The sequence below is a fragment of the Stenotrophomonas sp. YJH_SMC_69 genome, from assembly GCF_059370495.1.
On the sequence record NZ_JCAFTS010000017.1, the window covers coordinates 1 to 42,322 of the forward strand.

Sequence of the window (42,322 nt, forward strand, 5' to 3'; positions counted from 1 at the left end):
CGATTCATAATCCGGGCGGATCCCCGGCCCGGCGCAGCGCGCCGGGCGTTCGCCGACGGTGCGGCCCATGGGCCGCAAACACCGCCGGCTCACCCGCTACAACGGCAAGCCGGTCGACCCGCAGCAGTACCTGCCGGCGCGTTGAGGCAGTGGGATCGGGTGGCGCCGGGCAATGCTCGGCGTTCCCGACCTGTAGCGTCGAGCCGTGCTCGACTCACTGTACGCTGGCCGCCGTGGGTGGCCGTTTGCGACCTTGAGTGGCACATCTCAAGCTTCCCGACAAGCCAGGGAAGCGGCATGCTTCAACGGAACCAGCCTCCCGATCCGGTGCCGCATGTCTCGCCCAACAGCCCTTTTCGCGCTGCTCATCGTCGCGCCGTTGGCGACCGCCGCCAGCGATCCACGTGACGTGGTCACCCGCCTCTACGACGCCATCCAGGCGCCGCAGTCGAACGAAACGGCGATTGCTCCGCTGCTGGGTGATGCCCTCCGCTCAGCCATCGATGCGCAGCGTGCATATGAACAGGCCTGCACCGCACTGGCCGCGCCCGACGAGAAGCCGCACATGCTCGACCAGAGCCCGTATCTGTTGGCGCCGGACCGGCCGGAGACGATAACGGTGGGAGCGCCAGGATCGAGCGGTGACGCCACCTGGGTCCATGTCGACATGGCCGTGGGCGACTATCGCTGGACCGACCGGGTCCTGCTGCAGCGGCAGGGCCCGGACTGGAAGGTCATGGATATCCGCTGGGGGCAGGGTGGCAACCTGATCGGTCGGCTACAGGCGTTCTCCGCGTTCCGCTGCACACCTTCGGGCAGCTAGTGCCGGGGCGCACCCGGCGGCTCGAACTCAGCCTTCCAGGATGAAGGCGGCCGCGACCTTGCGGCCTTCGCCGGCCAGAATGTTGAAGGTGCGCGCTGCGGCCGGATTGTTCATCACCTCCAGGCCGATGCCACGCGACAGACAGGCGGCCATCACCACCGCGGGCGGGAATACCTGACGGTCTCCCGTGCCGAGCACGATCAGCGCCGGATTCAGCGCCAGGATCGGCTCCAGGTCCGCCAACTGCAGCGCGGCGGCACTTGCCACCGGCCAGTGCGTGACCAGTTGGTCCGGGGTGAGGAAGAAACTGCCGCCCAGCACCTGCTCATTCACCTTGGCCGAGCGGCCATCTGCGGCACGCAGGCTGTAGGCGTAATCCGGCGGTTCGTGGTTCAGCTGCATGACGGTAGGGCGATCAGCCGCGCGGCAGCACGATCTGGCGCTGTTCCTTGCTCGGGCGGTACAGCACGGCGACGTGGCCGATGCGCTGCACCAGCGCGCTTTCGGTGGCTTCGACGATCTCGCCGATCATCGCGTCACGGGCGTCGCGATCCTCTGCGGCGACCTTCACCTTGACCAGTTCGTGGCGCTCCAGCACTTCGTTCAGCTCAGCGATGAAGGCTGGGGTCACACCCTTGCCGCCGGTCTGCAGCAGGGCCTTCAGGTCGTGGGCTTGGCCGCGCAGGAAACGGGTCTGGGAGGCGGTCAGGGCGATGGACATGCAGGAAAACACGGTTGAATGGGACGATCAGGGTATCATGAGGACCCCATCAGCCCCTATTTTCAATGGCTACCCGCAGCAAAAGCAGCCAGCGCTGGCTCAAGGAACACTTCTCCGACCCCTTCGTGAAGAAGGCGCAGGCCGAGGGCATGCGCTCGCGCGCCGCCTACAAGCTCGAGGAGCTGCTCGAACGTGACCGCCTGCTGAAGCCGCACATGGTGGTGGTCGACCTTGGCGCGGCCCCCGGTGGCTGGTCTCAGCAGGTCCGGAGACAGATCGGCGACACCGGTCGCGTGCTGGCGCTGGACATCCTGGACATGCCGCCGCTGGCCGGCGTGGAGTTCCTTCATGGTGACTTCAGGGAAGAAGCCGTCCTATCGCAGTTTGAAGCCATGCTCGGGGATCAGCCGGTAGACCTTGTGCTGTCGGACATGGCCCCCAATAAGAGCGGTGTGGGTGCGGTCGACCAGCCGCGGATGATGCACCTGGCGGAGCTGGCCCTGGATTTTGCCGACAACCACCTGAAGACCGGTGGGGCGTTCCTGATCAAGCTGTTCCAGGGTGAGGGCTTTGACGACTACGTGCGCGACATGCGCCGCCGTTACGACAAGGTCTCCATCCGCAAGCCGGAGGCGTCGCGCAAGCGCTCTCCCGAGGTGTATGCCTTGGGTCAGGGAAAACGCGCCCACATGAAGTAAGCTCGCAACGTACGCAAGTTCGACCCCAACGCAACGCCAGCACTGAGAGGAACACCGGAGCCAATGAGGATGAACGACTTGACCAAGAACCTCCTGCTATGGGTGGTCGTCGCCGTCGTGCTGATGGTGGTCTTCCAGAGCTTCTCGCCGAAGTCCTCCGGGGCCGGCGCGCAGGGCGCGTCGTACTCGCAGTTCCTGGACCAGGTGGACAGCGGCAACGTGCAGAAGGTCGCCTTCGGCGGCGACATGCGCGGCGGCACCAGCCAGCTGACCTACACCACCCGCGGTGGGCAGTCGTCCACCATCACCGCGCCGTTCGATCGTGACCTGATCAACGTGCTGCGCACCAAGAACGTGGAGATCGTGCAGGAGGAGCCGTCCAGCGGCATTTCCCTGGGCGCGATCCTGATGAATTTCCTGCCGGTCATCCTGATCATCGGCTTCTGGCTGTTCATCATGCGCCAGATGCAGGGCGGTGGCGGCGGTGCCAAGGGCGCGATGTCCTTCGGCAAGTCGCGCGCCAAGCTGCAGGGCGAGGACCAGATCAAGGTCACCTTCGCCGACGTCGCCGGCTGCGACGAGGCCAAGGAAGAAGTGGGTGAGCTGGTCGACTTCCTGCGCGACCCGTCCAAGTTCACCAAGCTGGGCGGCAAGATTCCGCGCGGCGTGCTGATGGTGGGCCCGCCGGGTACCGGCAAGACGCTGCTGGCCAAGGCCATTGCCGGCGAAGCCAAGGTGCCGTTCTTCTCGATCTCCGGTTCGGACTTCGTGGAAATGTTCGTCGGCGTGGGCGCCAGCCGCGTGCGTGACATGTTCGAGCAGGCCAAGAAGCACGCCCCGTGCATCATCTTCATCGACGAAATCGACGCCGTCGGTCGCCACCGTGGCGCCGGCCTGGGCGGCGGTCATGACGAGCGCGAGCAGACCCTGAACCAGCTGCTGGTCGAGATGGACGGTTTTGAAGGCGGCGAAGGCGTGATCGTGATCGCCGCGACCAACCGTCCGGACGTGCTGGATCCGGCGCTGCTGCGTCCGGGCCGTTTCGACCGCCAGGTGGTGGTCGGCCTGCCGGACGTGAAGGGCCGCGAGCACATCCTGAAGGTCCACATGCGCAAGCTGCCGCTGGCCGACGATGTCGAGCCGATGGTGATCGCACGTGGTACCCCGGGCTTCTCCGGCGCCGACCTGGCCAACCTCTGCAACGAGGCGGCCCTGTTCGCCGCGCGCGGCAACGAGAAGGAAGTCCGCATGGACCACTTCGACCGTGCCCGCGACAAGATCCTGATGGGTGCCGAGCGCCGCTCGATGGCCATGAGCGAGGACGAGAAGACCCTGACCGCGTACCACGAAGCGGGTCACGCCATCGTCGGCCGCCTGGTGCCCGAGCACGATCCGGTCTACAAGGTCACCATCATTCCGCGCGGCCGTGCGCTGGGCGTGACGATGTACCTGCCGGAAGGCGACAAGTACTCGATGAACCGCGTGGCGATCCAGTCGCAGCTGTGCTCCCTGTACGGCGGCCGTGTCGCCGAAGAGCTGATCTTCGGCGAGGACAAGGTCACCACCGGCGCCTCCAACGACATCGAGCGCGCAACCAAGATGGCCCGCAACATGGTCACCAAGTGGGGCCTGTCGGAGCAGCTCGGCCCGATCGCCTATGGCGAAGAGGACGACGAGGTGTTCCTGGGGCGTTCGGTCACCCAGCACAAGAGCGTGTCCAACGACACGGCGCGCCGGATCGACGAGGAAGTGCGCAACATCCTCGACAAGGCCTATGCCCGCACCACCCAGCTGTTGACCGAGAACATCGACAAGCTGCATGCGATGTCGCAGCTGCTGCTGCAGTACGAGACCATCGACGCACCGCAGATCGACGCCATCATGGAAGGCCGCGATCCGCCGCCGCCGGCGGGCTGGAGCAAGTCGAACAAGGACGGTGGCAACGACAAGGGCGGCGACGCCCGCCCGCTGCCGCCGATCGCAGGCCCGGCCGAATCGCATTGACGGCCCGCTGCACGTGACACCAGACGAGGCCGGGGAAACCCGGCCTTGTCGTTTCCGGGCCTTCGGCCCCTTCCGAACCGAACTGATGCTGGAGCCTGCATGTCCGCCCCGAAGCCTGAACCGATTTCCCACACCGCCGAAATGATCATCGCCACCGTGGTCGGCGTGGGCGTAGGGCTGGGCGCCGACAACCTGCTGCTGGGCTGCGTGGTGGGTATCGGTGTCGGCATCGTGCTGAGCATCGCCAGAACCCTGTACGTGGACCGCAAGCGCCGCCGCCGTTGAGGGGTGTCCGCAGGGCTGCGCCCTGCACCCGCGGTAGTGCCGGCCGCTGGCCGGCAACCTCAGCAGCAACAGCAACAGCAACAGCAACAGCTGCATTCCGCGATTTGGTGGGGCGGTGTCGGAGGGCGGGGACGCCGTGAACCCATCCATGGGGGCTTGGCAGCCGCATCCATACGGCTGACACCCCGCCCTCCGACACCGCCCCACCTCTGACAGATTCCGGCCGCTGTTGGCAGGTGTCGACCTTGGTCGACACGGTAGATCCACGCCATGCGTGGATGAATCTCTGTCAGATATCGAATCAATTCGGGGTCAGATCCGTTTTCCGTAGGAAAACGGATCTGACCCCACGCCATCCCTCAGTACACCTGCTGTTGCTTCGGCTGTTGCTTCAGCTGTTGCTTCAGCTGTTGCTGTAGCCCGGGCCTCTGCGGGTGCAGGGCGCCGCCCTGCCGAACTAAACTACCCGCCGTCGTCCCTGCAGGATTGCCCATGTTCGATACCTCGCCCCAGCTCGATTGCGCCGGCCGCATCCTGCGCCTCGACCGTGCCCGGGTCATGGGCATCGTCAACGTCACCCCGGACTCCTTCTCCGATGGCGGCGCGCATGACACCACCGAGGCTGCGGTCGCCCATGGCCTGAAGCTGGTCGAGGAGGGCGCCGACCTGCTCGATATCGGCGGCGAATCGACCCGCCCGGGCGCTGCGCCGGTCTCGGTCGAGGAGGAACTGCGCCGGGTGATTCCGGTAATCGAGCAGCTGGCCGCCCGCACCCGGGTGCCGATCAGCATCGATACCTTCAAGCCGGAGGTGATGCGCGCGGCGGTGGCCGCTGGCGCCGGCATGATCAACGACATCTTCGCCCTGCGCCAGGGCGGTGCGCTTGAAGCTGCCGCCGAAACCGGCGTGCCGGTGGTGCTGATGCACATGCAGGGCGAGCCGGGCCACATGCAGGCCGATCCGCACTACGACGACGTGGTCGCCGAGGTGCATGGTTTCCTGGTGCAGCGCCTGTTCGCTGCCGAGATGGCGGGCATCGCGAAGAAGAACCTGCTGATCGACCTTGGTTTTGGCTTCGGCAAGAGCACCGCCCACAACATGACCCTGCTGGCGCGTTCGGAGCGCTTCCTGGAACTGGGGGTGCCGGTGCTGGCCGGCCTGTCACGCAAGCGCAGCCTGGGAGAACTCACTGGCCGCGACACGCCCTCCGAACGCGTGGCGGCTTCGGTGGCCGCGCACCTGATCGCGGTCCAACGTGGCGCGCGCATCGTGCGCGTGCATGACGTGGCGGCCACCGTCGATGCGCTGAAGATCTGGCAGGCAGTGGAGGCCGTGCCGACGCCCCGTGCCGACGCTGCGCCGACGATCCTCTGGCCGGACGAAGACTGATGGGCGTCGATCGGCGGCCGCTGGCGATCGCCGTGATGGGGCCGACCGCCAGTGGCAAGACCGCCACCGCAATCGCTTTGGCACAGCAACTGGACGGCGAAATCGTCAGCGTCGATTCGGCGCTGGTATACCGCCACCTGGACATCGGCTCGGCCAAGCCTGATGCGGCCGAGCGTGCACAGGCGCCGCACCATCTGCTGGACCTGCGCGATCCCTGGCAGACCTATTCGGCGGCCGAGTTCGCCGCCGATGCCGGCCGGGTCGTGGCCGACATCGTGGCACGCGGCAAAACGCCGATCCTGGCAGGTGGCACGGGGCTGTACTTCCGGGCCCTGCTGCAGGGCCTGTCGCCGATGCCGGAGGCCGACCCGGTGATGCGCGAAGCACTCAGCACCGAGGCGGCCGAGCGGGGCTGGGCGGCATTGCACGCAGAGCTGGCCGAGGTCGATCCGGCCGCCGCCGCACGCATCCATGCCACCGACCCGCAACGCATCCAGCGGGCACTGGAGGTCTATCGCCTGACCGGCACGCCCATCACTGAATGGCAGCGCCGTCCGGGCGTAGCGCCGCTGCCGGTGCGCACCCTCAAGCTGATCCTGGCCCCGCGTGACCGCGCGGTACTGCACCAGCGCATCGAGGCGCGCTTCGACACCATGCTGGCGCAGGGCTTCCTGGACGAAGTGCGGGCACTGCGCGCGATGCCGGAAATGGCCGCCGTGGAGGCCCCGTTGGACCTGCCGGCGGTGCGTGCGGTCGGCTATCGCCAGGCCTGGGAGTACCTGGACGGGGAGGGTGATGCCGCCCGTTTCCGTGACAAGGCGATCTTCGCCACCCGCCAGCTGGCCAAGCGCCAGCTGACGTGGCTGCGCGGCGAGCTTGATGCGCGCTGGTTCGACCCCCATATCGACCAGGAGCGCCTTGCCGGCGCGGTGTCGGCCTTCGTCGCACGCTGAACCCCCGCCAGCCGTGTAACATCATCGGTCGGCGGGCGGCTCGGGGGCCGTGGCAACCGTCGGCAACCCAATAAGAACAATAATCAGGAGTGTGCAATGTCCAAGGGGCAATCGCTGCAGGATCCTTTCTTGAACGCACTGCGGCGCGAGCGCGTGCCGGTTTCGGTGTACCTGGTGAACGGCATCAAGCTGCAGGGCACGATCGAGTCGTTCGACCAGTTCGTGGTCCTGCTGCGCAACACGGTCAGTCAGATGGTCTACAAGCACGCCATTTCCACGGTGGTTCCGGCACGCAACGTGAAGGTCGGTCCGGGCGGTGGTTACGTGCAGTCGGGTGAAGGTGGTCAGGCAGGTGATGAAGCAGACGAGTAATACCGGAGCGGTGAATGTTTGACCGCTCGAAAAAGGGCGAACACGCCCTGTTGATCCAGCCCCATTTCGGCAAGCTGGAAGACGATGTGCTGGAAGAGTTCGGTGATCTGGCCCGCTCGGCTGGGGCCAGCATCGCCGCGACGATCACCGCGCGCCTGGACCGTCCGAATCCGTCAACCCTGATCGGCAGCGGCAAGCTGGACGAGATCAAGGCCGCGGCCGATGCCAGTGGCGCCGACCTGATCCTGGTCAACCATGCGCTGAGCCCGGGTCAGGAGCGCAACCTGGAACGCTTCCTCGAGCGCCGGGTGATCGACCGCACCGGTCTGATCCTGGACATCTTTGCCCAGCGTGCACACAGCCACGAGGGCAAGCTGCAGGTCGAGCTGGCGCAGCTGCGTCACCTGGCTACGCGATTGGTTCGCGGCTGGACCCACCTGGAGCGCCAGCGCGGCGGTTCGATCGGCCTGCGTGGCCCGGGTGAAACCCAGCTGGAAACCGACCGCCGCCTGTTGCAGAAGCGGGTCGAGCAGCTGCAGAAGCGCCTGGAGAAGGTTGAAGTGCAGCGCACCCAGATGCGCCGTGCGCGTGTGCGCAGCGAGCTGCCGCGCGTGGCCCTGGTGGGCTACACCAACGCCGGCAAATCGACCCTGTTCAACGCCATGACGGGCGCCGAGGCCTATGCCGCCGACCAGCTGTTCGCCACGCTGGACCCGACCGTGCGCCGCATCGCGGTCCCGGGCGGCAGCGTGGTGCTGGCCGACACCGTCGGTTTCGTCCGCGACCTGCCGCATGATCTGGTCGCCGCGTTCCGCTCGACGCTGTCCGAGGCACGCGAGGCCGATTTCCTGCTGCATGTGGTCGACGCCGCCGATCCGCACCGCGAGGAGCGCATCGCCCAGGTGGACGAGGTGCTGACCGCGGTCGGTGCCGGTGACCTGCCGCAGCTGCTGGTGTTCAACAAGATCGACCGCATCGACGGTGCCGACGTCCGCCACGATGGCCAGGATGGCGTGCCCGACGAGTCGCGTCGTGAACGTGTCTGGATTTCCGCGCGTGACGGGCAGGGCCTTGAGCTGCTGCAGGCAGTGCTGGGCAAGCGCCTGGGCCTGCAGCACGTGACCGGTGAATTGCGCCTGCCGCCGGATGCCGGCCGCCTGCGTGCGCGCCTGCACCAGCTGGAAGTGATCCGCAGCGAACAGGCCGATGAAGAGGGCTGGCTGCTGCAGGTGGACCTGCCGATTGCCGAAGCCGAGAAGCTGGCCGCCAGTGCCGATGGCGCGCCGATCCGGGCGCTGCTGCCGGAGAAACTGCCGGAGTGGTGAGCTAGCGGCCCATGGCTGGTAGTGCCGGCCGCTGGCCGGCAACGCAATCGTGCCGGAGGGGCGCGACATCCGGCTGTCATCTGCGGTACAACGGGGTTCTTCACCCCACCGTCATGCCGATGTCCATCCCCACCGACGCCGATCTCAATGCCCAGTCCGCCGCGCTCGGGCAGCGCCTGCAACAGGCCTCGCTGCAGCTGGTCACGGCCGAAAGCTGCAGTGGCGGCTGGATCGCCAAGTGCATGACCGACATCGCCGGTTCTTCGGCGTTCTTCGACTGCGGCATGGTGGTCTACAGCTATGAAGCCAAGCAGCGCCTGCTGGGCGTGCGTGCGCAGACGCTGGAACAGTTCGGCGCGGTCAGTCGCGAAACCGTTCTGGAGATGGTGTCCGGTGCGCTGGTCAATTCCGGTGCCGGCATCGCCGTGGCGGTGACCGGTATCGCCGGCCCCGGCGGAGGCAGTCCGGACAAGCCAGTCGGCAGTGTCTGGATCGGCTGGAAGCGCCGCGGTGGCTACGCCCGCGCCGAGCTGTTCCAGTTCGATGGCGACCGCGAAGCCATCCGCCGGCAAACCGTGGCGGCGGCATTGCGCGGTATCGACGCCCAGCTGTGACATGCTGCTCCGGTAACCGTCCGGAGCACGCATGATGTGGGAAACGCTGGGCACGGTCCGTGACCTGGGCCGACTGCAGGAAATCGCCGTTGTCCTGATCCGCTACGGCTTCGGCGACGTGGTTCGGCGCATCGGCCTGGCCAGCACGCTGGAGCGGGCAGGGCGCCTGTTGCACTGGAACGAGGACCGGCAGGAGCTGCTGCGGATGACCGCACCGGTGCGCGTGCGCAGTGCGATGCAGGATCTTGGCCCGACCTTCGTCAAGCTTGGCCAGGTGCTGGCAACGCGCGTCGACCTGTTGCCGCCGGAGTGGATTGCCGAGCTGTCCGAACTGCAGAACGCGGTGCCGGCCCTGCCGTACGCCGAGATCCGCGGGCAGCTCGAAGCCGACCTGGGCGCGTCGCCGGCGGAGGTATTCGCCTTCCTTGACGAAACCCCGATGGCCGCCGCCTCGCTGGCGCAGGCCCATCGCGCCCGGCTGCATGATGGTCGTGAGGTGGTGCTGAAGGTGCGGCGTCCCGGCATCCGTGACGTGGTCGAGGCCGACCTGCGGCTGCTGGCGCGGCTGGCCGAGATCGTCGAGGCCCGGTTGCCGGACCTGCGTCGCTATCGCCCGGCCGAGGTCGTGCAACAGTTCACCGTATCGCTGCGCCGCGAGCTGGATTTTGCCGCCGAATGCCGCAATGCCGAACGCATCGCGCGCAACTTCAGCGGCCGTGACGACATACTGATTCCGAAGGTGCACTGGCAGTGGACCTGCGAGAGCCTGAACGTGCAGGACTTCGTCGACGGCATTCCCGGCCGCGATCTGGCTGGCGTCGATGCGGCGGGCCTGGACCGGCGCGAGCTGGCGCGGCGTGGTGCCGGCATCGTGCTGAAGATGGTGCTGGAGGACGGCAGCTTCCACGCCGATCCACACCCCGGCAACATCATCTACCTGCGTGACGGCCGCATCGGCGTGATCGATTTCGGCATGGTCGGTGCGCTGTCCGAAGTGCGCCGCTTCCAGGTCGCGCAACTGCTGCACGGCCTGGTCGAGCAGGACCCGCAGGGCGTGGCCGACGTGCTGCTGGACTGGGCCGGCGGCGTGGAAGTGGACGAGAACCGGCTGCAGCACGACATCAGCCAGTTCGTCGACCAGTACCGTGGCGTGCCGCTGAAGGATCTGCGCATCGGCCTGATGCTGGGCGACATCACCCAGCTGCTGCGCAGCTACAGCCTGACTCTGCCGGCCGACCTGGCACTGATGATCAAGGCCTTCCTTACCCTGGAAGGCATGGGCCGGCAGCTGGATCCGGATTTCGACATGGCCAGCGCCGCCCGCCCGTTCCTGGAGCGTGTGGTGCTGCAGCGTTATGCGCCCAGGGCGCTGCTCAAGCGCGGCCGGCGCAGCCTGTTGGGCCTGGTCGACTTCGCCGGCGAGTTGCCGCGCGACCTGCGCAAGCTGGTCCAGGCAGCGCGCCGTGGGCGCCTCCAGCTGAAGGTGGAGACCACCGCGCTGCAGGGCTTTGGCGAGCAGGTGAACCGGGCCGCGAACCGACTGGTGGTGGGCGTGATCACGGCCGCGCTGATCATCGGCTCGTCGATCGTGATGCACAGCGTCGGCGGGGTTTCCAGCCGCTGGTTGCTGGCGCTGGGCGTGTGCGGATTCATCGGCGCCGGCTTCTGCGGCGTATGGATCCTGGTTTCGATATGGAGAAGCGGCAAGCACACGTAGGCAGGTGCACGAAGTGCGCCTGTTGCGGTTCCACAGGAACCGCAGAATCGCGCAGCGATTCCTGTAGAGCCGAGCCATGCTCGGCTGCTCTTGCCTGGGTCGGCCCCGTCATTCGCGCGACTGCCGAGCATGCCTCGGCCCAACAAGCCCGCACCACCCCGATCGCCCCGGCACTTGCAGTCGCGCATATTAGTAGTAATACTACTAACCATGGACCTGACCGACACCCAGCAGGCGATCCTGCAGTTGATCGCCGAGCGTATCGAGAGCGAAGGCGCACCGCCGTCGCAGACTGAAATCGCACGCGCATTCGGCTTCAAGGGCGTGCGCGCGGCCCAGTACCACCTGGAAGCCCTGGAGCAGGCCGGTGCGATCCGTCGCGTCCCGGGTCAGGCCCGCGGCATCCGCCTGGTGCAGGCACCGCCGGTCGAGAAGCTGGCCGAGCCGGGCCTGGCCGACAGCGTGCTGCGGCTGCCGGTGCTGGGCCGGGTTGCGGCCGGCCTGCCGATCGGTGCCGACATCGGCTCGGACGATTTCGTGGTGCTGGACCGGGTGTTCTTCTCGCCGGCGCCGGACTACCTGCTGAAGGTGCAGGGCGACTCGATGATCGATGAGGGCATCTTCGACGGTGACCTGATCGGCGTGCACCGCACCCGCGACGCCCATTCCGGGCAGATCGTGGTGGCCCGCATCGATGACGAGATCACGGTCAAGCTGCTGAAGATCGCCAAGGATCGCATCCGCCTGCTGCCGCGCAATCCCGACTACAAGCCGATCGAGGTGCTGCCGGATCAGGACTTCGCGATCGAGGGCCTCTATTGCGGCCTGTTGCGGCCCAACCGTTGACCCGTTCCGTAGCGCATTACCCCGCGGTCTTTTGTGGCGATTCTCTGGTTCCACTGAGGTTGGTACGGATGTCCGATAATTCTTTTCAGAGCGCCGGGCAGAATCTCAGCCTGTGCGATACGTCCGACTTAAAGTGAGCCCATGGCAAAGAAGACCCCCAAAGACAGCACCTCCAACGACACGACCTCTGCAAGGACCAATCCGATGGACGAGAACAAGAAGCGCGCCCTCGCTGCAGCTCTGGGCCAGATCGAAAAGCAGTTCGGCAAGGGCTCGGTGATGCGCATGGGCGACCGCGTGGTCGAGCCCGTCGAAGCCATCCCGACCGGTTCGCTGATGCTCGACATCGCGCTGGGCATTGGTGGTCTGCCAAAGGGCCGTGTCGTTGAGATCTACGGGCCGGAATCCTCGGGCAAGACCACCTTGACCCTGCAGGCCATCGCCGAATGCCAGAAGATGGGCGGCACCGCGGCCTTCATCGACGCCGAGCACGCGCTGGACCCGATCTACGCCGCCAAGCTGGGCGTGAACGTGGACGACCTGCTGCTGTCGCAGCCGGACACCGGTGAGCAGGCGCTGGAAATCGCCGACATGCTGGTCCGTTCGGGTTCGGTGGACATCCTGGTGATCGACTCGGTTGCCGCGCTGACCCCGAAGGCCGAAATCGAAGGCGAGATGGGCGACCAGCTGCCAGGCCTGCAGGCCCGCCTGATGAGCCAGGCGCTGCGCAAGCTGACCGGCAACATCAAGCGCTCCAACACCCTGGTGATCTTCATCAACCAGCTGCGCATGAAGATCGGCGTGATGATGCCGGGCCAGAGCCCGGAAACCACCACCGGTGGCAACGCGCTCAAGTTCTACGCCTCGGTCCGCCTGGACATCCGCCGTATCGGCGCGATCAAGAAGGGTGACGAGATCATCGGTAACCAGACCAAGATCAAGGTCGTCAAGAACAAGCTGGCACCTCCGTTCAAGCAGGTCATCACCGAAATCCTGTATGGCGAAGGCATCAGCCGTGAAGGCGAGCTGATCGACATGGGTGTGGATGCCAAGCTGGTGGAGAAGGCTGGCGCCTGGTACAGCTACGGTGAAGAACGCATTGGCCAGGGCAAGGACAACGCCCGCGGCTACCTGCGCGACAACCCGACTGTCGCCGCCAAGCTCGAGGCCGAGCTGCGCGAGAAATTCCAGCCGGCCGAAGCGGCCCGCGAGGAAGGCGACGACGAAGGCGAAGACGAATAAGGCTTGCTGTGGGGCAGGGTGGCGCCGTCAGTGACGTCGCCCTGTCCCGCAGGTTCGAATCGCCCAGGGATGGGCTGGGCGCCACGGATGGCGCCACCCTTGGAGTACCCATGTCCGACGCCGAAGACATTCCGACCGGCCGCAAGCGCCGGCCGCGCGAGCAGACCCCCGTGCAACGGGCGTTGGGCCTGCTGGTCCGCCGCGAGCACTCGCGCAAGGAACTCACCCGCAAGCTGACGGCCCGTGGCATCGAAGACGAAGCCGCGCAGGCCGCTGTCGCCAAGTTGACCGAGGCCGGCTGGCAGGACGACACCCGTTTTGCCGAGAACCTGGTGAGGATGCGCGCCAACACCGGTTATGGGCCGATCCATGTCCGCGCCGAGCTGGGGACCCATGGCCTGGACAGTGCCGCGATTGCCGCAGCGATGGACAGCTACGAAGGCGACTGGCAGGAAAACGCCCGTGATCTGGTCCGCCGACGCTTTGGCGAGGCCGGCCCGCAGGACCTGACGCAGCGGCGCAAGGCTGCCGATCTGCTGGCCCGGCGGGGCTTCGACGGCGACAGCATCCGCCGCGCGACCCGCTACGACCCGGATGACTGAGACTGGCGGCGCCGGGCCTGATACCCTTTAGGTTTTCGGCGGTCCCTCGCGACCCTGGCCAACGCGGCCGGTGGTCCGGGTCCGCCGGCCCGCAGACTGCCAGCCCCCAATGAACGCATCCGCCAAATTCACGACATCCCAGATCCGCAGCGACTTCCTTGAGTTCTTCAAGGGTAAAGGCCACACCATCGTGCCGTCGGCGCCGCTGGTGCCGGGCAATGATCCGACCCTGCTGTTCACCAACTCCGGCATGGTGCAGTTCAAGGACGTGTTCCTTGGCGCGGAAAAGCGCAGCTACGTGCGCGCGGCCGACGTGCAGCGCTGCCTGCGCGCGGGCGGGAAGCACAACGACCTCGACCAGGTCGGCTACACCGCGCGCCACCACACCTTCTTCGAAATGCTGGGCAACTGGTCGTTCGGCGACTACTTCAAGAAGGACGCGATCGCCTGGGCCTGGGAGCTGCTGACCCAGGTCTGGAAGCTGCCGGCCGAACGCCTGCTGGTCACCGTGTACCAGACCGACGACGAAGCCTACGAACTGTGGCGCGACATGGTCGGCGTTCCGGAAGAGCGCATCGTACGCATCGGCGACAACAAGGGCGCGCCGTTCGCTTCGGACAACTTCTGGCAGATGGCCGACACCGGCCCGTGCGGCCCGTGCACCGAGATCTTCTACGACCACGGTGATCATATTGCCGGTGGTCCCCCGGGTTCCCCGGACGAAGACGGCGACCGTTTCATCGAGATCTGGAACCTGGTGTTCATGCAGTTCGACCGCCAGCCCGACGGCACCCTGGTGCCGCTGCCGGCGCCGTGCGTGGATACCGGCATGGGCCTGGAGCGCCTGGCGGCGATCCTGCAGCACGTGCACACCAACTATGAGATCGACCTGTTCCAGGCGCTGATCCGCAAGGCTTCCGAGCTGACCGGCACCGCCGACCTGGAGAACAAGTCGCTGCGCGTGATTGCCGACCACATCCGTGCCTGTTCGTTCCTGATCGTCGATGGCGTGCTGCCGTCCAACGAAGGCCGCGGTTACGTGCTGCGCCGTATCATCCGCCGCGCCCTGCGCCATGGCTGGATGCTGGGTGTGCGCCAGCCGTTCTTCAGCAAGCTGGTGCCGACCCTGGTCGAGCAGATGGGCGAGGCCTATCCAGAGCTGCCGGCGGCGGTGGACACCGTCACCCGTGCGCTGCAGGCCGAAGAAGAGCGTTTCGCCGAAACCCTCGACGCCGGCATGAAGATCTTCGAGGACGTGGCCGGCAAGGCCAGCAATGGCGTGATCCCGGGCGTTGACGCGTTCCGCCTGTACGACACTTATGGCTTCCCGCTCGACCTGACCCAGGACATTGCCCGCGAGCGCGACCTGACCGTCGACATCGCCGGCTTCGATGCCGCGATGGAACAGCAGCGCGAAACCGCACGGGCGGCCGGCAAGTTCGGCGGCGGCGTGACCCTGCCGGCCGAGCTGGTGGCAACGCTGAGCCCGACCCGGTTCCTGGGCTATGACCGCCTGCAGGCCGACGGTCTGAGCGTGCTGGCCCTGCTCAAGGACGGTCGTCCGGTGCAGTCGGCCGATGCCGGTGATTCGGTCATCGTCATCACCAACCAGACCCCGTTCTATGCCGAATCCGGCGGCCAGGTCGGTGACACCGGCGTGCTGGCTGGCAACGGCGTGCGCCTGGCGGTGGAGGACACCCAGAAGTTCGCCGGCCAGTTCCATGGCCACGTCGGCACCTTGTCCGAAGGCGGCCTGAAGGTCGGCGATGTGCTGTCCGGCCAGGTCGATGGCGAGCGCCGTGGCGCCACCATCCTCAACCACTCGGCCACCCACCTGCTGCACGCCGCGCTGCGCGAAGTGCTGGGCACCCACGTGCAGCAGAAGGGCTCGCTGGTCGCGCCGGACCGCCTGCGTTTCGACTTCTCGCACTTCCAGCCGATCAGCGCGGAAGAGCTGGCGGTGATCGAGCGCAAGGTCAACCAGCAGGTGCGTGCCAACAACGCCGCTGAAGTGCACACCATGGCCATGCAGGAAGCGCTGGACTTCGGCGCGATGGCCCTGTTCGGCGAGAAGTACGGTGAGCACGTGCGCGTGCTGAAGATGGGTGACTACTCCACCGAGCTGTGCGGTGGCACCCACGTCAACCGTACCGGCGACATCGGTCTGTTCAAGATCACCTCCGAGGGCGGTGTTTCCGCCGGCGTGCGCCGCATCGAGGCGGTTACCGGCCAGGGTGCCCTGGACTACGTGGACGCCGAAGAGGCCCGCCTGGCCGAGGCCGCTGAACTGCTCGGTGGCAGCGCTGCCGACGTGGTCGAGAAGATCCGTGCCCTCGGCCAGCGCCAGAAGCAGCTGGAACGCGAACTGGAGGCGGTGAAGGCCAAGGTCGCCGCCGGTGCCACGGCCGACCTGTCCGGCCAGGCCGTCGAGGTCGCCGGCGTGAAGGTGCTGGCTGCCCGCCTGGAGGGCTTCGACGCCAAGGCCCTGCGTGACGCCATGGACCGCCTGAAGCAGCAGCTGGGCGACGCGGTGATCGTGCTGGCCGGTGCCCAGGACGGCAAGGCCGCCCTGGTCGCGGGTGTGAACGGCAGCGCAATGGGCAAAGTCAAGGCCGGGGAACTGTTGTCCCATATCGCCGGTCAGATCGGGGGCAAGGGCGGCGGACGCCCGGACCTCGCCCAGGGTGGTGGCGAGGACGGGCCCGCCCTTGCCACTGCGCTGGCTGCAGTCGTCGAATGGGTCAGCCCCCGCCTGTGATGAACCCTGCCGTCCCCCTCCTTGTAGGAGCGGGACGGCTGACGGTACCATTGCGAATCTTTTCCCTTTGTCGTGGTAGCGCTTCTTGACGGAGCGTCAAGCCGGTGGGGGATACCCTTCCACACGGTTCCATGGAGACTTACAAAAATGTTGATCCTGACTCGCCGCGTCGGCGAAACCCTGATGATCGGTGACTCGGTGAGCGTCACCGTGCTTGGCGTCAAGGGTAACCAGGTGCGTATCGGCATCACTGCGCCGAAGGACGTCGCTGTGCATCGCGAAGAGATCTACCAGCGCATCCAGCGTGGTGATGAAGCCGGTGGCACCGGTAGCGAAAATTCTGCCGAATAACGCTTTACCTTCGCACTCGATTAACGTTATGATTCACGCCCCGCTGAGGTGCAACGCACCAGACGCGGAGAATACCCCGGAGTGATGCCCGAGTGGCCGAAGGGGCTCCCCTGCTAAGGGAGTATAGGGTCAAAAGCTCTATCGAGGGTTCGAATCCCTCTCACTCCGCCAGATACAAAGAAGCGCCTGCAGATCCTCGATCTGCAGGCGTTTTTCTTTATGGCCGGCCTTCAGAGCCGTATCGTCACGCCGACCTGGAAGCCCCGCCCCGGCAGGGGCGCGATGTACTTCAGCGGCGAGTTGTGCGGCCGCGCTTCTTCATTGAGCAGGTTGCTGCCATTGACGAACACTTCCACGCCTGCGATGTAGCTGTTGCGCACTGGAAGTTCGCGGCTGACCTGCAGGTCGACCAGGTTGAATGCGTCGAGCGGAATTTCCTCACTGACATTGCGACCCAGGTACTTCTGCGCGTCGTAGTAGGTGCTGGACAGTTGTGCCTTCCAGCCTTCGCGCTGCCACTGCAGGTTGGCGCCGTAGCGGTTGGTCGGCATGTTCGGCAGATACTCGCCGTCGTTGTGGGCGCGCAGCGAATCCGGGTGGTCGGCCTTGTTCTTCACCAGGTCGGCGAAGGCGGAGACGTTCAACGTGCCATAGCGGCCCAGGTCCAATGCCTGCGACGCGTCGATCTCGAAGCCCTTCACCGTGGTGTCGGTCTGCTTCCAGTACTTCAGCGGCAGGCGGTTGGCGGTCTGCAGGCCGGAATAGCCGAGATAGAGGTAGTTCTCGTACCGCATCCGGTACGCGGTGGCGGACAGCTCGAAACCGCCGAGGTGGAACAGGCCGGTCAGTTCCAGGTTCTTCGCGCGCTCCGGTTCCAGGTTCTGGTTGCCTTCTTCCTGTGTCATCACGGAATAGTGCGCGTTGCTGGCATACAGCTCGTTGATCTCCGGGGCGCGCTGTGAGGATGAGTAACGGACCTTGGCCGCGAACAAGGGGCCGAGCTCGACGTACGAGCCGAGGCTGTAGCTGTTGAGCCGGTAGTCGCGGTCCTGCAGTTTCGTGTTGGCGGCATTGCGCGCGGTCTTGAAGCGGCTGGGCTGTAGTGCGTGGTCGACCCGTTCGTGGCGTACGCCAGCATCGAAGGTAACCCAGCCGACGTCCAGCGTTTCCTTCAGGAATACCGCATTGCTGCGGGTGTCCACGTCCGGCAGGTAGCGCTGCGAGCCGCTGCCGGTGACATCACGCGACTGATGGCTGAAACCGACCAGGCCGCTGAGCGGGCCGACGCGTTGATGGCTGAGCAGCAACTCGGCCTGGGTGCTCTCGAAATCGTAGTCGTTTGCCCTGGTGGTACCCAGCCGCTCGCCTGAAGTGTTGTCCAGCCTGGACACGCGGAGTTCCGCGCGCTCGAACCACGGCAGCGGATCACGCAGCAGGGCTTCCAGCGCGTAGCGCTGCTGCTTGATCACCACGCCCACCGGCAGGCCATCGGCATGGTTGGAACCGAACGACAGGTTCTGCATCGAGAAGCCCGGCACGCCGTACTCGCTGTCCTTGGCATCGATGCTGACACCGACGTAGCCGCGGTCAAAGAACAGGGTCGAGCCGAAGGCCACCTGCGAGTTGCGCGCATGGCTGTTGCCCAGCCGATGATGGTAGTCGGGCGTCACATCATTGTTGATCTGCTTCTGCACGTATGACGGCGTGCCGGCGACATAGGCAGGGTTGACCGGGTTGATATAGGTGCGGCGCTGCCAGACCGAGGTCGGGTTGTTGGTGTAGAACGAGAATTCACCATCGGCCCAGTCAGGATTCTCGGTCATGAACTGGTCGATGTAAGGCTGCGAGGCCTTGTTGTAGATCTGCTGTACGCGTGCTTCCTTCTGGCAGCTGTCGGCCAGCGCCGAGTTGACGCCGCCGGTCGGCGGGAACAGTCGGGTGTTGCAGACACGGGCCTTGCTGTTGCCGGGGATGTCGTAGTGCGAGATGCGCTGGCGCGAGACCTGCAGGTTGGTCGAGAGGTTGCGCTGGTTGTTGAAGTTCATGCGGAAGCCCTGCGCATCGGCGGCATTGAAGCCCTTGCGCAGGACCAGTTCCATCGACTGGTCCTTGTCTTCCATGCTGCGCGAGATCAGGCCCGAATCGATCTCGACGCTGCCGCCGATCGCATTGCCGCCATAGCGCACCGTGTCCGAGGACTTGTTGACGGTGACGCTGCGCACGAACAGTGGATCGAACGGAATATTGATGTCGCCGCTGATCGCGTTCATGCCGAGGATGGACTGGCCGTCCTGCAGGATCTGCACGCGGTTGCCGCTGAGGCTGCGGATGACCGGGGCGCCCGCGTTCGGCCCGAAAGCACTGTTCTGCACGCCGGAGACGTGTTCGAGCAGGCCGCCGAGGGTGCGGTTCTGCGCCTGCGGATTGTCGACGGTGACCCGGCTGTCGATGCGCGAGGGCTGGGAGGCCTGGACCTGGAGGGTGGGGAGGGTGGGTTCGTCCGCGGCCTGGGCGGTGTGGACGGCGAACAGAATGGCAGCAGCAAGCAGGTGGCGACGCATGGCAGGACTCGTGAAGGCGAAGTGAAATGTTATAACGTAACTCTTTGTATCGGCAAGGACGGATGAGACCTTGCCGCCAGACCGAAATCGCGGGGGCGCGAATGAGGTTGCCGCGTGTTCAGCGCCCCGCCTTGCGCCGGGCGCCGATGCTGTGCACGATCCGAGGCGCTGCGCCCCACAACGCGTCACGCAGAATCTTCTTCGCTGGAACGGAGCAACGTATGAAGCTGTTGTCCGCTGTGTTGTTGTCTGCGCTTTCACTCCCCGCCGTTCCGGCGCTGGCTGTGGAGACTTCGCCTTCCCCCCTGCTGGGGCGCTGGTCGCTGGATATCGCCACGTCTGCGCTACCCGAAGCGCAGCGCCCGAAGCACGTGGTGCTCGAGTTCAAGGACGCCGGTGGTGGCCGCTGGAGCTCGCACGTGGACATCGTCCTGCACGACGGCAAGACCATGAAATCCGACGGCACGCTGGCCCTGGATGGCACGCCCGGCGCCCTGTCCGGCACCTATGGCGCGGACAAGGCCAACCTGAAACTGCCTGCACCGAACACGCTGGTGATGCAGCTGGTGGACCATGGCACGCCGGCCTCCACCCGCATCTACACCGTGGCGGATGACCAGGCGACGATGACCGAGACCAAGGCGTTCTACGGTCATGACGGTACGCCGATCCTGCAGACCAACCTGTTCAAGCGCATGCCGTAGCGATGCTGCATTCACCACGCCCGCAGGGCAGGCGTGGTGAATGCAACGGCGTTACACGGCGGCGGCCGGATCGCGCTTGCCGGTGTCGATGCCGTACTTGTCGATCGCGTCCTGCATCCGCGAGCGTTCGATGCGGCCTTCGTCGGCCAGCGACTTCAGGGCCGCCAGTACGATGAAGTGGCGATCCACTTCGAAGAACGTGCGCAGCGATTCACGCGTGTCGGAACGGCCGAAGCCATCGGTCCCCAATGCGGTGAAGCGGCGGTCGTTGATGAAGGGACGGATCTGGTCGCCGACGATCTTCATGTAGTCGGTGGCCACCACCACCGGGCCTTCATGACCCTGCAGGCACTGCTGCACGTAGGGCACGCGCGGTTTTTCGGCCGGATGCAGCAGGTTCCAGCGCTCGGCGGACAGCCCGTCGCGGCGCAGTTCGGTCAGGCTGGTCGCGCTCCACACATCGCTGGCGATGCCGAAGTCCTGCTGCAGCAGGTCTGCCGCGGCTTCCACTTCGCGCAGGATCGAGCCGCTGCCCATCAGCTGCACGCGTGGCTGCAAGGCGTTGTCGGCGGCTGCCGGATGCAGCAGGTACAGGCCCTTCAGGATGCCGGCTTCGGTGCCTTCGGGCAGTGCCGGCTGCGGGTAGTTCTCGTTGAGTACGGTGATGTAGTAGTAGATGTCTTCCTGGTCGACATACATGCGGCGCAGGCCGTCGTGGATGATCACCGCCAGTTCGTAGTTGTAGGTCGGGTCGTAGGACACGCAGCTCGGAATCACCGACGACAGCACGTGGCTGTGGCCGTCATCGTGCTGCAGGCCTTCGCCCATCAGCGTGGTGCGGCCCGACGTGGCACCGAGCAGGAAGCCGCGGGTACGCGCGTCGGCAGCGGCCCAGGCCAGGTCACCGACGCGCTGCAGGCCGAACATCGAATAGAAGATGTAGAACGGAATCGTGGCCAGGCCGTGGTTGCTGTAGGCGGTGCCGGCGGCGATCCATGAACAGATCGCACCGGATTCGTTGATGCCTTCCTGCAGGATCTGACCGTCCTTGGCTTCCTTGTAATAGCTCAGCTGGCCGGCATCCTGCGGGGTGTACAGCTGGCCCAGGTAGGAGTGGATACCGATCTGGCGGAACAGGCCTTCCATGCCGAAGGTGCGCGATTCATCGGGCACGATCGGAATCACCAGCTTGCCCAGATCCGGGTCCTTCAGCAGGCTGGTGAGGATGCGCACGAAGCCCATGGTGGTGGACTGGCCGCGATCGCCACTGCCCTGCAGCTGGGTGTTGAAGATCGACAGCGGCGGCAGCGGCAGCGGATCCACCTTGGCCAGGCGCGCCGGCAGCTGCCCACCCTGGATGCGGCGGCGTTCGGCGAAGTAGGCGGCCTCGGCGCTGCCCGGTTCCGGGCGCAGATAGGGCATCTCCTCCAGCTGCTCGTCGCTGACCGGCAGGTTGAAGCGGTCGCGGAAGGCGCGTACTGCATCGGCGCTCATCTTCTTCAGCTGGTGGTTGATGTTCTGGCCTTCGCCGGCTTCGCCCATGCCGAAACCCTTGACCGTCTTGGCCAGGATCACCGTCGGCCGGCCGCGGGTGTTCACCGCCTGCTGGTAGGCGGCGTACACCTTCTGCGGATCGTGGCCACCACGTGCCAGCGCCCAGATGTCGTCATCGCTCATGTGCGCGACCAGCTCCAGCAGCTCGGGGTAACGGCCGAAGAAATGCTCGCGCACGTAAGCACCGCTCTGCGACTTGAAGGTCTGGTAGTCGCCATCCACGCATTCCATCATGCGCTGGCGCAGCAGGCCGCTGTGGTCGCGGGCCAGCAGGTCGTCCCAGCCACTGCCCCAGATCAGCTTGATCACGTTCCAGCCGGCCGCGCGGAACGTGCCTTCCAGTTCCTGGATGACCTTGGCGTTGCCGCGCACCGGACCGTCCAGGCGCTGCAGGTTGCAGTTGACCACGAACACGATGTTGTCCAGCCGCTCGCGGCCGGCCAGCGAAATCGCCGCCAGCGATTCGGGCTGGTCCATCTCGCCGTCGCCGAGGAAGGCCCAGACCTTGCGGTCCTGGTGCTGCTTCAGGCCGCGGTACTCGAGGTAACGCATGTAGCGCGCCTGGTAGGCGGCGGTCAGCGGGCCCAACCCCATCGACACGGTGGGGAACTGCCAGAACTCCGGCATCAGGCGCGGGTGTGGATACGAAGACAGGCCGTCACGACCGGCTTCGCGGCGGAAGTTGTCCATCCGTGCCGGATCGATGCGCCCTTCCACGTACGCACGGCCATAGATGCCCGGCGCGGAATGGCCCTGGATGTAGATCATGTCGCCGTCAAAGGTGTCGGTACGGCCACGGAAGAAGTGGTCGAAGCCCACGTCGTACAGCACCGCCGCCGACTGGTAGGTGGCGATGTGGCCGCCGACGTTGGAGTGCTTGCCGGCGCGCAGCACCATCACCATCGCATTCCAGCGGATCATCGCGTTCAGGCGGCGCTCGATGGCCAGGTCGCCCGGGTAGGCCGGCTGGCGCTCCGGCGGGATGGTGTTGACGTAGGCGGTCCACGCGCGCGCATGCAGATCGCCGTGCCGCTGCGCATCCAGCTCGCTGAGCTGGTCGATAAGGTACTGCGCGCGTGGCCGGCCACCGGCCTGCATCACCGCCTCCAGCGATTCACGCCACTCCCGCGTTTCCAGCGGGTCGGTATCGAAGGGGGTCAGGGCTTGGTTCATGACTGTCTCCAGAGGGCGTCGGCTCTGCCTGGGCGACAACACCGGCAGGGCGCACAGCACTGGAGCGGGGTCGCAATGGCGGGGCCGTGACGCGAAGGGCGACCGTGGCGGCCACCGGGGAGGCAAGCGTAGGCCTGGCCCCGCGGCTTCGATAGGCGGGCCCGGCTTGGGTCTCTGGCAAGCAAGGGTTGGCACGGTGCGCCATATCATGGGCGAATGTGCCGGGCGGAGAGTGCCTGGCATGGCCGCCTGCTGCAACGCCACTGTCATCGATGGCCGTCACCCTGCGGGGCTTTCCAGCCTCGGGGTGTTGGCCGGCCGTGAACAGCGTGAGGATCTGGGAGAAGAGCTACGCGCTGCGCGGACGGCTGCTGCGTGGCTTCTTCCTGCGTCGCGGTTCTGCCAGCGAAGACGCCGAGGACCTGGCGCAGGAGGTGTACCTGCGGCTGCTGCGGGCCACCGGCGAGAATGCCGCAGCGATCGAGAACCCGGAGGCCTACCTGTTCACGGTCGCGGCCAACCTGGCACGCGAGCACGCGCGCGCGCGTTTGTCGCTGCCGCCGCTGGAAGACGTGGATCAGCTGGCCGAAGTGCTGAAAAGCGAAGAAGACATCGAGGGCGAGTTCGAGCGCGCGCAGCGCTGGAACGATATCCGCAGCACCATCGCACGTCTGCCGGCGACCACGCGACGGGTGATGGAGCTGCATTACCGCGACGGGCTGGACTGCCCGGCAGTCAGCCAGCAGTTGCAGGTGTCGGTGCACATGGTGCGCAAGCACATCGGCAAGGGTCTGGAGGCCTGCAGGAAGGCGCTGGGCGCCAGGGAGCACGCATGAACCGAAACGCATCGCCCATGGCCGACGACACGGTCGCCTGCGAGGCAATGGACTGGTTCCTGCGCAATCGCGAGGGAGTGCTGGACGAGGCCGAGCGGGTTGCGTTCCTGGACTGGATGAAGCGCTCGCCCGAGCACGTGCGCGCCTATATGCACGCCCTCGCGCTGCACCGGCAGGTCGGCGAGGCACTGCAATCGCCGCTGCCGGAAGAGGCGCCGGCGCCGCCACGGCAGGCGGCCGCCAAAGTGGTGCCTCTGTTCGATAGTGCCCCCGCCGCGCCGCACGCCGCGCCGCTGCGCCGCCGCACGCGCGGGTGGGTGATGGCTGCCGCAGCCTGCATCGCCCTGCTCGGCGTGGGCCTGGTTCCGCAGCTGATGCCCACCGAACAGCTGTACAGCGCCGACCATGGTGAACTGCGTGACCTGGTGCTGCCTGACCGGACACAGGTGCGGCTCAACGCGGACAGCCGCCTGCGGGTACGCATGGGCTGGTTCAGTCGCAAGGCGGAACTGCTGCAGGGCGAGGCGACGTTCGACATCGCACGCGACCGCCGCCCGTTCCAGGTGCAGGTGAACGGCCTGGAGATCCGGGACATCGGCACAGTCTTCGACGTGTCGCGACGGCTGCAGAGCACGCGCATCGGTGTGGTTTCCGGCGAGGTCGAGGTCTGGAGCCAGGGCGCGGGTGCCCGCCGCCTGGCCCAGTTGGGGCAGGGCCGGGTGCTGCAGGTCGACGCGCGCAGCCATGCGGTGGAGTCCTTGGACATGCCACTGTCGATGCTGCTGGACTGGCAGCAGCGCAAAGTGTCCTTCCTTGACGAACGCTTGGACGAAGTGGCTGCTGCCTTCAACCGGCACAACCAGGTGCAGGTGCGCGTGCTGGACGAGGGCGCGGCATCGGCACGGTTGTCCGGCAGCCTCGATGCGCATCGCATCGGTGCGCTGCAGGCCTTCCTCGAACGTGACCCGCGCTTCGTGGTGAGCCGCGAGGGCGACACAGTGCGGGTTGGCAGCCGCTGAGGCCGAGGTGGCCGTGGACTGTCAGAAAAAATTCATTGAATCCGCGTTCTCCACTTTGGTGGATGCGGGCTCTTACTTGGGAGAAGCCGCTGCCGATCCGCGCAGCGGCGCCTGCTGCCTTCTCTCTTCCAAGGACCCGTGATGCGCAACACGCTCTACCTGTCGATCATCCTCGCCCTGTCTCCCGGCAGCATGCCATTGGCCTTCGCCGCCGCCGCCGATGGCCTGGAGGCGCGTGTGTCCACGCCGATCGCGGCACAGCCGTTGGCGCGTGCACTGGAGCAGTTGTCACGCAGTTCCGGGGTGCAGTTCCTGTACTCGGCCGATGGCGATGCCCGCATGGCCGGTGCGGTGCCGCGCGGTGCCACCGTCAGGCAGGCGCTGGATGCACTGCTGGCCGGTACCGGTCTGGGCTACACCGTGGTGGATGGCAATGTCATCGCCATCGATCCGGCACCGGTACGCAACGCGCCGAACCCCGGAGCACCGAAGCCGCGCGAGGCCGAGGCGGTGGTGGCGCCGACCCTGGACACGGTGAAGGTGATTGCCGCGCACGAGGTGATCGACCAGAAGAAGACCTCACCGGTGATCAAGGATTCGGTGGTCTACGACGAAATGGACAGCTACGGCGACGAGACCCTGGCCGAGAGCCTGATGGCCGCTCCAGGCCTGAGTGCGGTGGAGGATGCCGGCGAGCCACGTTACGTGACGGTGCGCGGCGTACAGGCCAATCTCAACTACACCACCATCGATGGCATCGCGATTGCCAGCGTGGGTGGCAGTGGCTCCGGCGAACGCATGAACAACCTGCAGCTGATTCCCAGCGACATCGGCACCCGTACCGACATCTACAAGAGCTTCAGTGCGGAGCAGGCACCGGATGCGATCGGCGGCGTGATCGACATCATCAGCCGCAGTGCCTTCGACCGGTCCGGCAAGTACGTGTTTGCCGACGTGGCAGGTATCTATTCCACGGCCGAGACCAACGTCGAGCGCAGCGCTGGCGGCAACCACGAAACCCTGGGCCACTTCGGCAAGAGCGCCAAGATGGTGTTCTCCAACCAGTTCGGTGCCGGGCAGGAGTTCGGCATCGTTGCGGTGGCACGCTATGAGCAGCGTTCGCGCAACAGCGTCAAGCGCTGGGTGGAGTCGAACTACTACTACAACGACGCCGGCAAGTACCTCACCGACGGCACCACCGGGCCGGATGAGGCCAAGGGTTGGAACGGGCTGCGTGCGCCCGGCAATTTCAGCACCGGCACCTACACCAACTTCATCACCAACTTCGGCGGCTCGGCCAAGCTGGAATGGAAGCCGTCGGACGATCCGTTCTACGCATCGCTGCTGCTGTACTCGTACCGGTTCTACGAGAACTCGACGATGAACAAGACCGATCTGTACGGCAACGCCAAGTTTCCGATCCGCAACCAGACCGAGGACAGCGGCACCACCCAGATCAACAGCATCTACATCAAGAACCGCCACGACCGCTGGGACCGCAGCAACCGTGGCGCCATCGCCAGCTTCAACTGGGACATCGGCGACCGTTCGCGGCTGACCCTGCGCGGCGGCCATACCGAAGAGACCTTCCACAACAACCAGGTCTACTGGGGTGTGCGCGCCTACCCAAGCAGCCTGTTCGTCGACTACGAGAACGACAGCCACGGTTTCCCCAACGCGGTGGCGGTGTCCGATTCCAGCCTGCTGACCAGCTCGGCGTTCAAGCTCAATCCGGCGCAGGCTTATGTCTCCCCGCGCGATGCCAAGGAGAGCATCGACAACCTGCGCGCCGACTTCAGCTACAACATCGACGCCGATGCGCGTGGCTTCGGCCTGGCCACCGGCGCCGAATACCGCCACCTGAAGATCTGGCAGGACATCGACTTCGACTACTTCAGGAGCAGCGCCACGCTCAACGATTACCTGTATCCGGGATCGACGCTGCTGGGCAGCGTGCCGGGCTTCCCGCTGATCGACAACCGCAAGTGGAACGAGGAACTGCTACCGAAACTGGGCAACAACAATGCGGCGTATCCGAATGCCAACTTCACCAGTGACTACAGGTACGTGGAGGACATCACCAATGCGTACGTGTCCGCGCACTACGCCTGGGACCGGCTGCTGCTGATCGGTGGCCTGCGCCATGACCACACCCGCTTCGATGCCTACAGCCCGTTCAGTAATGATGGCGGCACCACCTATACCTCCGCCTTCCGCAACACGAGCGGTGGCTACAACAACCTGTTGCCCTCGTTGAATGCGACGTTCAAGCTGAGCGAGGACCAGCGCCTGCGCTTCTCCGCCAGCCGCACGCTGGGCCGGCCGACGCCGAGCAACATTGCCCAGGCCACCAGCACCAGCTGTGGCGATGACGAGGAGGGCAGGGGCTTCTGCACCATCAAGCAGGGTAATGCGAACCTGCAGCCGCGCCGTTCCACCAACATCGACCTTGCATGGGACCTGTACTTCAACGGCAACAACGGCCTGGTCTCGGTGGCGTTGTTCGACAAGGTAATCAAGGACGACATCTACACCCTGACCACCTTCGAGAACGTGGGCGATACCCGTTACCGGGTGACCCAACCGATGAACACCGATGAGTCCAGGCTGCGCGGCGTCGAGTTCGCGGTGGCCAACCGCAACCTGCAATGGGGCCGCCAGCGCTTCGACATGTACTTCAACGCCACGCGGCTGGAAGGCAGGACCAACTACCGCATCACCGATGGCACCGAGCGACGCCTGGACCGGCTGCTGTACCAGCCGGACTGGTCGCTCAATGGTTCGGTGATCTGGCGCATGCCGTGGAAGAACTCGCAACTGCGCCTGTCCGGAACCTACCGCAGCCGGATGCTGGTCGACTTCGGCGACACCCAGTGGCTGGATTCGTACTACGACCCGTACATGACCTTCAACATGGCCTTCAGCCACAAGGTCAGCAGGCACGTGACGCTGAAGTACGAAGCCAAGAACCTGTTCAACACCCAGCCGACCTACAGCACCGGCCCGAACGGGCGCTTCCGTACCGAGATCGACGACTACGGCCGCTTCTTCTACTTCCACATCATCTACAACTGAGGGCACAGCCGTGGAGACGATCAATCGCAGGCGATTCCTGGCCCTGGCCGGCCTGTCCGCTGCCGGCGCCTGGATGGGCACGGCACGCGCGCTGGCCGCGCAGGCCGATGCCACCACGCTGAACCCGCGCAACCTGCTGGCCAAGCCGCGCTTTGCCAGCACGCCCTTCACCCTGGGCGTGGCCTCGGGTGATCCCACGGCCGACGGCATGGTGCTGTGGACGCGGCTGGCGACGGAGCCGCTGGTGTTCGGCGGTGGCATGCCGACCCGGCCGATGGTGGTCGAATGGCAGCTGGCAGCGGACGAAGGCATGCGCAAGGTGGTACGCCAGGGTTCGGCGCTCGCGCATCCCGAACTCGGCCACGCGGTGCACGTGGAACTGGAAGGATTGGCGCCCGGACGGCCCTACTGGTACCGCTTTACCGTGGGTGGCCACGCCAGTGCAGTCGGTTGTACCCGCACGCTGCCGGCAGCCGCGGCAGCGGTGGATCGCGTGCGCTTTGTGGTGGCCGGCTGCCAGCACTACGAAGAAGGCCACTACACCGCGTGGCGGCGCATCGCCGAGGAACCGCTGGATTTCGTCTTCCACTACGGTGATTACATCTACGAAGGTGAAAGCCAGCCTGGCCTGCGGAAGATGAACGGCCAGCCGTTCACCAACCTGCGCAACCACGTCGGCCCGCAGACCTACACGCTGGATGATTACCGCCGCCGCTATGCCCAGTACAAGAGCGATGCCGACCTGCAGGCCGCGCATGCGTCGGCACCGTGGTTCGTCACTTTCGATGACCATGAAGTGGACAACAACTGGGCCGGCGCCGAAGACCAGGACGATACGCCCAGCGAAGTGTTCCTGCTGCGGCGCGCACAGGCGTTCCAGGCCTACTACGAGAACATGCCGCTGCGCCGTTCGGCATTCCCGCGCGATGGCCACATGCAGCTGTACCGGCGCGCACGCTACGGAACGCTGATGGACCTGCACCTGCTCGACACACGCCAGTACCGCAGCAAGCAGGTGAACATGGCGCTGCGTGAGGACGTGGAATCGCCGGAGCGCAGCATCGTCGGTGCGAAGCAGGAGCGCTGGCTGTTCGATGGCCTGGCCGATGCCGCGCCGCGTTGGCACACCATCGCCCACCAGGTGGCGCTGGGCAACTACATGCGCGAGAAGGACGGCGTGGTGCAGTCGTCCGATGACCAATGGTCGGGTTATCTGGACAGCCGTCGGCGCCTGCTCGACCACATCCAGAAGGTCGGCTTCGGCAACGTGGTGACCGCCTGTGGCGACGCGCACCGGCATTACGCCAGCGACCTGGTGCAGGACCATCGTGATTCGGGCGTGGTCTCCAGCGAGTTCCTTGCCACTTCGATCACTTCGGGGGCCGATGGCCAGGGCGTGGACGCTTACGCCCGCAACCAGCTTGCGCACAGCCCCAATCTGAAGGCGACCACCGACAAGCGTGGCTATGTGCTGTGCGATGTCACTCGTGATGCGTGGATCGGCGACATGAAGACGCTGGATACGGTGATGCGACCGAACGGTACCGTGCAGAGCTGGAAGCGCTACGCGGTGGAGCACGGCCGGCCGGGGCTGCAGGAGGCCTGAATCTAGCGGTCTGCGCTGTAGAGCCGAGCCCACGCTCGGCTGCTTCTTTCGGGGCAATGCGACCGGGGCGAAAGCAGCCGAGCATGGGCTCGGCTCTACAGGGATTCTTCAATCGTGCTCGAACCGCAGCGGTTCGGTGCCCATCGCCGGGTCACTGGTGCCGGGGCGACCATCCTCGGCGCGGCCGGCCAAACGCAGCACACTCCCACCCGCGCTGATGCGCAGGTCATACCAGCCGGCGGTAGGCGTTGCATCCCACGCCAATGAAGTCTGCGCATGTGCGGGCAGCGCCAATGTCTGTTCGGGCATGTGTCCTGCATAGGCGCCGCCATGCACGCGCACCTGCTGTGCACTGTCACCCAGATTGCGCAGGTGCAGCCGCAGCTGGCCATCCGCGCGATCAATTGAAGCCTGCACGGCAGGAGCCTTGGCCGCACCCTGGAAGTGGCGGTGGAAGCCGTTCGGACCGAGCAGCCACAGGTCATAGCGGCCCTGGGCGTCCAGCGGCCAACGCTCGCGCAGCGGCATGCCCGGCAGCAGCGTGTAACGGCGCGGCACCGCCTCCAGCCGCAGCCGATCGTAGACATGCAGCACTGCCGCTGCGCCCTCGCAGGACAACGCCAGGTCAACGCCCGCGACGTCGACCGCAGCAATCGATGCCTGCGGTCGATAGGGAAGGGCACGCGCCGGGCGTACACCGCTTTCCTGTTTCGCTGGCTTCAGCCCCTCTGGCAGCGCGGGCACGGTGCGCCCCGGCAAAGCAGCGGCGCGTGCGGCCACCGCGCTCACGTCGGGCAGGCCGCGGACGAACGGGCGGGTATCGCGCTGGGCAAAGTCGAACGCAGTGCTGAGGTCGCCGCAGACCGCGCGGCGCCACGGCGAGATGTCCGGCGCGGACACACCAAAGCGGCGTTCGATCAGCCGAATGACCGAGGTGTGGTCGTACACCTGCGAATCGACCCAGCCACCGCGGCTCCAGGGCGAGATCACGTACAGCGGCACGCGCGGGCCCAGTCCATACGGGCGGCCGCGCAGTTCGGCGAAGTCGTACTTCTCATCTCCCGGTGCCGGATGGCGGTGGTACTCGCCTTCAGTGCTGACCGAGGACGCACCCGCCCAGCCACCGTCCACCGGCGAAGGCGGTGCCGGTGGTGGCATGTGGTCGAAGAAACCGTCGTTCTCATCGAACATCAGCAGCAGGGCAGTGCGGCTCCACACCTGCGGATCGGCGGTCAGTGCATCCAGCACGCGTGCGGTATAGGCCGCGCCCTGGGCCGGGCTGGAGGGGCCGGGATGCTCGCTGCCGGCCGCGTCGGCGATGATGAAGCTGACCTGCGGCAGGCGTCCGTCGATGACGTCCTGGCGCAGCTGCGCCAGGCCACGCGTGCTGACCCCGCGTGCGCGCAGCTGCGGGTCATGACCCGGCGCAGCGCGGTAGGCCTGGCGGAACGCCTCGAAGCCGGCCAGCGGGTTGTCGGTGAAGTTGTCGGCCATGTCCTGGTAGATCTGCCAGGATACCCCCGCCTTCTGCAGGCGTTCGACATAGCTGGCCCAGCGGTACGACGCAGGATGCCCGCCGTGCTCGGGGAAGTTGTCGTGCGAGTTGGCGATCACCGGGCCGCCGGCGCGGGCGGCAGCATCGTTGTGGCCGGTCCACAGGAACACCCGGTTCGGGTTGGTTCCGGCCTGCATCGCGCAGTGGTAGGCGTCGCAGATGGTGAAGGCATCGGCCAGGGCGAACTGGAAGGGCAGGTCGCTGCGCTGGAAGTAGCCCATCGAGTGGTTCTGCTTGGCTTTCGGCCATTGCCCCATGCGTCCGTGGTCCCAGGCCCGCTGTGCATCCGGCCAGGTGTGCGGCGTGCCTTCCACGCGCATGTAGCCGAAGTGCGCGGCGGTATCCAGCGGGAACGGCGCAATCGCGCGCTTGCCGCTGGCATCGGGCTGCAGCCACAGGCTGCGCGCGCGGGCGCCGGCCTGCAGTGCCTGCGCCGGAGCGACGAAGCGATCGCCGAAACCCCGCACACCCGGCAGCGTGCCGAAGTAGTGGTCGAACGAACGGTTCTCCTGCATGAACACCACGATGTGCTGCAGGTCTTCCAGGCTGCGGGTTTGCGCGGCGGGGGCGATCGCGGCGGCCCGGGCGATGCTGGGCAGCAGCGGGGAAAGGCCGGCGGCAACGCCGGCCTGCAACAACCGGCGTCGGCCGATATCGGTCACGGGCTCACTCACAGGTCCACACGGAAGGAGATGCCGACGGTGCGCGGAGCGCCGATGAAGGCGTTGTCGCGGCCGTCCACCCCCGCAAGATACCGCTTGTCGGTGAGGTTGCTCACCACCAGGTTGGCACCCATGCCCTTCAGGCGCGGCGACAGGCCCTGCAGGTCGAAGCCGATGTTCGCATTGAACACGGTGGCCGAGGGCAGCTTGTTGACGTTGGCGGCGTCGAGGTAGCGGGTGCCCAGGTAACGGCCGGACAGGCCGAAGTTCCAGTTCTCGCCCTGCCAGTCCGCCGAGAGTACGAGGGTCTGTTCGGGTTGGCCGATCACCTTGGCGCCGTCGACGATGCCCAGCTGGGTATCACGCGCGGCATCGCCACTGCCCAGGTACTTGGAGCGGTTGTAGGTATAGGCGGCGTTGAGGCGCCAGCCGTTGTCCCAGCCATAGCCGAACGCCGCTTCCAGGCCGTTGCTTTCCACGCCGCCGAAGTTCTCGTAGACGCCGTCGGTCTCGCCCAGGTAGTCGATGCCGCTGACGAAGCCGGCCGGCAGGTAGACGATGCGGTTGTCGAACTTGATGTTGTACAGCGTGACCGAGGCGGTCAGGGGCCAGCGGCTGATGCGCATGCCCATTTCAATGTTGTCGGCGGTCTCCGGCTCGACGTTGCGGAAGCGCTGCGGGTCGGTCTCGCCGAGCACGCCGGAGGGGATGGCGGCGAAGTTCTGCGAGAAGCCCGCGAACAGCTCCATGCCTTCCACGCCGGGCGCCCAGGTGAAGCCGGTGGACAGCAGCGGATCGGACCTGGAGTCGGATGTGACGTGCTCGCTGGCACCGATCACGCGGCGGCGCGACTGGTCGACGAAGAACTGCTTCACGCCGAGGCGCGCGCTGAACGGGCCGAAGCGGGCCACGTCCTCGACGTAGTACATCTGTTCGTCGACCTTGTACTTGTCCTCGAACTGTACCCAGTACGGCTGGTGGTCGAAGGCGATGTCCCGGCCGACGTTGAGCAGGCGATGCCAGTCGCGGCGTGCCGAACGGTCCAGCTTCTCCACCCACAGGCCGCCGCGGATCGTGTTGTCGACTGCGCCGAAAGTCTGGCGCCATTCGACGTCGGCGGTAACGCCCATGCGGTCGTTGTCGTAGTGGGTGTGGCGATACGACTGCGCGCCCAGCACGTTGCCGGCGTAGCAGTTCGGATCGTACTCGGCGGTGAAGCCCAGGCGCGGGCTGCAGCTGGCCAGGCGCTGCGCGGCACTGCCATCGGGATTGACGAAGAAAATCTGGCCACGGTTGCTGCCGCCGTACACGGTCTTGCCACCGAGGTATTCCGACTCCGGGCGACCGGCTCCGTCATCGCTGACCTGCGCCAGATACGGTGGCAGCCAGTCGCCGCGGCCTTGCATGCGGTGCCCGTAGGCGGCCACCGAGGCCTTGAAGCCGTTGCCACCGTCGAAGGCCGCGCGCAGGTAGCCGAAGGTGTTCTCGCGCAGCGCACGCGAGCCGGAACGGTAGTTCTGGTCCAGGTAGGGAATGCCGGTGAGGGTACCGACCAGGTTGTCGCGATCCGGATTGGTCGCGAAGCCCTTCGGTGAGACGCTGGTGTACTCCGGCTCGTCCGCATCGTTGTAGGACAGGTAGCCGGTCAGGGTCCAGCGATCCAGTTCGGTGATGAACTTGCCGGCGATGTGGTCATTGCTGGTCTTGCCGCTGCCATCGATCCAGTCATGCACGCGCGCCGACGAGGCACTGACCCAGGCGCGGGTGTGGCCGCCGAGCAGGCCGGTGTCGTAGCGCACGTAGTACTTGCGTGCCTCGTTGTCACCGGCGCCGACCACGAAGCGCAGGCGGCTGTCCTGCAGCGGATCGCTGGTGAGGAAGTTGAGCGTGCCGCCCAGGGCCTCGTTCGAGCGCGAGGAGATATCGGCAGTGCCCTGGCTGACTTCCACCGTTTCCAGGTCGAGGGTGTCGATGTAGCGGTTGGCCAGCGAGCCGCCGCCGTAACCCGAGCCACCATTGGGCAGGCCGTCGATGGTGGTGCCGATCTGCTGGGTATCACGGTTGGTGACGAAGCCACGCATGCTGATCTGCGTGCCCCACACCGACGAGCCGGTGGCATCGGCCTCGCTGACCACCACGCCGGGCACTTCGTTGAGCGCGTCGTTGACGCTGCTCATCACGGTCTGCCGGTTCAGCGTTTCCGCACGCACGGAAGTCTTGGCATAGCTGGTGGCCTGGCCGATCACCTGCACCTGGTCGAGGGTGCGGGCCTCACTGCTGCGCGCTTCAGCGGCATCGCCCTGCGGTGCTTCGGCCAGGGCGTCCAGTGCGGGAGCGATCAGCAGGGCAAGCAGCGAGACACGGGGAAAGCGCGCAGACGTTCGCATCGAGACCGGACCTTCAGAGCAGGGAAGCCCCGGAGTGTCGGCAGCGCCAATGACATCGGCATGACGTGGCGATGCAGGAATCGTGTTCTGCGACGGCCGGCACCCGCCGCCTGCTTCAGTACCGTGCGTCCTTGGGCTTCGGGTCACGCGGCCAGTCCTTGCCCTTGTTGGCGAAGTCCGGCCGCGGCTGGTTGATGAAATAGCCGGCGATGTCCACCGCATCCTGGTCCGGCATCACCTGCTGCCCCAGCGGCGGTGCGCGGGTCACTGCCGGTGGCATGTTGTGCTTGATGAAACCGGCCGCCTTGTACAGGCGCGCCATGCCGGCACCGATGTTGAAGCTGTGGTCGCCCCACAGCGGCGGGAACGCGATGTCACCGCTGGCATCGCGTCGGCCTTCGCCGTTGTCGCCATGGCAGGCGGCGCACTGCACGGCATACAGCGCCTGGCCGCGGACCGGGTTCGGAGTCAGCGTGCTGTCGATGGGGCCCTCACTGGGCGCGGCCACTGTTGCACCCTCTGGCACCGGGCTGCTCAGCCACGCCATGTAGTCGAGCATCGCGCGCATCTGCGGTGCGTCCTTCGGCAGCGGTTTGCCGTTCATCGAGCGCTGCAGGCAGCCATTGATGCGCTCGGTCAGCCCGATCACCTTGCCCGGGCGCGGCATGTAGCGCGGATAGGCACCGCCGCCGGTATTGAAGTAGTGGTTGCCGAACGGTCGCTTGCCCTCGGCCATGTGGCACGAATTGCAGTTCAGATCGTTGCCGACGTTGTCCGGAAGCAGGCGCGCGGTCTCGTTGAGGATGCGCCGGCCGAGCATTACCGATTCGGCATTGCCCAGGCCGGCGATCTCCTCGGCACTGGGCGCGTGGTAGTGGGCGACCACCTTGCCCTGTGCATCGAGGATATCGATCGTACTGGCTACGGCGGCATCCAGGCCCGGGTGCAGCTGACGATAGGCGAGGGTGCCCGCACCGGCCAGCAGCACCACGGTGATCGCACTACCGAGCAGCAGGCGGGAACGTTTGCGCGAACGCTTCATCGTGCGGCCTCCTGCGGAACGTAGTGCACCGGCTTGTCACGCACCACCCGGCGCATGCGTGCCACCTCGACCTCGCTCACCGCGCTGGCCTGGTTGCCCCAGCTGCTGCGGATGAAGGTCAGGATCTGTGCCAGCTGCGCGTTCGGCAGCTGCTCGAAGCCGGGCATGGTGAAGGCCATGCGGTCGTGCGGGGTATGCGGCGTGCGACCCCCGATCAGGGTCACCTGCACCAGCGAACTGGGGTCGTCGGCGAACACGATCGAGTTGCCGGCCAGGGCCGGATAGACGCGTGGCATGCCGCGCCCGTCGGCACGGTGGCAGGCCTGGCAGTGCTCGGCATAGGCCAGCGAACCGGCCACGCGATAGTCGCCACTACGCAGCGCGGCGGTGGTGGTGTCGGTACCAGGCGACCACTGCGCACTGCGTCCCTCACGCGCCGGCAGCTGCTTCAGGTAGCGCGCCATGGCCAGCAGGTCAGCGTCGGACAGGTACTGCGTGCTGTGCTCGACCACGTCGGCCATGCCACCGAAGGCTGCCGATCGATCGGTGCGCCCGGTGCGCAGGAAGTCGACGATCTCGCCCTCGCTCCAGCTGGCCAGGCCGGTCGATTCATTGCGCAGGTTCTTCGCATACCAGCCTTCCAGCACCGAGCCGGACAGGAACTGGCGGCTGCCATCGTCGGCCATCGCCTTCTCCTGGAACGCCAGCCCACGTGGTGTATGACAGGCGCCGCAGTGGGCCAGGCCCTCAACCAGCTCAGCGCCACGCTGCTGGCCCACATCCAGCGACGGATCCGGGTTGAAGCTGCGCGGGCGCGCGAACAGCAGCTGCCACCATGCCAAAGGCCAGCGCATGTTGGCCGGCCATGGAATCGTGCTGTCGGCGTTGCTTTGCTTCACCGGCTGCACCGAGCCCATGAAATAGGCATACAGCGCCTTGATCTCGGCATCGCTGGCGATCACGTACGAGGCATACGGCATCGCCGGATACAGCGGCTGGCCGTCGTGGCGGATGCCGCGGCGGACCGCGCGTTCGAAATCGGCGTAGTCGTAGGCACCAATGCCGGAGTCCGGATCGGGGGTGATGTTGGTCGAATAGATCGTGCCCATCGGCGTCTGCAGGCCCAGGCCACCGGCGAACGGCTTGCCGCCCGGCGCGGTGTGGCAGGCCGCGCAGTCGGCGGCACGTGACAGGTAGCGCCCCTGCGCGATCAGCGCCGGATCGTGGATGTCGACCTGCGCGGTCTGTCGCGGTGCGAACCAGTAGGGCGTGCTGCGGGCAATGCCGTAGGCGGCGGCTACCGTGGCGGCCAGGGCAATGGCGAGCTTGAACGAGATGCGCATGGCGGCACTGTGGGCACTCCCGGGCGCGCGTTCATTGATCCGGATCAATGACTGAACCGATACAGCTTTTACACCAAACTGAATCGTTCCTGCGTTGTCATCAAGCCGTCATCCGTGCGCGATAGATGGCCGGTCTATTGGGCGTTACCGTCCCAATCTGTCTGATTCACCCCTATGACGTGATATGAAGCGCCTGCTGCTGTTGTTGCTGGCGTGCGCCGGCCTGTGGCTGGCCGCATGCTCATCCTCGATCAACGCCTCGTCCACCTCACTCGCCGATCAGCTGATCGCGCCGGGCGGCGTGTCGACCCTGCTCGATCGTCCGCGCATCGCCGCGGCCATCGCCGAACTGCCCAACCGCCATGGCTTCGCGGCGGGCCGCGATGGCGTGCCGATCTTCTGGCGCGTATTCGATCCGGGCGACTACGGCGCGCGTTACCGCTACCTGCCGCGGCGCCACGAGAACGGCCTGCCGCTGGATACCGGCCTGAGCCTGGCCGTGCCGCAGCCGTTCCGCGCGCAGGCGCCGCGCGGCACCGTGGTGCTGCTGCATGGGTGGATGATGAACGGTGATTCGATGCTGCCATGGTCGCTGCAGCTGGCCGAATCCGGCTACCGCGTGGTCACGCTCGACCTGCGCAACCACGGCCAGTCCGGCACCGGCCCGTCCGGCTATGGCACCTATGAGTCGGATGACGTGGTCGATGTGATCGGCGAGCTGCGCGCGCGCGGCGAAGTGACCGGGCCCCTGTACCTGTTCGGTGTGTCCTATGGTGCGGCCACGGCGGTGTTCACCGCCGACAAGCTGGGTGACCAGGTCGAAGGCGTGGTGGCGATGGAATCGTTCGCCAATGCCGGCGTGGCGATCCGTACCATGATCCCGCACCTGATGGGGCTCCAGCCGGAAGGCCTGAAGGCGCAGGCGGTGGCGTCGTACGCGCGCTGGCGCTACGGCGGCCAGGACATCAACCAGGTGATCGCCGCCGCCAGCCGCCGCATCGACGTCGATCTGGACCGCGTGGACGTCGCGCGTGCGTTGGCCGATACCCGCGCCTGCGTGCTGTTGCTGCACGGGCAGGGCGACCAGCACATTCCGGTCAGCCAGGGCCGCGAACTGGCCCAGGCCAACCCGCGCGCGCACTACATCGAAATGCGCGGCGAGGACCACATCACCCTGCCGCTGCGGCTGGACCTGCTGGCGGGCGTGGTCGATGACTGGATGGCGCGCGACGAGCACCATCCGCAGAACGCGTGCCCGGCACCGCAGCTGCCGGCCCAGGCTGAGTGGCTGGCGCGCATCTGAGAAAAAGGGGACGGAGGGGATTAAGTCGTTTCCAGGCCAGGTGTGCGGGAAACGACTTAATCCCCTCCGTCCCCTTTTTCTGTCAGGCCACGCGTCGTGCCAGTGCGCGGGCAGACGCCGCGACGCCGAGCAGCAGCGCGGCCACGCACAGGAAGGCGAAACCGAGGCTGGTGGCATGCGCCAGTGCGCCGATCGCTGCCGGACCGGCGAGGATGCCGGCGTAACCCAGTGTGGTCACCGCGGTGATGGCGATGCTCTCCGGCATCACCCGCTGCTGGCCCGCCATCGAGAACAGCGCCGGCACGATGTTGGCGCAGCCCAGCCCGACCAGTACGTAGCCGGCCAACGCCACCGGGAACGAGGGCACCAGCGTGGCCAGGGTGAAGCCCGCCGCAGCGGTGATGCCGCCGATGACCAGCGTGCGGGTCCGGCCGAGGCGCTCGACGATGCCGTCGCCGAACAGGCGCATCGCGGTCATCGCCAGGGTGAACAACGCAAAGCCGGCCCCGGCCTGGTCGCGCGGTACCTGCCGCACTTCCGCCAGGAACACCGCACTCCAGTCCAGCATTGAGCCCTCGGCAAGGAACACCACGAAGGCCAGCACGCCGATGAACAGGACCACGCCGTGCGGCAGCGCCAATAGCGGGCCTTCGTGCAGGATCCGTTGCGGACGCCAGTGCGGTGCCGACAGCACGGCAACCAGCAGCAGCGCGGCCACCGAAAGCAGCGCGGCCAGCCACAGCGGCGTGCCGAGGATCAGCAGCCCGGTCATGCAGCCGGCGCCGACGAATCCACCGATGCTGTAGAAGGCGTGGAAGCCGGACATCATCGCGCGTCCGGCGTCGCGCTCGACCGCCACGGCCTGCATGTTCATCGCGCAATCCAATGCACCGACGCCGGCGCCGAACACGAACAGCGCTGCGCCCAGCGCCACGGGCGAGGGTGCCAGCACCAGCAAGGGCAGGGCGCCCAGCATCATCGCGCAGGTGATCACCATCACCCGACGGCATCCCAGCCGTCCGGTCAGCGCACCTGCCAGTGGCATCGCCAGCAGCGAGCCGAGCCCGAGGCACAGCAGCACGGCGCCGAGGCTGGCGTCGGACAGCCCGGCCTTGGCCTTGGCGTAGGGGACCATCGGTGCCCACGCGGCGGTGGCGAATCCGGGAATGAAGAAGGCGGCGCGGGTGGCGTGCTGCTGGGCACGTGGGGATGAAGGCGTCATGCTTGATGCGAAGCTCCGGGAGAGCTCCATGAAATCGTTTTCAGGCCAGGTCGGCAAGTGCCATGCATGACATCAAACGACGCATACGATTGCAGTGACCCGATTGCGTCACCAGCGATTAACGCCACGCACGGACAGTGGCTGCACAGTCGGCATCCCGCCGGCCGCTGCCGGAGACCTGTACATGAGCACGACACCGACCATCCTCCTTGTCCATGGATTCTGGGGCGGGGCCGCACATTGGGCCAAGGTGATCCTGGAACTGCATCGCAACGGCCACGACCGCGTGCAGGCGGTGGAACTGCCGCTTACCTCGCTGGCCGACGACGCAGGACGCACCCGGAAAATGATCCGGCAGATCGACGGGCCGGTGCTGCTGGTCGGCCACTCCTACGGCGGCGCGGTGATCAGCCAGGCCGGTAGCGAGCCCAACGTGAAGGGCCTGGTCTACATCGCTGCCTTCGCGCCTGATGCCGGCGAGAGCCCCGGTGGCATCACCCAGCAGCACCTGCCGGAGGCAGCGCCGAACCTGGCACCCGACAGCGATGGCTACCTGTGGCTGCGTGCGGACAGGTTCCATGAGAGCTTCTGCCAGGACCTGAGCGCCGACGAGGGCCGGGTGATGGCGGTGACCCAGAAGGCGCCGTTGGCGAGCACCTTCGGTGATGCGGTCAGCGATCCGGCCTGGAAGCACAAGCCGAGCTGGTACCAGCTGTCCCGCCAGGACCGCATGATCGCGCCGGACAACCAGAAGGCCATGGCCACGCGCATCCAGCCCAAGCGATTGCTGGAACTGGATGCCAGCCATGCCTCGCTGGCCTCGCAGCCGAAGGAAGTGACCGCGCTGATCCTGGAGGCCTGCGCCGCCATCGGCGGCTGAGCCCGCGCGGCGCGTCGCACCGCACGACAGGATTCCACCTTCGGCGAGATCACCAACCCGGCCACGCAGGCCAAGGTGGTACATCGCACCCAACCGTATTGGTTGCTGGATGCGATGGCGCGTTATGAATTCAGTGATCGCCTGTCGGCCACGCTCAACGTCAACAACCTGGTGGACAAGCGCTACTACACGATCTTCAGCTGGTACAGCACCTACACCTGGGGTGAGCCGCGCAATGTGCGGCTGGCGATGACGTACAGGTTCTGACGCGGGTCCTGTAGAGCCGAGCCCGCGCTCGGCTGGCTGTCACACCGCAGCCGAGCGTAGGCTCGGCTCTACGGAAATGCGCCCGCGATGCTTTGCGGCATCGCGGGCGCTGTGGTTACAGCGGCAGGTCGAACACCAGCACTTCGGCGTCGTTGCCGTTTTCCATGGTCAGCTGCGCTTCGTCGCTGACCTGCAGTGCATCACCGGCTTCCAGGGTGATGCCATTGACCTGCAGCTGGCCTCGGGCAACCTGCACATAGGCACCACGGCCATTGCCGAGCGCGTGGTGCAGCTTCTGGCCGCCATCGAGGATGGTGGCGAAGATGCGGGCATCCTGGTGGATGCGCAGCGAACCGTCGGCACCGTCCGGCGAAGCGATCAGGCGCAGCTGGCCGCGCTTGGTCTCCGGGGCGAAGTGGGTCTCCTCGTAGGACGGCGTGATGTTCTCGCGGTCCGGGAAGATCCAGATCTGCAGGAAGTGCACGGTCTCGTCGGCCGAGTGGTTGAATTCGCTGTGGCTGACACCACTGCCGGCACTCATGCGCTGCACGTCGCCGTAGCGCAGCACCGAGCCGGTGCCCATCGAGTCCTTGTGCTCCAGCGCGCCGCCCAGCACATAGGAAACGATCTCCATGTTGCTGTGGCTATGGGTGCCGAAGCCCTGGCCGCCGATCACCTTGTCTTCGTTGATCACCCGCAGCGGGCCGAAGCTGACGTAGCGGGGGTCGTAGTAGTTGGCGAAGGAGAAGGTATGGCGCGAGGACAGCCAGCCATGCTCGGCCAGGCCACGGGTAGCGCTCTTGCGGATCTGCAGCATGATGGAATCTCCTTGTTCGATGGTTTCGATGGGGCGGGGTGAGGCGGTAGTTGCCGTGTTTCCCCGTTGGAGAGAAGTATCTGCTTGCGCCCGGGGTTTGAAAAACGGATAGTTTTGACGGCCATCATCGAAAAATTCGAATGCTCAAGCTCAGCCTCGATGCCCTGCAGATCCTGGATGCCATCGACCGCCGCGGCTCTTTTGCCGGCGCCGGCAAGGCGCTGCACAAGGTGCCCTCGACCATTTCCTACACTGTGGCCAAGCTGGAGGAGGACCTGGGCGTGCAGCTGTTCGACCGGGTCGGCCCGCGTGCCGAACCGACCGAGGCCGGACGCGCCCTGCTGGACGAGGGTCGGCATCTCCTGCGTGCGGCCCGCGAGCTGGAGCTGCGGGTGCGCCGGGTGGCGTCGGGCTGGGAGACCGAACTGACCCTGGCGGTGGACTCGGTGTTCCCGACCTGGCTGCTGGGCCCGGACATCGCCGCGTTTCGTGAGGCGGAGGCGCCGACCCGGCTGCGGCTGATCGGCGAGGCCCTGTCCGGCACCTGGGAGGCCCTGCTGGACCGCCGCGCCGACCTGCTGGTCGGGGCGCCGGGCGAGGGGCCCAGTGGCGGTGGTTACGTGGTCGAGCCGCTGGGCACGGTGGAGTTCGTGTTCGCGGTCGCACCGGATCATCCGTTGGCCAAGGTGCCGGGCGTGCTCGGTCGCGAGCAGCTGGTCGAGCACTGCGCGATCGCCGTTTCTGATTCGGCGCGGCGGTTGCTGCCGCGCACGGTGGGCCTGTTGATGGGGCAGGAGATGCTGACCGTGCCTGACATGGCCAGCAAACTGAAGCTGCAATGCGAAGGTGTGGGCTTCGGCTTCCTGCCCGAGCCGTGCGCGCGCGCTGCAGTGGCGCGTGGCCAGCTGGTGATCCGCGAGGTGGAGGAACACAAGCCGGAGGAAACGTTCTGGCTGGCCTGGCGCACCGGCGAGGACGGCGCGGCACTGCGGTGGTGGCGCGAGCGCCTGCGCAGGCCGGAGCTGCTGTCGCAGTGGTGGCAGGCAATGGCCAAGGGGTAGGGGTTTGGCAGGGCTGCGCCCTGCACCCGCCGAGGCCAAAGCAACAGCAACAGCAACAGCGTGCATTCCGTGAGGTGGCGGGTTGGGTCCGGCTGCGGGAGACGCCGTAAACCCCCAGGCCGGCCCAGCCGCTGGCGGCTGTGCGTTCGGGCGCTTGCGAAGCAGTGCTTCGCAAGCAAAGCGCCCTCACCCATGGGGGCTTGGCCGCGGCATCCATGCCGCGGACACTCCCGCAACCGGACCCACCCCGCCTTCGACAGTTTTCCGCGATCTGTCGGAACGGCGTACTGCTCTGGTAGGTGTCGACCTTGGTCGACACGGTAGATCCACGTCATGCGTGGATGAATTCACTCGATATCTGACAGATGTGTCGACCAAGGTCGACACCTACCAACAGCCGCGTGAACCTGTCGAAGGTGGGGCGGTGTCGGAGTGCGGGGTGTCAGCCGCATGGATGCGGCTGCCAAGCCTTATCTGATCGGAATCTGGCAGCGTAGGTGTCGAGAGCCGGCGTGGGCCGCCGTGTAAGCCTGGATCTCGACGATCGCCATGTAG

Annotated in this window: 33 protein-coding genes, 1 tRNA gene and 1 pseudogene; 25 read left to right on the forward strand and 10 right to left on the reverse strand. The window is 66.3% G+C overall.

All coding sequences use genetic code 11. The annotated features are described in order from the left end of the window. Window positions 1-334: 334 nt before the first annotated feature. A complete protein-coding gene (locus AC5P8F_RS19870) occupies window positions 335-823 on the forward strand; it encodes a YqhG/Tai3 family protein (RefSeq protein WP_046429909.1) in 489 nt (162 codons plus the stop codon). 27 nt (window positions 824-850) lie between these two features. Here AC5P8F_RS19870 and AC5P8F_RS19875 read toward each other — a convergent pair whose 3' ends face one another. Beyond that, entirely contained in the window at window positions 851-1,225 is a 375-nt protein-coding gene (locus AC5P8F_RS19875; protein WP_111205683.1) for an Mth938-like domain-containing protein, read from the reverse strand. A gap of 13 nt (window positions 1,226-1,238) precedes the next feature. Continuing rightward, window positions 1,239-1,544 carry a ribosome assembly RNA-binding protein YhbY gene (gene yhbY, locus AC5P8F_RS19880; protein ID WP_014646711.1) on the reverse strand — a complete coding sequence of 102 codons (306 nt, stop codon included), beginning with the start codon at window positions 1,542-1,544 and terminating at the stop codon, window positions 1,239-1,241. A gap of 65 nt (window positions 1,545-1,609) precedes the next feature. Between yhbY and rlmE the strand changes: the two genes are divergently transcribed. The 15 genes from rlmE to AC5P8F_RS19955 all read left to right on the forward strand — a co-directional run bounded on the left by rlmE (window position 1,610) and on the right by AC5P8F_RS19955 (window position 16,871). Next, on the forward strand, window positions 1,610-2,242 hold the full coding sequence (gene rlmE / locus AC5P8F_RS19885; protein WP_005409014.1) for a 23S rRNA (uridine(2552)-2'-O)-methyltransferase RlmE: 633 nt from the start codon (window positions 1,610-1,612) through the stop codon (window positions 2,240-2,242). 69 nt (window positions 2,243-2,311) lie between these two features. After that, a complete protein-coding gene (gene ftsH, locus AC5P8F_RS19890) occupies window positions 2,312-4,246 on the forward strand; it encodes an ATP-dependent zinc metalloprotease FtsH (protein WP_005409015.1) in 1,935 nt (644 codons plus the stop codon). 99 nt (window positions 4,247-4,345) lie between these two features. Beyond that, the gene (locus AC5P8F_RS19895) at window positions 4,346-4,531 is read left to right on the forward strand and encodes a hypothetical protein (RefSeq protein ID WP_014646713.1); all 186 of its coding nucleotides are present in this window, start codon (window positions 4,346-4,348) and stop codon (window positions 4,529-4,531) included. 492 nt (window positions 4,532-5,023) lie between these two features. Continuing rightward, the gene (gene folP, locus AC5P8F_RS19900; protein ID WP_053495071.1) at window positions 5,024-5,920 is read left to right on the forward strand and encodes a dihydropteroate synthase; all 897 of its coding nucleotides are present in this window, start codon (window positions 5,024-5,026) and stop codon (window positions 5,918-5,920) included. After that, window positions 5,920-6,873 (forward strand): tRNA (adenosine(37)-N6)-dimethylallyltransferase MiaA, encoded by a 954-nt coding sequence (gene miaA, locus AC5P8F_RS19905; protein WP_014646715.1) that lies wholly within the window; start codon window positions 5,920-5,922, stop codon window positions 6,871-6,873. The genes folP and miaA overlap by 1 nt, the downstream gene beginning before the upstream one ends. A 96-nt stretch (window positions 6,874-6,969) precedes the next feature. Continuing rightward, the gene (hfq, locus tag AC5P8F_RS19910) at window positions 6,970-7,245 is read left to right on the forward strand and encodes an RNA chaperone Hfq (RefSeq protein ID WP_004152891.1); all 276 of its coding nucleotides are present in this window, start codon (window positions 6,970-6,972) and stop codon (window positions 7,243-7,245) included. A gap of 14 nt (window positions 7,246-7,259) precedes the next feature. Beyond that, window positions 7,260-8,570, forward strand: a complete 1,311-nt coding sequence (gene hflX, locus AC5P8F_RS19915; protein ID WP_049405705.1) for a ribosome rescue GTPase HflX — start codon at window positions 7,260-7,262, stop codon at window positions 8,568-8,570. Between the two features lie 119 nt (window positions 8,571-8,689). After that, entirely contained in the window at window positions 8,690-9,184 is a 495-nt protein-coding gene (locus AC5P8F_RS19920) for a CinA family protein (protein ID WP_005409020.1), read from the forward strand. 34 nt (window positions 9,185-9,218) lie between these two features. Beyond that, window positions 9,219-10,901 carry a 2-polyprenylphenol 6-hydroxylase gene (gene ubiB / locus AC5P8F_RS19925; RefSeq protein WP_032962195.1) on the forward strand — a complete coding sequence of 561 codons (1,683 nt, stop codon included), beginning with the start codon at window positions 9,219-9,221 and terminating at the stop codon, window positions 10,899-10,901. Between the two features lie 210 nt (window positions 10,902-11,111). After that, window positions 11,112-11,747 (forward strand): transcriptional repressor LexA, encoded by a 636-nt coding sequence (lexA, locus tag AC5P8F_RS19930; protein ID WP_049442301.1) that lies wholly within the window; start codon window positions 11,112-11,114, stop codon window positions 11,745-11,747. Between the two features lie 204 nt (window positions 11,748-11,951). Continuing rightward, window positions 11,952-12,989, forward strand: a complete 1,038-nt coding sequence (gene recA, locus AC5P8F_RS19935; protein WP_005412937.1) for a recombinase RecA — start codon at window positions 11,952-11,954, stop codon at window positions 12,987-12,989. A gap of 110 nt (window positions 12,990-13,099) precedes the next feature. Next, window positions 13,100-13,591 carry a recombination regulator RecX gene (gene recX, locus AC5P8F_RS19940; RefSeq protein WP_005409024.1) on the forward strand — a complete coding sequence of 164 codons (492 nt, stop codon included), beginning with the start codon at window positions 13,100-13,102 and terminating at the stop codon, window positions 13,589-13,591. A 109-nt stretch (window positions 13,592-13,700) separates the two neighbouring features. After that, the gene (gene alaS / locus AC5P8F_RS19945) at window positions 13,701-16,349 is read left to right on the forward strand and encodes an alanine--tRNA ligase (RefSeq protein WP_126411919.1); all 2,649 of its coding nucleotides are present in this window, start codon (window positions 13,701-13,703) and stop codon (window positions 16,347-16,349) included. 147 nt (window positions 16,350-16,496) lie between these two features. Beyond that, on the forward strand, window positions 16,497-16,700 hold the full coding sequence (gene csrA / locus AC5P8F_RS19950; protein ID WP_004152909.1) for a carbon storage regulator CsrA: 204 nt from the start codon (window positions 16,497-16,499) through the stop codon (window positions 16,698-16,700). Between the two features lie 78 nt (window positions 16,701-16,778). Further along, window positions 16,779-16,871, forward strand: a tRNA-Ser gene (locus AC5P8F_RS19955). 59 nt (window positions 16,872-16,930) lie between these two features. Here the strand turns inward: AC5P8F_RS19955 and AC5P8F_RS19960 are convergent. After that, on the reverse strand, window positions 16,931-19,261 hold the full coding sequence (locus AC5P8F_RS19960) for a TonB-dependent receptor (RefSeq protein WP_288494363.1): 2,331 nt from the start codon (window positions 19,259-19,261) through the stop codon (window positions 16,931-16,933). A gap of 221 nt (window positions 19,262-19,482) precedes the next feature. Between AC5P8F_RS19960 and AC5P8F_RS19965 the strand changes: the two genes are divergently transcribed. Then, window positions 19,483-19,965, forward strand: coding sequence for a hypothetical protein (locus tag AC5P8F_RS19965; protein ID WP_014646723.1), 483 nt, complete (start codon window positions 19,483-19,485; stop codon window positions 19,963-19,965). Between the two features lie 51 nt (window positions 19,966-20,016). Here AC5P8F_RS19965 and aceE read toward each other — a convergent pair whose 3' ends face one another. Then, on the reverse strand, window positions 20,017-22,692 hold the full coding sequence (gene aceE / locus AC5P8F_RS19970; protein ID WP_049442304.1) for a pyruvate dehydrogenase (acetyl-transferring), homodimeric type: 2,676 nt from the start codon (window positions 22,690-22,692) through the stop codon (window positions 20,017-20,019). A 320-nt stretch (window positions 22,693-23,012) separates the two neighbouring features. Between aceE and AC5P8F_RS19975 the strand changes: the two genes are divergently transcribed. From AC5P8F_RS19975 to AC5P8F_RS19990, 4 genes are all read left to right on the forward strand, one after another. Then, on the forward strand, window positions 23,013-23,528 hold the full coding sequence (locus tag AC5P8F_RS19975) for an RNA polymerase sigma factor (RefSeq protein WP_049442305.1): 516 nt from the start codon (window positions 23,013-23,015) through the stop codon (window positions 23,526-23,528). Further along, entirely contained in the window at window positions 23,525-24,547 is a 1,023-nt protein-coding gene (locus AC5P8F_RS19980) for a FecR family protein (protein ID WP_049442306.1), read from the forward strand. Before AC5P8F_RS19975 ends, AC5P8F_RS19980 begins: the two co-directional genes overlap by 4 nt. Before the next feature lie 141 nt (window positions 24,548-24,688). After that, window positions 24,689-27,622 (forward strand): TonB-dependent receptor, encoded by a 2,934-nt coding sequence (locus AC5P8F_RS19985; RefSeq protein WP_049442307.1) that lies wholly within the window; start codon window positions 24,689-24,691, stop codon window positions 27,620-27,622. A gap of 10 nt (window positions 27,623-27,632) precedes the next feature. Next, on the forward strand, window positions 27,633-29,228 hold the full coding sequence (locus AC5P8F_RS19990; RefSeq protein WP_053495078.1) for an alkaline phosphatase D family protein: 1,596 nt from the start codon (window positions 27,633-27,635) through the stop codon (window positions 29,226-29,228). A gap of 108 nt (window positions 29,229-29,336) precedes the next feature. Here AC5P8F_RS19990 and AC5P8F_RS19995 read toward each other — a convergent pair whose 3' ends face one another. The 4 genes from AC5P8F_RS19995 to AC5P8F_RS20010 all read right to left on the reverse strand — a co-directional run bounded on the left by AC5P8F_RS19995 (window position 29,337) and on the right by AC5P8F_RS20010 (window position 36,217). Further along, a complete protein-coding gene (locus AC5P8F_RS19995; RefSeq protein ID WP_069117229.1) occupies window positions 29,337-31,445 on the reverse strand; it encodes a phosphocholine-specific phospholipase C in 2,109 nt (702 codons plus the stop codon). Window positions 31,446-31,453: 8 nt separating this feature from the next. Beyond that, window positions 31,454-33,832 carry a TonB-dependent receptor domain-containing protein gene (locus AC5P8F_RS20000; protein WP_197574432.1) on the reverse strand — a complete coding sequence of 793 codons (2,379 nt, stop codon included), beginning with the start codon at window positions 33,830-33,832 and terminating at the stop codon, window positions 31,454-31,456. 115 nt (window positions 33,833-33,947) lie between these two features. Beyond that, entirely contained in the window at window positions 33,948-34,874 is a 927-nt protein-coding gene (locus tag AC5P8F_RS20005; protein WP_495228871.1) for a c-type cytochrome, read from the reverse strand. Further along, complete coding sequence (locus tag AC5P8F_RS20010; protein WP_495228873.1) at window positions 34,871-36,217, reverse strand: c-type cytochrome; 1,347 nt, start codon at window positions 36,215-36,217, stop codon at window positions 34,871-34,873. The genes AC5P8F_RS20005 and AC5P8F_RS20010 overlap by 4 nt, the downstream gene beginning before the upstream one ends. Before the next feature lie 184 nt (window positions 36,218-36,401). On the opposite strand from AC5P8F_RS20010, the gene AC5P8F_RS20015 reads away from it, so the two are divergent. Further along, entirely contained in the window at window positions 36,402-37,520 is a 1,119-nt protein-coding gene (locus AC5P8F_RS20015) for an alpha/beta fold hydrolase (protein WP_495228876.1), read from the forward strand. An 82-nt stretch (window positions 37,521-37,602) separates the two neighbouring features. Here AC5P8F_RS20015 and AC5P8F_RS20020 read toward each other — a convergent pair whose 3' ends face one another. After that, window positions 37,603-38,742: an MFS transporter gene (locus tag AC5P8F_RS20020; RefSeq protein ID WP_032957729.1), complete on the reverse strand. Its 1,140-nt coding sequence runs from the start codon at window positions 38,740-38,742 to the stop codon at window positions 37,603-37,605. Between the two features lie 184 nt (window positions 38,743-38,926). On the opposite strand from AC5P8F_RS20020, the gene AC5P8F_RS20025 reads away from it, so the two are divergent. Together AC5P8F_RS20025 and AC5P8F_RS20030 are read left to right on the forward strand one after the other, a co-directional pair. Then, window positions 38,927-39,622: an alpha/beta hydrolase gene (locus AC5P8F_RS20025; RefSeq protein ID WP_014646735.1), complete on the forward strand. Its 696-nt coding sequence runs from the start codon at window positions 38,927-38,929 to the stop codon at window positions 39,620-39,622. A gap of 24 nt (window positions 39,623-39,646) precedes the next feature. Then, window positions 39,647-39,889 (forward strand): annotated as a pseudogene (locus AC5P8F_RS20030) (TonB-dependent receptor domain-containing protein); the annotation flags it as partial. Between the two features lie 115 nt (window positions 39,890-40,004). Here AC5P8F_RS20030 and AC5P8F_RS20035 read toward each other — a convergent pair. Continuing rightward, window positions 40,005-40,706: a pirin family protein gene (locus AC5P8F_RS20035; RefSeq protein ID WP_495228879.1), complete on the reverse strand. Its 702-nt coding sequence runs from the start codon at window positions 40,704-40,706 to the stop codon at window positions 40,005-40,007. A gap of 140 nt (window positions 40,707-40,846) precedes the next feature. Here AC5P8F_RS20035 and AC5P8F_RS20040 point away from each other — a divergent pair, with 140 nt between their 5' ends. Beyond that, window positions 40,847-41,767 carry a LysR family transcriptional regulator gene (locus AC5P8F_RS20040; RefSeq protein ID WP_046429929.1) on the forward strand — a complete coding sequence of 307 codons (921 nt, stop codon included), beginning with the start codon at window positions 40,847-40,849 and terminating at the stop codon, window positions 41,765-41,767. The last annotated feature ends 555 nt before the right edge of the window (window positions 41,768-42,322 follow it).

Excerpts from the sequence above, each read along its gene's own strand:
- lexA (WP_049442301.1), top strand. The coding sequence starts at position 11,112 with ATGGACCTGACCGACACCCAGCAGGCGATCCTGCAGTTGATCGCCGAG.
- yhbY (WP_014646711.1), bottom strand. The coding sequence starts at position 1,544 with ATGTCCATCGCCCTGACCGCCTCCCAGACCCGTTTCCTGCGCGGCCAA.
- AC5P8F_RS19985 (WP_049442307.1), top strand. The coding sequence starts at position 24,689 with ATGCGCAACACGCTCTACCTGTCGATCATCCTCGCCCTGTCTCCCGGC.
- AC5P8F_RS19895 (WP_014646713.1), top strand. The coding sequence starts at position 4,346 with ATGTCCGCCCCGAAGCCTGAACCGATTTCCCACACCGCCGAAATGATC.
- AC5P8F_RS19960 (WP_288494363.1), bottom strand. The coding sequence starts at position 19,261 with ATGCGTCGCCACCTGCTTGCTGCTGCCATTCTGTTCGCCGTCCACACC.
- AC5P8F_RS19920 (WP_005409020.1), top strand. The coding sequence starts at position 8,690 with ATGTCCATCCCCACCGACGCCGATCTCAATGCCCAGTCCGCCGCGCTC.
- AC5P8F_RS19980 (WP_049442306.1), top strand. The coding sequence starts at position 23,525 with ATGAACCGAAACGCATCGCCCATGGCCGACGACACGGTCGCCTGCGAG.
- AC5P8F_RS20015 (WP_495228876.1), top strand. The coding sequence starts at position 36,402 with ATGAAGCGCCTGCTGCTGTTGTTGCTGGCGTGCGCCGGCCTGTGGCTG.
- recA (WP_005412937.1), top strand. The coding sequence starts at position 11,952 with ATGGACGAGAACAAGAAGCGCGCCCTCGCTGCAGCTCTGGGCCAGATC.
- AC5P8F_RS20040 (WP_046429929.1), top strand. The coding sequence starts at position 40,847 with ATGCTCAAGCTCAGCCTCGATGCCCTGCAGATCCTGGATGCCATCGAC.
- rlmE (WP_005409014.1), top strand. The coding sequence starts at position 1,610 with ATGGCTACCCGCAGCAAAAGCAGCCAGCGCTGGCTCAAGGAACACTTC.
- miaA (WP_014646715.1), top strand. The coding sequence starts at position 5,920 with ATGGGCGTCGATCGGCGGCCGCTGGCGATCGCCGTGATGGGGCCGACC.
- recX (WP_005409024.1), top strand. The coding sequence starts at position 13,100 with ATGTCCGACGCCGAAGACATTCCGACCGGCCGCAAGCGCCGGCCGCGC.
- AC5P8F_RS19875 (WP_111205683.1), bottom strand. The coding sequence starts at position 1,225 with ATGCAGCTGAACCACGAACCGCCGGATTACGCCTACAGCCTGCGTGCC.
- ftsH (WP_005409015.1), top strand. The coding sequence starts at position 2,312 with ATGAACGACTTGACCAAGAACCTCCTGCTATGGGTGGTCGTCGCCGTC.
- AC5P8F_RS19870 (WP_046429909.1), top strand. The coding sequence starts at position 335 with ATGTCTCGCCCAACAGCCCTTTTCGCGCTGCTCATCGTCGCGCCGTTG.
- AC5P8F_RS20000 (WP_197574432.1), bottom strand. The coding sequence starts at position 33,832 with ATGCGAACGTCTGCGCGCTTTCCCCGTGTCTCGCTGCTTGCCCTGCTG.
- alaS (WP_126411919.1), top strand. The coding sequence starts at position 13,701 with ATGAACGCATCCGCCAAATTCACGACATCCCAGATCCGCAGCGACTTC.
- folP (WP_053495071.1), top strand. The coding sequence starts at position 5,024 with ATGTTCGATACCTCGCCCCAGCTCGATTGCGCCGGCCGCATCCTGCGC.
- aceE (WP_049442304.1), bottom strand. The coding sequence starts at position 22,692 with ATGAACCAAGCCCTGACCCCCTTCGATACCGACCCGCTGGAAACGCGG.
- csrA (WP_004152909.1), top strand. The coding sequence starts at position 16,497 with ATGTTGATCCTGACTCGCCGCGTCGGCGAAACCCTGATGATCGGTGAC.
- hfq (WP_004152891.1), top strand. The coding sequence starts at position 6,970 with ATGTCCAAGGGGCAATCGCTGCAGGATCCTTTCTTGAACGCACTGCGG.
- AC5P8F_RS20005 (WP_495228871.1), bottom strand. The coding sequence starts at position 34,874 with ATGAAGCGTTCGCGCAAACGTTCCCGCCTGCTGCTCGGTAGTGCGATC.
- hflX (WP_049405705.1), top strand. The coding sequence starts at position 7,260 with ATGTTTGACCGCTCGAAAAAGGGCGAACACGCCCTGTTGATCCAGCCC.
- ubiB (WP_032962195.1), top strand. The coding sequence starts at position 9,219 with ATGTGGGAAACGCTGGGCACGGTCCGTGACCTGGGCCGACTGCAGGAA.
- AC5P8F_RS20020 (WP_032957729.1), bottom strand. The coding sequence starts at position 38,742 with ATGACGCCTTCATCCCCACGTGCCCAGCAGCACGCCACCCGCGCCGCC.
- AC5P8F_RS20010 (WP_495228873.1), bottom strand. The coding sequence starts at position 36,217 with ATGCGCATCTCGTTCAAGCTCGCCATTGCCCTGGCCGCCACGGTAGCC.
- AC5P8F_RS20025 (WP_014646735.1), top strand. The coding sequence starts at position 38,927 with ATGAGCACGACACCGACCATCCTCCTTGTCCATGGATTCTGGGGCGGG.
- AC5P8F_RS19965 (WP_014646723.1), top strand. The coding sequence starts at position 19,483 with ATGAAGCTGTTGTCCGCTGTGTTGTTGTCTGCGCTTTCACTCCCCGCC.
- AC5P8F_RS20035 (WP_495228879.1), bottom strand. The coding sequence starts at position 40,706 with ATGCTGCAGATCCGCAAGAGCGCTACCCGTGGCCTGGCCGAGCATGGC.